The sequence below is a fragment of the Streptomyces sp. NPDC006552 genome (genome assembly GCF_040611655.1).
GTDB lineage: Bacteria > Actinomycetota > Actinomycetes > Streptomycetales > Streptomycetaceae > Streptomyces.
Genome location: NZ_JBEXOS010000009.1, coordinates 110,733 through 157,138 on the forward strand (window position 1 = coordinate 110,733; position 46,406 = coordinate 157,138).

The following is a 46,406-nucleotide window of genomic DNA, read 5'->3' on the forward strand; positions in this document are numbered from 1 at the left end:
GGACGGCCGGGCCGCGTCCCGCCCGGCGAGGACCGACGGAAGGCGGCGCGTCATGCCCGCACCACCCGAGGGCGCGCCGGTCTGGGCCGACGCCACGTTCCCCGACCTCGAGGCCGCGAAGACCTTCTACGCCGAGTTGTTCGGCTGGAACTACGATCCGCGCGCAGCGGAGCACCGCGACTACACGCAGGCGAGCACGGCCGGTGGCAAGCGCGTCGCCGCGCTGTCGCCGCAGCCGCCCGGCGCGCGGGACGTCCCGGCCGCGTGGAACCTGTACCTCGCCACCCCGGACGCCGCGGCCACCGCCGAGCGGATCACGAGCGCGGGCGGCACGCTGACGAGGGAACCGGCGCCCGTCGGCGACTACGGCACGATGGCCACCGCCCAGGACCCCACCGGATGCCGGTTCAGCGTCTGGCAGCCCGGGACCCACCGGGGCTTCGAAGCGGTCAACGAACCCGGCGCGTTCTGCTGGGCCGAGGTCAACTCGCGCGACACCGCGCGCACCGACGCGTTCTTCACCTCCGTCTTCCCCTACGAGGTGCGGACGATGGCGGACGACCACGTCGACTTCGACGTCTGGCAGCTGGCCGGGGCCCCGGTCCTCGGCCGGCTGCGGATGACCGGCGACTTCCCCGAGCACGTGCCGTCGCATGTGAACGTGTACTTCGTCGTCGAGGACTGCGACGCGGCGGTCGAGACGGCCCGGCGGCTCGGCGGTTCGCTGCTCTTCGGGCCGATGGACAGCCCCTTCGGCCGGTTCGCGGCGGTCGGCGACCCCCAGGGCGCGGCCTTCACCGTCATCGACGTCACCACGACCGAAGGCACGATGCCGCGGCTGGACTGAGGTCAGTCCGATGCGGGCAGCTCGAATCCCAGCTCCCGGGCGGCCAGGTGCGGGGTGGGCTGTGCCCAGCGCTCCACGGCCGCCTGCGTCAGCGTGGAGGAGAGCGAGCGCGGTTCGGCCCGGTCCAGGTACAGCGTCCCGTTCAGGTGGTCCGTCTCGTGCTGCACGATCCGGGCCGGCCAGCCGCCGATCTCCTCGTCGACCGGCCGGCCCCGCTCGTCGAGAGCGCGCAGCCGCACCCGCTCGTGCCGGGCGACCACGGCCTGGTAGCCAGGCACGCTCAAGCACCCTTCGTAGAACGCGACTTGACGCCCTCCAGCCTCCTCGTACGCCGGGTTGACCAGCACCCGGAACGGCAGCGGGACGCGCCCGCGCGCGGCCCGGACCTCCTCGGGCACGGTGGCCGCGTCCTCCAGCACCGCGAGGCGCAACGGCAGCCCGATCTGCGGCGCGGCCAGGCCGACGCCCGGTGCCGCGTGCATCGTGGCGCGCATCGCCTCGATCAGCCGGACCAGCAGGGCGTCGCAGAGCTGCCCGTCGAACGGCTCGGCCGGCCGGCGCAGGACGGGGTCGCCCGCGGCGACGATCGGCAGCACGGGCGGCCCGGTGAGCAGGGCCTCGACCTGGTCGGTCAGTGACGTCATCGACATCGCGCCAGCATGCCCGCAGCCATCGCCGCCGGGCAACGCCGGACCGGGCGCCCGGTGTGCGGGCCCATGACGGGCGTGTGAACACGTTGCGACCTCGTGAACACTGCATGTGCCCGGGAATCTCGGCCCTGACCTGCGGGTTCCATGGGGCGGTGCGTCCGTGGTCCGCGGTGCGCGCTTCGGGGCATGCGACGAGAAAGGGTCCGGATGACCGAGACGGAGACGTACGCGGGGCGGGTGGCGGCGCCCGCCCCCGGTGGGGCAGCGCACCCGCTCGACAACCCGGCGTACGCCGCGCTGACCGGCCCGCACGCCCACCTCGCCGAGCGGCGCGGCCGGGTCCTGCGCTACCCCGCCGACGTGTCGCCCTGGCTGGCGCTGCCCGACGACCCGGGGCCCGGGGACTGGGCGGACCTGGCCGCGTTCGCCGGACCCGCCGGGGAGGTGCCCCTGCCGGGCACGACCGGCTCCCTGCCGGCCGGGTGGGAGCTGACCCAGGACATCCCCGGCGTCCAGCTGACCGGCGCGGACGTGGCCGCGGCGCACGACCCCGAGGCGGTCCGGCTCACCCCGGCCGACGTGCCGGAGATGCTCGACCTGGTGGCGCGCACCCGGCCGGGCCCCTTCCTGCCGCGCACCATCGAGCTGGGCACCTATCTCGGCATCCGGCGCGGCGGCGTCCTCGTCGCGATGGCGGGGGAGCGGCTGCGCCCGCCGGGCTGGACCGAGATCAGCGCGGTCTGCACCGACCCCGCCCAGCGCGGCCAGGGGCTCGCCGGACGGCTCGTACGGGCGGTCGCCGCCGGGATCGAGGAGCGCGGCGAGACCCCGTTCCTGCACACCGGCGCGGGCAACACGCAGGCGATCCGGCTCTACGAGTCCCTCGGCTTCCGGCTGCGCCGCAGAACCCGCTTCCGCGCGGCCCGGGTACCGGGAACGCCGGTGCGGCCCTAGGGGCCGGGGCGCGGTCACCTGCGCCTGCGCCCGAGAGAGCGGCGGGCCCCGTCAGTCCTCCCGCGCCGACTCGTTGTACCGCTCCAGATACCCGGCGAACCGCATCAGGTCCTCGACGGGCCACTCCGCGAGCCGCTCGCCGAAGATCTGCCGGCGGCTGACGGTCACCTGCGCGAGGATCTCCGCCCCCGCCGGAGTGGGCAGCAGGACCTGGACGCGGTGGTCGTCGGGTTCGACGCGGCGCATCACCAGACCCGCCCGCTCCAGCGCGGCGACCTGGCGGCTGACCGTGGACTTGTCCAGGGCGAACTGCGCGGCGAGGTCGGTCGCGCGGCAGCCGCCCCGCTCGTCGAGGTGGCTGAGCAGGGTGAAGGAGACGAGCGACAGCTCCGGATGCATCCGGGCCGCCGTCGCCCGGGCACGGCGCGCGAAGGACGTCAGCTCGCGCTGGATGGTCTCCACGGCCGACACGCGGTCGGCGGTGCGGTCGGGCTCTGCCACGTGACGGGTCCTTTCCCTGGCGCTTGTTGCACTCTACAACCCCGGACGGGACGACAGGCGGGGCCCCGCGCCGCGCACTAGCCTCCGGAGCATGAGTCATACGCCTGAGGTGCCCGCCCGTTACACCGTCGTCCTCAAGCCCCGGCTGACCGACGCCGAGGGCCGCCCCGACCACGGCAACCCGTTGCGGTCCGTGCCCGTGACGGCCACCGGCGCCTTGGGGGCGTCCGGCTATCCGCGCTACGCCGGTGAAGGGGTGGAGGCCGAGATCGACCCGCGCACCCGCGCCGTGGAGGCGGTGACCGTCGACGGCGAGGAGCTGCCGTACGGGTGGGTGGCCGAGGTCGCGGACGCGTAGCGCGCCGGTCTCGGCGGGGCGAACGGGTTCCGGTGGCGCGCGACCGGTGACCGGCGGCCGGAAACGGCCGGTAAGGCTTGCCTGCGTGGCGCAGCTCTCTTATGCAACTTGTTGCACAACAGGGTCGGCGTCGTCTACAACAGTGACGACGTTCGCCGCGCTCGGAGGGCCCCATGACCCGTTTCCCGCACCTGCTCGCCCCGCTCGACCTGGGCTTCACCACCCTGCCCAACCGCGTCCTGATGGGCTCGATGCACGTGGGTCTGGAGGAGGCGGAGAACGGCTTCGCGCGCATGGCCGAGTTCTACGCGACCCGGGCCCGCGGCGGCGTCGGCCTGATGGTCACCGGCGGCATCGCCCCGAACGACGCCGGCCGCCCCTACCCCGGGGGCGCCAAGCTCACCACCGAGGCGGAGGCCGGGCAGCACCGCGAGGTCACCGACGCCGTGCACGCGGCGGGTGGCCGGATCGCGATGCAGATCCTGCACTTCGGCCGCTACGCCTACCACGAGGACCTCGTCGCGCCGAGCCCCCTCCAGGCGCCCATCAGCCCCTTCGTCCCGAACGAGCTGAGCGACGCCGACGTCGAGCAGACCATCGAGGACTTCGCCCGCGCGGCGGAACTCGCCCGGGCCGCGGGGTACGACGGCGTCGAGATCATGGGCTCCGAGGGCTACCTCGTCAACGAGTTCATCGCCGCCCCCACCAACCGGCGCACGGACCGCTGGGGCGGCTCCTACGAGAACCGCGTCCGCTTCCCCCTGGAGATCGTGCGCCGCGTCCGCGAGCGGGTCGGCCCCGACTTCATCGTCATCTACCGGCTGTCCATGCTGGACCTGGTGCCCGGCGGCTCGACGCTGGAGGAGGTCGTGCACCTGGCCAAGGAGGTCGAGGCGGCCGGCGCCACGATCATCAACACCGGCATCGGCTGGCACGAGGCCCGCATCCCCACCATCGCGACGTCCGTGCCGCGCGGGGCGTACACCTGGGTCACCAAGAAGGTCATGGGCGAGGTCTCCATCCCGCTCGTCACCACCAACCGCATCAACACCCCGGAACTCGCCGAGGAGTTGCTCGCCGACGGCGCCGCCGACATGGTCTCCCTCGCGCGGCCGATGCTCGCCGACCCGGAGTTCGTGAACAAGGCCGCCGCCGGCCGCCCCGAGGCGATCAACACCTGCATCGGCTGCAACCAGGCCTGCCTCGACCACACCTTCAGCGGCAAGATCACCTCCTGCCTGGTCAACCCGCGCGCCTGCCACGAGACCGAACTCGTCCTGGCGCCCACCAGGACCCGCAAGCGCGTCGCCGTCGTCGGCGCCGGCCCCGCCGGCCTCGCCTGCGCCGTCTCCGCCGCCGAACGCGGCCACGACGTCACCCTCTTCGACGCCGCCGCCGAGATCGGCGGCCAGCTGAACGTCGCGCGCCGGGTGCCCGGCAAGGAGGAGTTCGACGAGACCCTGCGCTACTTCCGCAACCAGCTCGAACAGCACGCCGTCCGCGTGGAGTTGAACGCCCACGTCGACGCCGCCGACCTGGACGCCTACGACGAGGTCGTCGTCGCCACCGGCGTCAGCCCGCGCGTCCCCGCCATCGACGGCGTCGACCACCCCAGCGTCGTCGGCTACCTCGACGTCCTGCGCGACCAGGCCCCCGTCGGTGACCGCGTCGCCGTCATCGGGGCCGGCGGCATCGGGTTCGACGTCGCCGAGTACCTCACCGACGGCGGCGAGAAGGCCAGCCAGGACCCGGCGACGTACTTCCGGCTGTGGGGCGTCGACATGGAGTACGCGGGCCGCGGCGGCCTCACCCGCGCCGAGCGCCCCGCGCCGCCGCGCCAGGTGCACCTCGTCCAGCGGAAGACATCCAAGGTCGGCGCGGGCCTCGGCAAGACCACCGGCTGGATCCACCGCACCGAACTGCGCCACCGCGGTGTCACGATGATCGCGGGCGCCACCTACGACCGGATCGACGACGCCGGCCTGCACCTCACCGTCGACGGCGAGCCCACGCTGATCCCCGTCGACACGGTCGTCCTGTGCGCGGGCCAGGAACCGAGGCGCTCCCTCTACGACGACCTCGTCGCCGCCGGACGCACCCCGCACCTGATCGGCGGCGCCGACGTCGCGGCCGAACTGGACGCCAAGCGCGCCATCAAGCAGGGCACCGAGGTCGCCGCGGCCCTCTGAGACCGGGCGGTCACGCGGCCGGGCCCGCCGGCCACGTGACCGCCCTTCGCCACATACGCTGGGCCCATGTCACTGCCGCACGCGATCCTCACGGCCCTCCTGGAGAAGCCGTCGTCGGGGCTCGAACTGACCCGCCGCTTCGACAAGTCGTTCGGCTACTTCTGGTCCGCGACCCACCAGCAGATCTACCGCGAGCTGGGCCGGCTGGAGCGCGAGGGGCTGATCCGGGCGCTGACCCCGCAGGTCCCCGCACGCGGCCAGAAGAAGGAGTACGAGGTGCTGCCCGGCGGCCGCGCCGAGCTGGCCCGGTGGACGGCCGCCCCGCAGGACCCCAAGGCGATGCGGGACCCGCTGCTGCTGCGGCTGCGCTCCGCCGCGGTGGTCGGCACGGACGGCATCGACGCCGAGCTGCGCCGCCATCTCGATCTGCACCGGCGGCAGTTGGAGACCTACCGGGCCATCGAGGTGCGGGACTTCCCGCCGGAGAAGGACACCATGCCCGACCGGTTGCAGCACGCGGTGCTGGGGGCCGGGATCGCCCTGGAGACGTTCTGGGTGGAGTGGCTGGAACGGACGCTGGCCGACCTCTCCGCGAGCCCGTCCGGCCCGTGACCGACGCGCTCAGAGCGTCGCGGCCGTCGGATCCCACTCCGCCGGCAGCGGCGCGGGCGGCACCACCTGGGTCGCCACTCGCGTGAACTCCCCGCGCGCCGCCGACTCCGGCACCGCCGCCATCGTCTGCAGCACATGCAGCGCGAGCGCCCCCGAGGCCCGCGGCCGCTCGCCCGTGCGGATCGCGCGGGCCAGGTCGACGACGCCGAGGCCCCGGCCGTCGGTGCGGCCCCGCACCGGCAGCCCGGTCCACTCGGCGGCACCGTTGGGGCGCAGCCGCAGCGGCCCGCGGAACGTGTTGGGGTCGGGCAGCGCCAGCGTGCCCTCCGTGCCGATCACCTCGAAGTGGATGTGCGGGTGCGCCGAGTCCCAGCTGAACACGGAGGTCGCCGCCGGCCCCGAGGCGAAGTCGAGCAGCGCCGAGACATGGGTCGGGACGGCGACGGGGAACGACCGGCCGGCCGCCGGGCCCGCCCCGGAGACCCGGTCCTCGCGGGCCCGCCGGACCGACGCGGCGACCCGCTCCACCCCGCCGAAGAGGGCCACAAGGGCCGTCAGGTGGTACGGCCCCAGATCGAAGAGCGGACCCGCGCCCGGCTGGTAGAAGAAGGCCGGGTCCGGATGCCAGCCCTCGGGGCCGAGGCTGCATACGGCCGTCGACGCGGCGACCGGCGCCCCGATGTGCCCGGCGCCGACCGTCCGCAGCGCGGACTGCAGGCCCGCGCCGAGGAACGTGTCGGGGGCGCCGCCTATCAGCAGCCCCCGCTCGGCCGCTTCCTCCAGGAGCTTGCCGGCCTCGGCGGGCAGCAGCGCGATCGGCTTCTCGCTGTACACGTGCTTGCCCGCCCGCAGCGCCGCCCGCGCCACCTCCACGTGCGCCGCCGGCACCGTCAGGTTCACCACCAGCTCGACCGCCGGCTCGGCGAGCACCGTCGCCAGGTCGCCGGCGAGCGGTACGTCATGGGCGCGCGCCGCGGCCCGGGCCCGGGTCACGTCGAGATCGGCGACGGCGAGGACGCGTACGTCCGGAAAGCCGGACAGTGTGCTCAGGTACTGCTTGCTGATCACGCCCGCCCCGACGACGGCGACCCCCACCGGACCTGAACTCACGCTGCCCCCACGGATGTTCGCGGACGATCACACGGCTCCGGGGACGGTAAGCCGCGCCGCGTCGCGCCGACAAGGGGGCGTCGGCACCAGGGTGTGGCCGCCGGTCAGCCGTGCCGTCCGAGGGCCCGGCGCCGCAGGTACCAGGCCGCGCCGACCGAGGCGACGGCGACCAGCGCGCCGCCCACGGCGAGGGTGAGCGTCCCGGTGTCCCGGACCGTGCCGCCGAGCCCGCCCCGCACCCCGCCGGCCGGGTGGGAGACCGGGGCGGTGGCCGGGCGCGCGGTGACGGTCACCGGCACCGGCCCGAGGGTCGACCCGTCGGAGCAGATGACCACTGTCTGGTACGTCCCCGGGCCGAGCCCCTGCCAGACGGCCCGGCCGGAGACGAGCGTCGCCCGCCTGCCCTGCGTGAAGTCGGCCTGGCCGGAGTCCAGGAGCGTGGCGTCGCCGCCGTGCGGGCACGCGGTCGTGGTGGCCGTCACCGTGGAACCGTCGGCCGTCACGTCGACCCCCGCGGCGAGGGACGGCGCCGCACCGGCCAGGGGGAGCGCGGCGGCGGCCGCGACGGTGAGAGCGCGCCGGGCGAGGAGTGAAGGGGTACGCATGGTCTCTGCTCTCCGGCGGCGCGGGAGGCGGTTCGTCCCGTGCCCCGCCCGAGTCGGCAAAGCCCGCGCTGCCTGCGCCCACCCCACACGCCGGCGCCGGCGCACGCACGCGGACGGGGTCCGGCCAGGTGACACCGGACGCCGTCCGGCCCGCTCGTGGCGGCGCGGGCGCCTACTGCCCCGTCGTGACCGTCCGCTCCGGCGAGAACGCGCCCCACGTCCCGTCCGGCAGCTGCCCCCGGATCCTGACCCGGTGCCGGGCCCCCGCCGTCTCGCCGATGTAGAAGCTGTACGTCGCCTTGTCCTTCGGCGCGCTCTCGCCCCACATCACGGTCGTCGCCTGCTTCCCGTCCAGGTACACCTGGTACGCCGGGACGTCACCCCCGGTCTGCGGCGCCGTCCAGGCGAGATCGATGTAGTACGCCTTGTCCGCCCGCCGCGTCGTGGCGCGGAACCCCTGCGGCGCGGTCCCGGCGCCCTCGTCCGGGCCCCGCGCCGTCGTCAGCCGCACCGGATCGCTGGCGGCGGAGACGTTGTCGGCGGCGTCCCGCGCCCGCACGCGGAACGTGTAGGCGGTGCCGGGCCGCAACCCGGTCAGCAGCGCCCGCGTCCGCGTCCCGCCGACGCTGTGGATCTTCGTCGTGCCCTGGTAGACGTCGTACGAGACCACGCCGCGGTCGTCCGACGCCTTCCGCCACGACAGGGAGACGGCGCGCCCGCCGTCCACCCGCCCGCGCAGCCCGCCCGGCCGGTCCGGCGCGTGCCCGTCCGCGGCGACGGCGGCCGGGGTGGTGACGCTGACGCGGCGGCTCGCCGGGCCGAGGGCGCCGTCCTTGCCGCGGGCGCGGACCGTGAACACGTACCGGGACGTCGCGCGCAGGCCGCTGACGTCCACCATGTGCTGCTGGGCCGTCAGCTCCTTCACGCGGACCGACCCGCGGAAGACCTCGTACCCGGTGACCTCGGTGGTGCTCACCGGGCGGTTCCACATGACGTGCACGGTGGTGGCGCTGCCGGCCTGCGCCGTGACGCCGACCGGTTCGGACAGGGCGGGCCCGGCGGCCCCGGCGTCACCGCCCGGGAGCAGCCCGCAGCCGGTCACCGCCGCCAACAGCGCGGCGGCGCAGGCGGCTTGGGGGAGCAGAGTGCGTGGGGGAACGCGTCGCACGGCGTGCCTTCCGCTCGGAGAACGAACCGGATTGGTTCAGACCTGTTGGCCCGGTCTCCTGTATGGCACGAGGGGCGGGTCCCCATCAAGAGGGCGGCGCAAGAGAAGGCGACGGGACCGCGCCGCGCGCGCACCGGAGTTGGAGGCGAGGACCCCGGACCGCTGCGCGCGCGGGCGCTCCTCACTCCTTGCGGTACGTGTACGCCTCCGAGGCCGCCGCCACGACCGCGTCCAGGTCCGCTCCCGCGGAGGCGGAGACCACGGCGGCCACCGCGCCCTCCAGGAACGGGGCGTCCACCAGGCGGGTGCCCTCCGGGAGTTCGTCGCCCTCGGCGAGCAGCGCCTTCACGGTGAGGACCGCGCTGCCGAGGTCGACCAGGACCGCGACGCCCGCGCCGCGGTCGACCTCCGCGGCGGCAGCCGAGATCCGCTCCGCGCTCGTACCGAGGCCGCCGTCCTCGGTGCCGCCCGCCGCGGCCACCGGAGCGGTCGACCCGCCCGCGGCGAGCCCCGCCGCCAGGCGCGCCACGGACTCGGCGACGTCCCTGCTGTGCGAGACGAGCACGATGCCGACACCGGCGCCGGCGCTCACGACGCGTCCCCGGCGGCCTCGGCCAGCGCGCCGATGAGCAGCGCCGACGACGTGGCGCCGGGATCCTGGTGGCCGATGCTGCGCTCGCCCAGGTAACTGGCGCGGCCCTTGCGGGCCTGGAGCGGAGCCGTCGCCTGCGCGCCGTGGTCGGCGGCGGAGCGCGCCGCGGCGAAGCCGCCGTCCTCCAGTGCCTCCACCGCGGGCACCAGTGCGTCCAGCATCGTCTTGTCTCCGGGCGCCGCACCGCCGAGCCCGGCCACGGCGTCCACCCCGGCCCGCAGCGCCCCGGCGAGGTCGGCCTCGCTCACCTGCGCCGCGTCGCCGAGCGCCTTGCCGGTACGCCGCAGCAGCGTCCCGTACAACGGCCCCGACGCCCCGCCCACCGTCGAGATCAGCTGCCGCCCGGCCGTGGTGAGCACCGCCCCCGGCGTGTCGGGCGCGTCCTTGTCGAGCACGGCCCGTACGGCGGTGAAGCCGCGCTGCAGGTTGCTGCCGTGGTCCGCGTCGCCGATCGGCGAGTCGAGTTCGGTGAGCCGGGCGGCCTCGCGGTCCACCGCCACCGCGGTCGCCGCCATCCAGCGCCGGAAGAAGTCGGTGTCGAGCACATGGTCTCCTTGCGTGGTAGGTACGGGGACGAGGGTGCCCGCGCTCACCTGCCCCAGCGCAGGCCGGCCGTGCTGACCGGCGCGTCCCACAGGCGCAGCAGTTCCTCGTCCACCTGGCACAGGGTGACAGAGGCGCCGGCCATGTCGAGGGACGTGACGTAGTTGCCGACGAGGGTGCGGGCGACGGGCACGCCGCGCTCGCCGAGCACCCGCTGGACCTCCGCGTTGAACCCGTACAGCTCCAGGAGCGGGGTCGCCCCCATGCCGTTGACGAGGACGAGCACGGGGCTCGTCGGGTTCAGGTCCTCCAGGACGGCGTGGACGGCGACGTCGGCGATCTCCCCGGACGTCATCATGGAACGCCGCTCGCGCCCCGGCTCGCCGTGGATGCCGATGCCCAACTCCAGCTCCCCGGCGGGCAGATCGAAGGTCGGCGACCCCTTGGCGGGTGTGCTGCACGCGCTCAGCGCCACCCCGAAACTGCGCGCGCTCTCATTGACCTGCCGGGCCAGCGCCTCGACCCGCTCCAGCGGCTGCCCCTCCTCGGCGGCGGCGCCCGCGATCTTCTCCACGAACAGGGTCGCGCCGGTCCCGCGCCGCCCGGCGGTGTACAGGCTGTCGACCACCGCGACGTCGTCGTTGACCAGCACCTTGGCGACCTGGATGCCCTCGTCCTCGGCGAGTTCGGCGGCCATGTCGAAGTTGAGCACGTCGCCGGTGTAGTTCTTCACGATGAACAGCACGCCCGCCCCGCTGTCCACCGCGGCGGCGGCCCGCACCATCTGATCGGGCACGGGCGAGGTGAACACCTCACCCGGACAGGCCGCCGAGAGCATCCCGGGCCCCACGAACCCGCCGTGCAACGGCTCGTGCCCGGACCCGCCGCCCGACACCAGCGCCACCTTCCCGGCCACCGGCGCGTCCCGGCGCAGGATCACCCGGTTGTCGACGTCCACGGTCAACTCGGGGTGGGCGGCCGCCATTCCGCGCAGGGCGTCGGCGACCACGGACTCGGCCACGTTGATCAGCATTTTCATCAGTACCTCCGGGTGACGTCGGGCTGGGGCGGTGTTGCGCGGGACTGATGCCGACCCGATGCCGACATTGGTGACGGGGTGTCAGGTGTAGGCGGTCTGCGGTTGTCGGTCCTACGCCAGTATCTGCGGAGGCCACGCGCGGGGCACCCTCTGGGGTCTCCTTGGCGAGGCGGGTCGAGGGCAACGGGGCGTGCGGAGCGTGCGGGGTCCCGACAGTGGCTGCGCATCGCCGCCCGCGCATCGCCTCGCCGGCCCGCAGAGGAGCGGGAGTGGGTAGATGGCTACCGGACTTGTCAGGGAGAAGAAGCGAGGAGCGGTGCCGTCGGTCCGACCCCGTGATCGCCCGCACCCCGTTGTCCGAACCGTCGCGGGGCCGTCACCCCGATCCCCTGGTTCGAAAGCACGCAGGTCGAATCAGCGCCGCTGGATCACGCCCTTGGCCGACCGGCGCGACCCGGCACCGATGTGCCAGGCCGCGCCGTACAGCAGCAAGGCGGCCGTGAATGAGGCGCCGGCTCTCTTGGCGGCACCGGTCAGTACACCTTCGGCGAGGGCACCCCACGGGGCTGGGACGGTTCTGGACGGATAGCTGGTGTCGCTCGCGCCGTCGCCCAGGTCGACGGTGGTCGGGCGGCTGTAGTCCACGTCGGTCACGAAGCGGTAGGCGTTGAAGTCGCTCGCGGCGTTCGCGGCACCGCCCAGCACGGGGGCCGCCACCAGCAGAATCAGCACGCCCCACCGTGCGAGGGGGGTCAGGCGGTCGCCGTTGTCGGTACCGGCGCGGGGCCGCAGTCGGGTCCGGCGTCGCCAGAGGTGCCGTCCGACGGCGGTCAGGCCGACGACCGTGCTCGCGTACTGCAACAACCGGGCAACCGTCAGGCCGCCGGGAGCCGAGGCACGCAGCGGCTCCATGTGCGTGACCAGAAAGCCGTCGCCGTGGGTGAAGGAGTCCCACACCACATGCGAGGCGATACCGAGCACAGCGGAGATCAGCAGCCACATGGTGTACCGGGCCTTCGCCGGCAGGCCGGCTGCCGGTTCGGGTCCGGGTATGCGGAGCCCGCGCGGGAGCAGCGCTGTGATCGGTGCGCGCAGCATCCGGTGGGCGGCGACCAGGCCGAGGGCGGAGGGCAGGCTGAGCAGCAGGCCGGCGGGGGAGTGGGTCTGCGTGGCGTTCAGGAGCGGCCCGTACCAGTCCTCGGGGCTGCTCCCGGACACGCCAAGGACGGTCAGGAAGTACGGGACGTCGGGTGCCACCGCGCCGGCGACCAGTGCCGCCGGAACGAACGGGCGACGCAGCAGCGGCAGCACCGCGGCGGGATGCGACAGGGTGAACGGCAACTCGGTGGTCTTCTCTCCTCGGAGGAACCTCGGGATCGCCGCACCCTCCCCACTGCGGGCATCGGGGATCACATGGTTGGCCCGACCCGGGCAACACGCACGGATAGAACACGAGAGAGAGTATTCATCTCAACTGACTATGACAACCGGCCGATGCCGTACGCCCTGCGTGAGGACGTGAGGACGTGAGGACCTGAGGACGTGAGGCCCGTGCCGAGCCCATCAGCGATGCGGCGGCCGGCCGACATGAGGAGACCGGGTCAGCCTCGGCGCACAGCCTGGAAGAACGCGGTGAGCATGACCGCGACCGGCAGGCAGAGCAAGATGCCGAGGACAGGCAAGGGTGCAAGCCAGGCGTCCGTATAGGCGTAGGCGATCAGCGGCGGGGAGGCCAGGGCCATCGCGCCGATCTCGCGCAGACCTGAGGACCGGGCGCGCAGGGCGAGCGCCGCCCCGGTGGAGGCGAGGACCAGTAGAGGCCAGGCGCCGTAATCCGTGGTCACGCCGAAGGCCCTGGTGTCCACGGCCACGACGGGGAACCATGCCACGGCGGCCATGGCTCCAGCGGCCGTGGACAGCCGCCTGTCACCGCGTCGATCCGGAGGGCAGGCCAGGACCGCGGCGACGCTCAGCAGGGCCGAGGCGGGAACGGCCACCCCCGCGCCGTACAAGGGGGAGGCGAGCACCGACTGCACCATCGTCCCCGACAGCCCGCACACGGCCACGCCCGTGCCCAGCGCCCAGCGGCCGGTCAAGGCGATGATCGCGCCGACGCACACCAGCAGGGAGAGCAGCAAGTACAGGGCCCACGCACCGTCCATCGCGGACAGCTGGACCCACACCGGGGCCGGCGAGAGAACGAGCCCGGCGTACCAGCGGGTCAGTCGCAGCCCACTGCCCACCGCGGCGGCCGCCAACGCGAACGGGGCGGCCAGGGCGAACAACCTGCCCAGGGGTGACGCCGAGTCCAGCCTCAGCCGGACCCGCAGAGCGTGCGCCGCCAGGTCGGCATCCGCACGCAGCCGCACGGCGCGCGCCATGCCCGCCGTCATCTCCCGGTGCACATCGACGATCTCCTGCCCGTGAGCAGCCCGGTAGGCGGCCGGATACAGGCGGAGCAGGAGGTCGATCACGTCAGCGCCGTCGCACCGTCGGCCAGCCGCCGCCTGACCTCCCGCGCGGTGGCAGCCAGCCGCTCCGCCTCCGCCGCCAGCCTCTCCCGCCCGGCAGGAGCCAGAGCGAAAATGCGCCGCGCCCGGCCGCCCACCACCTCCTCACGCTCCACCTGGATCAGCCCTTCCGCCAGGAGCCGGTCCAGTGCTCCGTACAGAGCCCCGGTACGCGGCACCACCCGGCCCTCGGTCATGGCCTTGACCTCCTGGGCGATGGCGTACCCGTGACGCGGCGCATTGGCCAGTGCCGTCAGCAACAGCAGCGTCGGCTCCTGCATCCCTCGCTCGCTCATACCAGCAGAGTATTCCGCCTGACGGACGATTCCGACAGGCAACGGGGCGGTCCGGGAGGTCAGACTGCGGCGGCTCGCGTGGCCGGTTCCAGGCGCCGGGAACGTACGGCCAGGATGATCATGACCGCCGGGACCAAGAGGTCGTTGAGGAGGACTCCGCCGGTGTTGCCGGGGGAGTGGTCACCGCATGCGAACCACTGGTAGACGTGGCCGGCCAGGGCTCCCCAGAGGAACATCCCGCCGCCGAGCCCGATGGTGATGCGCTCGCGTGCGGACGCCGAGGCTGCCCGGAACCCCATGACGGCCAGCCCGAGGTTGGCGAAGGCTATCTCGAACATGAAGGGCGTCCGCTCGAAGCCGATCGCCGTGGCCATGACGTCCGGGGCGCCGAGAAACGCGACCGTCATCCACAGGCTGCCGCAGCCGAAGGCGCCGATGGCCCACCAGCGCTGCCAGGTTTCCAGCGCCTGCCGCGGGGAGGGTGCGTGGCGGGTCCGGATGAAGGCCCCCGCGGCCGGCACCAGAAGCCACACGAGCGGGAACGCGGACTGCGCGAGGTAGGAGAGGTTACTCATGATTCAGTCTTAACAGGTTAATATTAACCTCGCAATAGTCAGGTACAGTGGTGCTGTGGACAACGGACTCGCAGATCTGCTGCACCGCGTGGTCATGCTGCTGGGCGAGGCGGCCCGGCGGCGCTCCGATGGCTCTGACGGCCTGACCTACAGTCAGATCCGGCTGCTGGGTACGCTGGAGGAGATCGAGCCGACGACGCAGCACCGGCTCGCGCAGGCCCTGTCCGTCTCCGACCCGGCGATCAGCCGGGCGCTGCGCCCCCTGCGGGCGGACGGCCTGGTGCAGATCGCCGTCGATCCCGAACACGCGCGGCGGCGGCTGGTCCGCCTCACCGACGCCGGCCGGAAAGCCTTCCACACCACAGGAAAGCCGCTCGACGAGGAGTTCCGGGCCGCACTCGTCGCCGCCGGATTCCCCTACGACCGCTACCTCGAAGACACCCTCCGGCTGGCCGAACTCCTCGCCTCTGACTGAGTGCGCGGGCGCGCGCTGACAGGCCACCCGCGTCTGATCCGACACCACCGCGACCAGTAAGGAGCCTTGCCGTGCCCGCCGAGCCGTTCCAGGTCACCGTCACCGAAGCCGAGATCGCGGACCTGCGGGAACGTTTGCGGCGGACACGCTGGCCCGAGCGCGAGCCGGTGGACGACTGGTCGCAGGGTCTGCCGCTGGCCTACGCGCAGGAGTTGTGTCGCAGCTGGGCCGAGGAGTACGACTTCGGGTTCGCCGAGCGGCTGAACGCGTTCCCGCAGTACCGCGACACGATCGACGGTCTTGGCATCCACTTCCTGCACCTCCGCTCGCCGGAACCCGACGCGTTCCCGCTCGTGCTCACACACGGCTGGCCCGGGTCCGTGCTTGAGTTCCTGGAGGTCCTCGGCCCGCTGGCCGACCCGCGCGCGCACGGCGGTGACCCGGCGGACGCGTTCCACGTGGTCGCGCCGTCGCTGCCCGGATACGGCTGGAGCGACAAGCCGTCGACGACCGGGTGGGGCGTCACCCGCACCGCGCGCGCCTGGGACACGTTGATGACCTCGCTGGGTTACGAACGGTACGGCGCGCAGGGCGGCGACTGGGGATCGGCGGTGACCGGGGCGCTCGGCGAGGTCGCGCCCGAGCGGGTCGCCGCCGTCCACCTGAACCTGGGATCCGTGGCGGCGGGCACGTTCGACGACCCGACGCCCGCGGAGCTGGCCAATCTCGAGGCCGAGAAGGAGATGCGGCGCACCGGCCGGGGCTACTCGGCGATCCAGGCGACCCGGCCGCAGACGCTCGGCTATGCCCTCACCGACTCCCCGGCGGGGCAGGCCGCCTGGATCGCCGAGAAGTTCTGGGCGTGGACGGACAACGACGGCCATCCCGAGGACGCGTTGGCGCGGCAGACGATCCTCGACGAGATCTCGGTCTATTGGTTCACCGCGTCGGCCACGTCGTCGGCGCGCCTGTACTGGGAGAGCTTCGCCGGCTTCCGGGACAAGGTGACCGCGCCCTCCGGGCTGTCGGTCTACCCGCGCGACATCAGCCGCCCGTCGAGGCGGGAGGCCGCGTTGCGCTTCACTGACCTGCGCTGGTTCGAGGAGCTGCCGCGTGGCGGCCACTTCGCCGCGCTGGAGCAGCCGGTGTCGCTGGTCGAGCAGGTGCGCGGGTTCTTCCGCCTGTTCCGCTGACTACGAGGACGGGGGCGCGGGGATGGATCGAAGGCAGGTGGAGCGGTGGGGCAGCCGAGACGGGCGCACACCGGACCGTGGTGGCCTCCCAGGCCGATGTCCTACTGGCTCGCGCCGCACGGAAGGGACTGCCGTTCGCGGACGGCACCGCCGACGTCGCTCACTGGGCTGCCCTTAGGGGCCCGGGGCAGGGGCGGTCGGCCGCGGGCAGTTGACGCAAGGGCACGCCATGGCCCCGACCGTGCGCCTGTTGATGGGCGTGGGGCTCCCCCAGGAGACTCCGCGGCAAGAGGCGTACGGCACCGTCCCCGCAGGGGGACGTCGCGTTCGCCGCGCTGGAGCAGCCGGTGTCGCTGGTCGAGCAGGTGCGCGGGTTCTTCCGCCTGTTCCGCTGACTACGAGGACGGGGGATCTGGCGCCGGCGTGTCCGGTGTCCGGTCTTCGCTGCCAGGACGCGGTGATCGAGCGAAGGTTGGCGGGGGTGGTGGGGCAGCCGAGACGGGCGCACACCGGACCGTGGTGGCCTCCCAGGCCGATGTCCTGCTGGCTCGCGCCGCACGGAAGGGACTGCCGTTCGCGGACGGCACCGCCGACGTCGCTCACTGGGCTGCCCTTAGGGGCCCGGGGCAGGGGCGGTCGGCCGCGGGCAGTTGAAGCAAGGGCACGCCCTGGCCCCGACCGTGCGCCTGTTGATGGGCGTGGGGCTCCCCCAGGAGACTCCGCGGCAAGAGGCGTACGGCACCGTCCCCGCAGGGGAGGTCGCGTCGCCTTCATGGCCGGCAAGGACGATCCGCGGAGCCCCACCAGCGACCGGTTCACCGGCGAGCGCCTCGACCAGGACCTGACGACGGCAGGCACCTGTATCGAGATGGGCTCGCGCGTCCTGGGGCCCGATGATGGTGGCGAACATGGCGACGCCGGGCCACAGGAGCGCCCGGGAGGCACGCATCCCGTAACCGGACACGATCCAGTAGGCCGTCAGGAGGCTCCGCTCGCTGGGCGGAATGTCGTCGGCGTGGCGGCGCATCTCCATCTCGCCGTAATAGAAGTCGGCCGCCCCCGGTGGCGGCCCGGACCGCCGCCGGGGCTTCCGACGGGGCGAGGGGTACGCCCGCACGGAAAATGTTTCCTCATGTCGGCCGAAACTGCCGGGCCTTGGTTCCCCAAGCGACCCGCTGTTTGCAGACAGATCCGTGAGAGGGCTTGACCGCAGAGGCACGTATTTCTAGCTTGTGGCGTCACGGAATCCCGAAAAGCTTCCGAAAGTTTTTCGGATCTGGTCTCGCCCCGCCCCGCCTCGCACGGCCGGTCCGCTGTACCGGGTCACCCCACACCCCCAAGGAGCCCTTTGATGCGGTCTCGTCATCCGTCCTCGGCCCACCTACGACGGCTGCTCAGACGCTTGTTCACCGTTCTGTCACCGCTGCTACTCGTGGCCGCCGTCCTCGGTGCCCAGCCCGCCCAGGCGGCGACGGTGGACACCAATGCCTCGTACGTGCTGGTCAATCGCAACAGTGGTAAGGCACTGGACGTTTACAACATGGCGACCGGTGACGGCGCCCGCATCACCCAGTGGTCCAGGAACGACCAGAGCCAGCAGCAGTGGCAGTTCGTCGATTCCGGGGGCGGTTACTACCGCATCAAGTCCCGCCTCTCCGGCAAGGTGCTGGACGTCTACAACTGGTCCACCGCGAACGGCGGTTCGATCGTCCAGTGGGCCGACCTGAACGCCGCCAACCAGCAGTGGCGGCTGGCCGACAGCGCGGACGGCTATGTGCGGCTGATCTCGCGCCACAGCAACAAGGCCCTCGAAGTGCAGGGCGCCGCCACGGCCGACAGCGCGAACATCGTCCAGTACGACGACTGGGGCGGCACCAACCAGCAGTGGAAGCTGGTCAAGGTGGGCGACGACACCTCCGCCCCGTGCGACCTTCCCTCCTCCTACCGCTGGACGTCGACGGGCGCGCTGGCCCAACCCAGGCAGGGGTGGGTGTCGCTCAAAGACTTCACCGTCGTCCCCTACAACGGCAGGCAACTCGTCTACGCGACGACACACGACACGGGGACGAGCTGGGGCTCGATGAACTTCAGCCTGTTCGATGACTGGCCGCAGATGGCCTCGGCCGGCCAGAACGCGATGTCGGCCGCCACCGTCGCGCCCACGCTCTTCTACTTCGCGCCGAAGAACATCTGGGTGCTCACCTATCAATGGGGCGGGAGCGCCTTCTCGTACCGGACGTCGAGCGACCCCACCGACCCGAACGGCTGGTCGTCCCCGCAGGTACTCTTCTCCGGAACCATCTCCGGCTCCGGCACGGGCCCCATCGACCAGACGCTCATCGGCGACGGCACGAACATGTACCTGTTCTTCGCCGGTGACAACGGCAAGATCTACCGGGCCGGCCTGCCGATCGGAAATTTCCCCGGCAGCTTCGGCGCCACCTCGACCGTGGTCATGAGCGATACGACCAACAACCTCTTCGAAGCCCCGCAGGTCTACAAGCTGCAGGGCCAGAACCGCTACCTCATGATCGTCGAGGCGATCGGCTCGCAGGGCCGCTTCTTCCGCTCGTTCACGGCCACCAGCCTGAACGGCTCCTGGACACCCCAGGCCGCGACCGAGAGCAATCCCTTCGCCGGCAAGGCCAACAGCGGCGCCACCTGGACCAATGACATCAGCCATGGCGAGCTGATCCGCACCGGCCCCGACCAGACGATGACCGTCGACCCCTGCCACCTCCAGTTCCTGTACCAGGGGCGGAGCCCCGGCTCCGGCGGCGACTACGGCCTCCTGCCCTACCGTCCGGGCCTGCTGACCCTGCAGCGCTGACGGCGTCGGACGCGTTCGGCGGCACCGCCGACACGGGCGTGGCCCCTGGAATACATAGGATCTCTGCTGTCGGCTCCCTTACCTCCAGCGCGTCATTGCGTCATGATTCCCCGGAACACTGCGAAGAGGTCCGAGCAATGTCTCCGTTGGAGGGAAGATGTCGTCTCGCCGTCAGATCCTCGGTGCTCTGGGGGCCGCCCCCGTGACCGCCGCTCTCGGCAGCACCGGCGCGCACGCCACCACCGCCGCCCCGGCGGCGGCACCGGTGACCGGTGGCGGCCGCGTCCGTCCCGCCCCGATCATCGCGGTCTCGGCGGCGGACACGCCGGAGCAGATCGTCGCCAAGGCCGCCCACGTCGTCCCCAGAAAGGGACAACTGGCCTGGCAGCGGCGGGAGATCACGGCGTTCACGCACTTCGGGATGAACACCTTCACCGACCGCGAGTGGGGATCGGGCGCCGAGGACGAGGCGACCTTCGCGCCGCCCGCCGTCGACACCGACCAGTGGATCCGCACGTACCGGGCCATGGGCGCCGAGCTGGCGATGATCACCGCCAAGCACCACGACGGGTTCACCCTCTTCCCCAGCCGCTACACGCCCCACTCGATCCGCAACAGCCCCGGCCGGCCGGACATCGTCCGCCGGTACGTGGACTCGGCCCGCGCCCACGGACTCCGGGTGGGGATCTACCTCTCTCCCTCCGACGGCTCCGAGCTGCCGCACGCCTGGCACGCCACCTGGATCGCGTCGCTGCGCGAGAAGCAGGCCCAGGGCGGGACGCTGACCTCCGTGGAGCTGACGGCGCTCGCCGACGGGGACCGCGCCCCCAGCGGCCTCGGCCGGTTCGGCAACGGCAGCGCCGTGCGCAAGCACACCCTCCCCACCCTCGTGCCGGGCGACGACCGGGCCGACGCCGTGCGGTCGGGCAAGCTGCCGACGTTCACCGTGCACGTCAACGACTACGACGCCTACTACCTGAACCTGGTCTACGAGCTGTTCACCGAGTACGGACCGCTGGACGAGTTCTGGCTGGACGGCGCCAACCCGTGGGCGGACGCCGGGATCACCCAGGAGTACCGCTTCGACGAGTGGTTCCGGGTGATCAAGGCGCTGTCGCCGGACACGGTGGTCTTCGGCGGCCCGAACGGGGTCCGCTGGGTCGGCAACGAGAGCGGGATCGGCCGCGAGACCGAGTGGAGCGTGGTCCCGACCACCGCCGACCCATGGACGTACCACGGCGAATGGCTGCTGCCGCACGGCCCGTCGGCCGCCGACATCGGCTCCCGTGCCCGGCTGACCGAGCCCGGCGTGACCCATCTGTCCTGGTTCCCCGCCGAGGCCGACGTCTCCAACCGGCCTGGCTGGTTCCACCACCCCGGCGAGCAGCCGAAGACGGCGGCCCAGCTCTTCGACCTGTACGAGAAGAGCGTCGGACACAACACGACCCTGCTGCTCAACGTGCCGCCCTCGAAGGCGGGGACCATCGACGCCGCGGACGTCACCGAACTGACCGCCTTCGGGCGGCGCGTACGGGAGGTGTACGGGCGGCCGGCGGCGAAGAACGCCGACGGGACGACCACCTTCGACCGGGTCGTGGTGCGCGAGGACATCGAACACGGGCAGCGGGTGGCGGAGTTCGCCGTGGAGGCCGAGGCCGGCGGCGCCTGGCGTCAGATCGCCGCCGGGACCACCATCGGCCACCAGCGGATCCTGCCGCTGGCCGCGCCCGTCACCGCGCGCCGCGTCCGCGTCACGGTCCTCGCCGCACGCGCGGAGCCCCGCCTGGGACGGACCACGTTGCACCGGGCGGCCGGCTGAGCCACCCGGCCGGGCACCCGCTTGCGGACGCCCGGGCGCGGGCCGGTCAGACGGAGACGGCCGAGCCCGCCGGGTCGTCCGGGCCCGGCGTCCCGGGGTGCGGGCCGAGGGAGGCGCCCTCCCACAGCAGGACCTGCCAGCCCTCGTCGGGTGAGCCGGAGAGGATTACGATGCCGGTGTTGGCGAGGGCGTGCCGCGCGGCGTAGTCGACGTCGACGTTGCCGGACCGCGCGGCCACCCAGGTGCGGATCGCGGCGCCGTGGCTGACCAGGGCCACCGTCCGCGCGCCGGACTCCGCCGCCTCGGCGACGACGGCGTCGAACCGGCCCAGCGCCTCCGTGCCGTTCTCACCGCCGGGCATCCTGCGCTCCACGTCCCCCGCCGCCCAGGCGAAGGCGGTGCGCAGGTAGAGCGCCGCGGCCTCCTCGTCGCCGCGCATCTCCAGATCCCCGGCGACCAGCTCCCGGATCCCCGCCCGTACCTGCGGCTCCAGGCCGGTCGCGGCCGCCAGCGGGGCCGCGGTGAGCTGCGTGCGCACCAGCGTGGACACGTACAGCGCGTCGATCTTCTCCGACACCAGCGCGTCCGGCAGGGCGGCGGCCTGCTCCAGGCCGAGCGAGGTCAGCCCGGGCCCCGGCTCGGCCGTGTCCAGGAGGTGCTTGAGATTGGACGGGGTCTGACCGTGCCGGATGAGCAGCAGACGCATGCGGGGGAAACCTCCTGGGCGGGTCGACGAGTGCCTTCCCACTCTGCCACTCCCCGCCCCACCCGGGTCGCGGGGCCGCGGGGCGCGGGCGGCGCCTCAGTCGCGGGCCAGCACCAGCGCCGCGTTGTGCCCGCCGAAGCCGAAGGAGGTGCTGACCGCGACGGCGGAGGAGACGGGACGGGCCCGGCCGGCGACCACGTCGATGTCGAGCGCCGGGTCCTGCTCGGTCAGGCCCGCCGTTGGCGGTACGAGGTCGGCGCGCAGGGCCAGGACGGTCAGGGCCGCCTCGATCGCACCGGCGGCGCCCAGCGTGTGGCCCAGCGCCCCCTTGGCCGAGGTGACCGGTGGCCGGTGCGGGAGGACCCGGGCCAGGACGGCGGCCTCCATCGCGTCGCCGCGCGGGGTGGACGTCCCGTGCGCGTTGACGTGGTCCACGTCGCCGGGGGCGGCCCCGGCCTCGGCGAGCGCGGCACGCAGGGCCCGTTCGGCGTGGCGCCCCTCGGGGTGCGGGGCCACCAGGTGGTGGGCGTCGCTGCTCGCGCCGTAGCCGAGGAGCCGGGCGAGGCGGGGCGCCGCGCGGGCGGCCGCGTGCGCGGGGCGCTCCAGGACCAGGGCGCCCGCCCCTTCCGCGATGACGAACCCGTCGCGGGCCGCGTCGAACGGGCGCGAGGCCCGGTCCGACAGGGCCCGCAGCTGGGCGAAGCCGGTCACCATGAGCGGTGTGACCGCCGCGTCCGCGCCGCAGACCACGGCGATGTCGCACTGGCCGGAGGCGAGCAGGTCGCGAGCCGTGCCGATAGCGGTGGCACCCGAGGCGCACGCCGTCGCGACGTTCAGAGTCGGCCCGGTCACGCCGAGGTGCAGCGAGATGGCCGCACACACCATGTTGGGCAGGTAACCGGTCAGGAAGTACGGGGAGACGCTTGTGGGGCCGTCGGCGGCGAAGCGCGCGGCGGCGCTCTGTTCCGTGTGCAGCCCGGCGACGGAGTGGCCGGTCACGACGGCGACGCGGGCCGGGTCCCACGCGGCGGGATCGAGCTTGGCCGCCTCCAGGGCCTGGGTGACGGCGGCGAGACCCATGCGGGCCGCGGGATCGAGGTGTGCGGCGCCGGGGGTGCGGGGGCGCAGTCCCTCCACGTCGGCGACGCGGCAGCTCAGGGAGGCCGGCAGGCCGTGCAGGCGCGGATCGGGCCGCGCGGTCGAGCGGCCCTCGCGCACCGCCGTCCAGGTGCTCTCCGTGTCCGGCCCGGCCGCGGTGACCAGGCCGAGGCCCGTCACCGTGACGGCGGTGTCCCACGTCATCCGGCGCGGGCCGCGTCGACGCGGGCGGCGAACTCGCCGAAGGTGAGCCCGCGCAGGTCGTCCTCGGAGGCGCTGACGCCCAGTTCGTCCTTGAGCGTGATGGCCATCTCGACCACCATCAGCGAGTCGGCGAGCAGGTCGGTCATCCGGGCGTCGGCCCGGATCGCGGCCGGGTCGACCTCGAAGCGGTCGACGAGCAGGCCGGTGATCAGATCCGCGGTCGCGGGGGACGCAGAGGTACTCATGGCGGGCCTTTCCCTGGACGCCGCCCGGAGATCGGGCGCTAGGGAGAGAGAGACCACCTCAATGGCACCTTTAGTCTTGCGGCGCCCCACTTTCAGCAGAAAGTGGGACTTTGTGACGGAAGCAACGGAAGCAACGGAAGCAACGGAAGCACCACAGGCCACGGGGGCAGCGGGGACGGCGGGCGCGGGGGACGCGTCCGCGGACCCCTGGGAATGTCTCGGCACCGACCTGGTGGAAGGCGTGCTGGCCTGGCTGGCCGACGACTACTTCCGGGCCGAGGTGTCGGGCCTGGAGCACGTGCCGGCCTCCGGACCCGCCCTCCTGGTCGCCAACCACTCCGGTGCCTGGGCGCTCGACGCCTTCGTCCTGCACCGGATCCTCCGCCGCGAACTGCGCCGGCCGGTGCACGTCTACGCCGCCGAGGTCGCCTTCCGGCTGCCGCCGCTGGCCGCGTACGCCCGCCGGCACGAGGCCTTCACCGACGATCCGACCCTGGGCCGGGACCGGCTGGCGGCCGGACACCTCGTCGCCGTGTTCCCGGAGGGCATCGGCGGGGTCGGCAAACCGTTCTCGCAGCGCTACCGGCTGCGGCCCTTCAGCCCCGGGTTCGCGGCGACCGCCGTGCGGACCGGGGCCCCGGTGGTGCCCGTGTCGGTCGTGGGCGCCGAGGAGTCGTACCCCAAACTCGGTGAGATCGGGGCGCTGGCCCGCCGGTTCGACCTGCCGTACTTCCCGCTCACCACGCTCCTGCCGCTGCCCGCGAAGTGGCGCATCAGCATCGGCGAGCCGCTCCCCGCCCCGGCCGCCGCGCCGTCCTTCGCGGCCCGCGCGGCGGCGGCCCGGCGGTTCACCGACGAGGTCCGGTGCACCGTGCAGGGCATGGTCGACCGGGACCGGCGCCGCCGTGCCTCGCCGTTCTGGTAGGCCGCCGGCCCTCAGTTCACCAGCCACTCCGCGGCCCGGCGCGCGTCGGCCGCGGCCCGGGCACACCGCTCGGCGTGGGCGAGCAGCGTCATCCGGCACTGCTCGCCGAACGCGTCGTGGTTCCAGCCCGGACGACGGGCGCAGTCGGCGAGCCGCCGGGCGTGCTCGTCCAGGCCGCGGGCGCCGGCCGCGACGAGCCCGGCGTAGCGGGCGGGGCTCTGCCCGGCGCCCGGCGGCACGTATCCGTCCGCCACCCGCCCGGCGCCGGCGACCGGCACGGCCGGTTCCGCGCCCGCGGCCGCCAGCGCGAGCCGCAGCGACGCCGGGGGCAGTTCGTCGGGGAGCGCGCCGGCGGTGAGGTCCGGGGCGAGCACGACCGGTTCGGCCTCCTGGGTCAGGGCGCGGACGAGTTCGACGGCGGCGAGGACGGCGAGTTCGGCCGCGGTGCAACGCCCGGGCGCCGCGCACAAGGCGGCCGACAGGTCGTCGTCGCCGTGCGCGTGCTCGTCGTCCAGGTCGCGCAGCCACGCGGTGGCGCAGAGGATCTCGGTGCCGGCCTCGACGGCCAGACCGTGCCAGGTGAAGGGGGTGCGCACCAGGTGCACGGTGGCGGCCAGCGGCGGATAGCGGCGCAGGGCCTCGCTCACCGCCCCCTCGGTGCGGTCGCTGGCCCGCGTCAGCGGGGCCACCGTCATGAGCGCCAGCGCCTGCGCGGCCGTGTCGGCGAGGGCCCGGGTGACGGTCTCCAGGGCGTGCTCGACGACCTCGTCCCGGGCGTCCTCGTCGCACGCGGCGGCGACCGACCCGTCCGGCCGGGCGCCATGCACGTACGGATCGAGGCGGCGGCGCAGCGCGGCCACGCGCACGGTGTGCTCGGTGCTGTCCTCGGCCCGGCCCGCGGCTTCGAGTATGGCGCTGACGAGGCTGTCGTCGGCCCCCTCGTCACCGAGGACGATCCGCCGCGCGAGACGAGCGGTGAGGGCGCACCAGTCGGCGCGCGCGACACTGCCGTCCGTGCGGCGCACGGCGAGGAGCGCGGCAGCGGCCTCGTCGGCCGCCCTGCGGATCCGGGCGCGCACCGTGGCCGGCGGGTCGGGTGGCGCGGCATGCGGGGTCAGCCGCAGCCGGCGGCCCTCGGCCGTGAGCGCGGTGACGGCGCCCCGGGCCCCGGCCTCCTCGGCGTGGGCGAGCAGACCGGCGGCGTCGTCAGAGGTCAGCGGCATCAGGAAGGTGCCGAACGCCGTACGCAGCCGGGTCGGCCCGCCCGACGAGGTGCGCCGCAGCTGGGCCAGGACCTGGCGGGTCAGGTGCCGCCGGGTGAGCGGTGTGAGCCCGAGGGCGCGCGCCGGGGCGTCGATCCAGGGGACGCGCTGCGCCGCGAGTACGGCGCTGAGCAGAGCGTTCTCCAGGGGCCAGGCCGTCGCGGGCCGGCGGGGGGCGGTGCTGGTGTCGCTGGCGGTCATGGGCCGGTCTTTCTCTGCGGAGGTGCGGGCCGGCGGCGTCACTTGTCGCGCAGCAGGTAGGGCTGGTTGGCCACGATCTCGCCGTCGTAGCGGGTGATCAGCTCGTTGACGCGGGCGCGGTGCGGGACGTCGCCGCTGCGCAGGGTGTCGGCGTAGGCCTGCGGCGCGTGGGAGAGCGGGTAGTCGTACGTCTCGTCCAGCCAGGACAGTTCCAGCCAGGTGTCGGGGACGACGTTGGCGGAGGCCGGGCCGCGTCCGTCCAGGCCCGGGATCACGTCGTGCTGGTTGACGAGGCTGATGACCTGCGTGGTGAGGTCGGCGGGGCGCTTGGTGTCGATGGGGGAGCCGATGGTGACCACGTGCGTGAGCCGGTACGTGGAGACGAAGTCCAGGTCGGCGGCGAGGTTCATGGCGGTGATGCCGCCGAGGCTGTGCCCGACGATCATCACCTCCGCGCCCTCCGGCACCCCCGCGCGCACCAGCATCTGCTTGGCGGAGCGGCTGTAGGTGGTGTCGGTGCGCAGCAGCGCGTCGAAGGCGCCGACGAGGTCCTGCGGGGTGCTGTTGCTCAGCCGCCCGAAGCTGGTGCCGGGCAGCAGCACCACGTGCCGGGTCGTGCCGTCCGCGCACGCGACGCGGCGCAGCAGGGCGAGCCCGTGGTTGCCGAGCGCGGAGATGTCGTCGATGTAGCGGACGATGTCGTTGCCGGAGCGCTCCAGGACGCGGGCCAGCATGGCGTCGGAGTCGGTGCGCTCGGCGCGGCCCGCACCCGGGTTGAGGTGCCGGATCAGCCCGGACGGCAGTCCGAACAGCGGGTCGCTGGTGGGGACACCGCCGGCCAGGGTGACCCACGCGAAGGCGTCGTTGGTCGGGTTCTCGTCCAGGAGCCCGGCCAGCGCCAGCAGCTCCATGATCACCGGGCTGATGGTGGTGAGGGTGCGGGTGACGCCGAGCAGGTCCACCAGCTCCCGGGCCGCCCGCACCACGTCGAGCCTGCGTCCGGCGACGACGGCGTCCGTGAGCCGCTTCGCGAGCGGGGCCGCCAGGTTCGGGTGCTCCCGGGCAGCGGCCTCGATACGCAGCGCGAAGGCGTCCACCGCCATCGCCACGCAGGCCGGCCGCCGCCGTGCCACGGTGCCCAGCGACCGGACCGTCTCGCCGACCACGCCGCCGTTCGCGGCGAGGCCGAGCCCCGCGGGGTTCGTCAGCGCGCGGGCCGCCGACAGCGCGGTACCGAGGGCCCAGCCGGGGCGCCGCAGCGCCTGGAGGCCGACCCGCCAGCTGCTCGCCGCGGCGGTCAGCTCCGCGCCGGTCCGCCGGGCCGCGAGCGCCGCGTCGGCGAGCAGCACCGAGGCCGCCATCAGCAGCTCGGCGTCGGTCCTGTCCTGCGGTACCTGGCGTACGGGCTGTACGGCGTGTACGGGCTGTAAGGGCGTCCGCTCACCGACCGCGTCGGCTGTCCGGGCTGTCATCCCCGCCACCTCGTTCCTGAGCGTTCCGGCGGGGCCGCCCACGCGCGGCGCCTGGCCTGTCACTTCTCAGCAGTAGAACCGGCGCCGGGCCCGTCGGCAGGGCCGCTGCCGCCGCTCGGGTGAATCACCGAGCGTGTACGCGCGTCGGGAGTGGCCGGGCGGGCGGGCCCATGTACAGCATGCCGGTGTGATCATCGGGCGAGCGGATGTGCGGGCGGCGCGGTCGAGGCGGGCGGCACGCTGGCTGCTGGCCGGTCTCCTGCTGGCCGCGGACTGCTGGGCGGCCGGGGGCTCCTCGGCCGCCGACGGCGCCGGGACGCACGGCCTCCGGCTCGTCGTCACGGTGAACACCCGGCCCGGCCTCGGCGCCCTGCACCCCGGCATTCGCACCGGCGGCACGGTCGTGAAGTCGTACCGGCTCGACAACCGCGGCGGCGCCGACCTGCGCGACGTGCGGGTACGGGACCCCGCGCTGCCGGGCGCCGCGATCCGCTGCCCCGGCGGCCGGGACACCGTGCCGCTGCTGGCCGGTATGCGCTCGGTGCGGTGCACGGCGACCGGGACAGCACGCCCCGGCGCGTGGGTCGGGGACGTACGCGCGGTCGGCCAGGTGCGTCTGCTGCGGGCCACGGTGCAAGCGAGCGCCCGCTCCGGCTACGCCGGGGTCGGCGCTGCCCTCGCCCTGACGGAGACGGCCCGCGTCACCGGACCGGGCCGGGCCGAACTGCGCTTCGTCGTGGCCAATCGCGGCAACCGGCCCGTCCACGGCGTCCGCGTCACGGAGCTCCTGCGCGGCCCGGACCGGATCACCTGCCCGGGCGGCGGCCCGGTCGTCGCCCACCTCGCCGCCGGGGCACAGGCCACCTGCACCACCCAGGTCCGGCGCCCCCCGGGGACGTACGTCAGCAGGGCACAGGCCGACGGCAGCGACCTGATCCGCACGCTCGATCCGCGGGGCCGCGCGGTACCGGCCCCCCGGCTCACGGCCCGGGCCGCCGCCCGCTTCACCCTCCGCGCCGCCCCGGCGCCGGCGAGCCCGCCCGCGGCGCACCGTCCCCCCGCGCACCGGCCCCCGGCGTCCGCGCCGTCGCACGGCCGACGGCCGGTCCCGGGCCCGCCGCGCCCCGGCCGGGTCCCGCGCATCGCCGCGCTGCTGCCCCTGCGCCCGCCACCCCCGGGCATCGCCGCCCCCGGCTACGTCCTTCCGCCCGGATCCGTCCCGCCGCCCGGCCTCGTCCTGCCGGGATCCGCCCCGCCCGGCGCCGCCGTACGCGAGGGAGCGGCCCCCGGAGCCGCCACGCGCCCGGGCGGCTCGACGGGCCGGACCGACGCGACGGGTCAGGCCGAAGGAACAGGCCCGGGGGACGGAACAGGCCCGGGGGACGGAACAGGCCCGGGGAACGGAACGGGGCCGGGGGACGGAACGGGTCCGCGCCCGTCCGGGGCCGCCCGCAGGCCCGGTGAGGCGGCGGGCCGGAAACCGGGCGGAGCCGTGCCTCCCGCCGTGCCGTCGGCACCGGCTTCAGCACCCGCGTCGGCATCCGCATCCGCGGACGAGCCGCCGGTCGCGGTGGAGCAGGAGGACCCGCGACGAAACTCCGTGCTGCGGCACTTCGTCCGGCCGGACCACACCCCCACCGGCCTCGGCGTGCTGGCCGTGCTGTTCCTCATCCTGCTGCCCGCGGCCATCGCGGCCGCGGTGTTCGGCTCCCGCCGGCTCTGACCGCGCCCCCACGGAACGGGAACCCCCGATGATCGTAAGTCTCGCCATCGTCCTCGGCGTCGCCGTGCTCGCCGCGGCGGTCGTCCTGGTCAAACACCGGTTCTGGCCGCTGGGCCCGGACGACGAACCCCGCGAGGACGTCGCCGAGTACATCTCGATGATGGTCGGCGTCCTGTACGCCCTCGTCCTGGGGCTCGCCCTGGTCTCCGTCTGGGACGCGCAGTCCAGCGCCGAGGACCACACCGCCACCGAGGCGAGCGCCGCGCACCAGATCCACCTGCTCGCCGCGGGGCTGCCCGCCGAGCGGGCCGACCGGATGCGCGGTGAGATCGAGGCGTACATCCGGCACGTCACCGAGACGGAGTGGCCCGCCATGGCCGAGCAGGCACCGCTGGGCCCGGCCGGCTGGCGCATGCTGGACGAGGTGCGGGCGACCGGCCAGGTCCCGGCCGACGCCACCCCGGCCCAGCAGGCCACGGGCCAGGAGATCCTGGCGCAGCTGAGCACCCTGGACGAGGCCCGGCGCGGCCGGGAGTCCGACGCCACGGAGTCGTTGTCCCCGGTGATCTGGTTCGGCCTGATCGTCGGCGGCGGTCTGACCATCGCCTTCATGTTCATGTTCGGCGTCCAGCGCAGCGTCACCCACGTCGTGATGGTGGCGGGCCTGTCCGCCCTCATCACCTTCACCGTGCTCCTCATCTACCAGCTCGACAGCCCCTTCGACGGGGTGTTCGCCGTCGACGCGACCCCGTTCACCCGGCACCTGTGAGGCGGCCGGGTCTGGTACGACTTGCGTCATGGACATGGGGCGCGAGGCGCGCGGGGAGAAGGACGCCATGACGGTGGAGATCATGTTCGCCCTGGTGACGGCCGCGCTGCTGGCCGCGCTGGTGTTCGGGCTCTGCCTCGCTCCGGTCCTGGCGGCCGGTGTCTCCGGGGCCGCGCGCACGGCGCTGCTGACGGTGGGAGCAGTCCTGGCCGCCGTCGCCGCAGTGGGGCGGGTCGTGCGCGTGCTGCTGCGGTTCGACCGGCACCGGCGGCTGGGTCGCTGACCCGGCGGGGCGAAGGCCCGCCGCCGGGGGCGCGCGTCAGCCCGTGCGGGTCGCGGCCGCGAGGTCGGGATGGATCGTGAAGACCTGGTCGAGGCCGACGATGCGCAGGATGCGCAGGGTGTTGGCGGGGACGGAGGCCAGGGCGATGTCCCCGCCGGCCGCGTGCGCGTGGTTGTGCGCGGCGATCAGCGCGCTGACCCCGCTGGAGTCGCAGAACGGCATCCCGGCGAGGTCCAGGACCAGGCGGCCGCCGGGCCGCACGACGACCGAGGGCAGCAGCGCGCGCAGCTGGGGGGCGGTGTCGTGGTCGAGGTCGCCGGCGATTCTCAGGACGGGACCGCTCGCGCCGTCTTCGGCGCTGATGCTCAACGGGCTCATGGCGTGTTCTTCGCTGTCGGAGCGGGTGCGGGGACGGGTGCGGACGCGGGCACGCCCAGCGCGAGCAGGGCGGTGTCGTCGTCGAGACCCGCGCCGAGTCCGCTCAGCAGACCGCTGAGCGCGGCGATGAGGGCCTCGGCGGGGCCGGCGTGCTCGGCGGCGAAGTCGCGCAGCGCCCGGTCCCCGAAGAGGGTCGAGCGGTCGGGGCCCGTGCGGGCCTCGGTCACGCCGTCGGTGTAGAGCAGGAGCGTGTCGCCCGGCGCGAGCGTGGTCGTCGCGGTGGTGAAGCGCGGGTCGGGCAGGGCGCCGACGAGCAGGCCGCCGGGGGTGTGCAGGAAGCCGGCGCCGCCGGCGCCGCGCAGCACGAGCGCCGGCGGATGGCCGCCGGAGGCGAGCCGTACGGCGACGTGACCCGTCCGCGGATCGGGGTCCAGGACGCCGAAGATGGCGGTGCAGAAGCGCGGGTCGACGCTGGAGTACCGATCGTGCAGGACCTGGTTGAGCGTCGTCAGAGCGGCCACCGGGTCCGCGTCGTGCAGGGCGGCGGCCCGCAACGTGTACCGGGTCAGCGAGGTCACCGCGGCCGCCTCGGGGCCCTTGCCGCAGACGTCACCGAGGAAGAAGCCGAAGCGCCTGCCGTCCAGCGGGAAGACGTCGTAGAAGTCGCCGCCGAGCCGGTCGGGGGAGGCCGTGTGGTAGTAGCCGGCCGCCTCCATCCCCGGTATCTCCGGCAGCGACGCGGGCAGCAGCGACTGCTGGAGCACGGCCAGCGCCTGTTGCAGCCGGGCCCGGTCGGCGCGGGCCTGCCGCGCCGACTCCTCGGCGGCCTTGCGGCTGCGCAGCAGCTCCGTCTCGTAGGCACGCCGGTCGGTGGCGTCGAAGACGGTGATGCGGGTCAGCAGGGGAGTGCCGGTGCTGCCGTACTTCACGACGCCGGAGACCAGCACCGGCAGGCGGTCGCCGTCGGCCTGCTTGAGTTCGAGGGCCACGCCGCTGATCTCACCCCGCATGCGCAGCAGCGGCGCGAAGTGCGTCTCGTGGTACAGCCGGCCGCCCACCGGCAGCAGGTCCGCGAACCGCACCTGGCCGACCACCGCGTCCCGGTCGAGCCCCAGCCAGTCCAGCAGGGTGTCGTTGAGCTTGACGATGGTGCCGTCCATCAGTGTCGACAGATACCCGCACGGCGCGTGGTCGTACAGGTCCTCGGGGCTGTCCTCCAGCAGTTCGGCGAAGCTCGCGGCCGCGGCCGTCCCGCCGCCGGTCTCCTCGGGGCCGGACCCGGTGCGGCTCATCACGGCAGCGTCGCCAGGAACTCGGTGAGCGCCGTGTTCGTCGCCTCGGGCGCGGACAGGTGCGGGCAGTGCCCGGTCGCGTCGAGCGTGACCAGCGTCGAGCCGGGGATCGCCTCGTGCACGAAGGCACCGACCTCACGCGGAGCGATGGCGTCCTGCGTGCACTCCAGGATCAGGGTCGGCACCCGTACGCCCTTGAGGTCGTCGCGGGTGTCCGAGAGGAAGGTGGTCCGCGCGAACACGTGCGCCATCTCCGGGTCGGTGGCGCAGAAACTCCGCGTCAGCTCGGAGCCGAGTTCGGGCCGCTCGGGGTTGCCCATGATCAGCGGGGCCATCGCCGCGGACCAGCCGAGGTAGTTCGCCTCCAGGGAGTCCAGCAGCTCCGCGATGTCGTCCTCGCTGAAGCCGCCCCGGTACCCCTCGTCGTCGATGTACCGCGGGGACGGCGCGACCATGACGAGCGCCCCGATACGCTCGGGCGCCCGCGCCGCGGCCAGCACCCCCACCATCGAGCTGACCGAGTGGCCCACGAAGACCGCGTCGCGCAGGTCGAGCCGCTCGCAGACCTCCACGACGTCCCGCGCGTAGCCCTCCAGCGAGCCGTAGCGCTCGGCCGAGAACGCCGACAGGTCCGAGCCGCCCGCGCCGACGTAGTCGAAGAGCACCACCCGGTGGTCCCGCTCCAGCGCGGGCACCGTCAGCCGCCACATGTTCTGGTCACAGCCGAAGCCGTGCGCCAGCACCACGGTCCGGCCCTCGGGGTTCCCGGTCACGGTGACGTTGTTCCTGCGCAGGATGTCCATGCACCCCATGATCTCAGCTTCGCCGGACCCCGCAGCCAGTGGCCCCTGTTTGTCGCCCGGGGCCACGGGCAGGCGGATGTCAGTGCTTGGGACCACAGGCGCATCTGTGGGAGGCACTGTGCCCGGATGCGGGGCCCGCTGCTTCTCCACCGTCACCTGGCCGGAAGCAGCGAAGAGGAGGACATCCTGATGGCCGTACGCCGACTGCACGATGACGCGCCCGAGACCGCCGAGGTCTTCCACCGGCTCGCGGCCGCTCCCGAAGGACCCGAACGCGACCTGCTCGTCCAGGAGTTGGTCGAGGCGTGGCTGCCGATGGCCCATCGCCTGGCCACGAAGTTCCGCAACCGGGGCGAGAACCTGGAGGACCTCAAGCAGGTCGCCGCGATGGGCCTGCTCAAGGCCGTCGACCGGTACGACCCGGCCCGTGGCGCCTTCGAGTCCTACGCGGTGCCCACCGTCACCGGCGAGCTGCGCCGCCACTTCCGGGACCACACCTGGGACGTCCGGGTCCCGCGCCGGGTGCAGGACCTGCGCAACAAGGTCCGGGTCGCGCGCCGCGACGTCATGGACCGCCCCGGGCACGCCGGGGAGCCGGGCATGGACGAGATCGCCGCGCAGGCCGGGCTGACCCCGGAGGAGGTGCGCGACGGGCTGGAGGCGCTGGAGAGCTACAGCACCCTGTCCCTGGACGCCGAGACCGCCACCGGGACCGGCCCCGACGGCCTCAGCCTCGCCGACACCCTCGGCGAGACGGAACCCGGCTACGACGTCATAGCCGACCGGGAAGCCGCCAAGGAGGGCCTGCGCGCCCTGCCCGAACGCGAACGGACGATCCTCTACCTGCGCTACTTCGAGGACATGACACAGGCAGGGATAGCCGAGCGCGTCGGCATCAGCCAGATGCACGTCTCCCGCCTCATCAGCCGCAGCTGCGCCCAGGTCCGCGAGCACGCCAACCGCGAGCCCCTCCAGCAGCAGGCCGCCTGACGGAGGAACTCGCGGTCGGTACGCGCCCTAACCGGCGCCCGCGCCCTCGGCGTCATCGTCCTGCGGGACGTGCACGTCGAAGACGTTGATGTCGATGGCGCTTACGTCGAGTCCGGTCATCGTCTCGACGGCGTCGATGACGCGGGACCGGACCTGATCCGCGAGTTCGTGGATGAGTTCGCCGTACTCGACCTCGATGTCGACGCCGATCGACACGGTCTGCTCGTCCCGCTCCACCTTGACCGAGTGCCCGGGGTCCGTCGAGCCGGGCATCCGGTTCTTGACCGCGCCCAGGGCCTTCGCCGCGCCCTTGCCGACCGCGCGGACGCCATCGGTCTCCCGGACCGCGATGCCCGCGATGGTGGCCACCACGCCGTCGGCGATGGTGGTGGTGCCACGGGTGCCGCTCCCCGGCCGCTGGGTCCGGGATGTCGTCGTGCTGCCGGTTCCGATTCCGATGTCGGTCATGGCCGCCTCACAAAGAGTTCGCCGGCACGGACGGGGGCGCCCGCCCGTGTAGGTCCCCCTCCTCACTCTGCGCCCGCCCGTACCGATCTGCCATTCGAGTGAGGAGCGTCCCGGCGCGGGGCCTCGCGCGGCCTGCCTCAGTCGCGGGGGAGGAGCGAGCCGAGCGGTCCGAGGTCCAGGTTGAGGTCCTCCGGGCTCAGCCCGTGCTGGTCGCACAGCTCCCGCATCCGCTCGTCGAGCAGCATCAGCGTGGTACCGATCTCCTCCACCTGCGCGTCGCTCAGGCCGCCCTGCTCGACCCGGCGGATCGCCTGCCGCTCCATCAACTGGCGCAGCAGCTCCACCACGGTCAGCACCAGGGCCACCAGATCATGGCCCATCTTCTCGCTGTCGAGGTCGACCCGGGAGCCCGTCACAAGGGGCCTCCGTCCGCCCACGGCGCGGGCACGCGCTCGTTGACCGAGGAGAGCAGCGCGTGCAGCGACAGCCGGACGAGAGGCACGTCCGCGATGGCGATGACGAGGTCGCCGCTGACCACCACCCCGGTGGCCAGCACCCGGTCCAACAGATCGACGAGCGGCACCCCGAGCGGCCCGCTCAGCGGTTCCGGACTGTCCCACGGCACGACTTCTCGCTCCACGCCTCCACCTTCTGATCGTCCTCCGCCTACGTCCTCGCGTCCGTAAGCCCGTACGCCTCCCGCGCGCCCGCTCCTGACTACGCCTCGCCCACGAACGAGTAGGGGACCCAGGGGCCGGACAACTCGATCTGCGCGTCCGTGCGTTCCCGCAGTGCCTCCACCGCCCGCCGGAGCGCGTCGGCCCGGTCCGCGGCCACCAGATACGTCGCATTCAGTACATGGACGCGCTGCTCACCCGCGAGCGCCGCGCCATGGGTGCGGAGCCGGCGGGACGCGGCGGCCAGGCCGCGCAGCTCGGCGTCGACGGACTCCGCGACGCTCAGCGCCTCGGCGCGGCTCTGCTCCCGCCGGTCGTGGACCCCGCGCTTGCGGTTCAGGTAGGCGAGCCCGGCGCCCGGCGCGGGCGGGCCCGGGCGGGCCGGCGCGGCGGCGACCCGCGGCTCCGGCGGCGCCGTGGACCGGTACACCTTCACGCCCCACTCCGCGTGGTGCGCGATGCGCCGCAGCGCGCCATGGAAGCGCGCCGCCTCGTCGTCGAGGACACCGCGGACCCGCTCGTCGTCGTGGTAGAGGGTGGCGAGCGGCAGCGGGACCGCGGGTCCGAGGGCCGCCGCCGCGGACACCACTTCATGGTGGGCCCGCGCGTACCGCTCGATCTCCTGACGATCCGCCAGCCGGGTCTGCCAGACCTCGTCGGTGAAGTCGGCGGCCGGCACGGTCTGGACCACGGCCGCGAGCGCACCGGAGGCGACGAGCCGCACCCGCCCACCGCCGGGCATGCCCGGCAGGCCGGTGAGATCGGCGGTCTGGACGGCGCGGGTGTCGCGGCACACGGCGAAGACATAGGCCGCGTCGGAGCCGGGGCCCTGTCCGGCGGGTCCGGGGTGTGTCATGACTGCCCGCGCTCCTCTTCCAGGGCCTCGATCCGGTCGCGCAGCTCGCGGTTCTCGTCCTCCAGGGCGCTGCGCCCCGCCCGCGAACTCAGCGCCGGGTCGGTCTCCCACCAGTCGATGCCCGCCTTCTTCGCGGTGTCGACGGAGGCGACGAAGAGGCGCAGCCGGATGGTGAGCAGTTCGATGTCGAGGAGGTCGATCTTGATGTCCCCGGCGATCACGATCCCTTTGTCCAGCACCCGTTCGAGGATGTCGGCCAGGTTCGTGGTGGCCGGGCCGGGCACCGGCCGGTGCGGTGCCCCCAGATCGAGGTCGGTCACCGCGACGCCCCCGCCCGGCGCCTGCGGCCCGAACGGCGCGAGGCCGGCTCCTCCTCCTCGTCCGGCTCCTCCTCTTCCTCGTCCTCCTCGTCCTCCTCCTCGCCGTCCTCTACGTCGTCGTCCTCGTCCGCGTAGTCATCCGCATCCTCGTCCTCGTCCTCCTCGTCGTCCTCGTCCTCGCTGTCCTCGTCGTCGTAGCTGTCGTCGTAGCCGTCGTCGCTCTCGTCCGACGCGTCGTCCTGCCCGTCGTCCTGGTTCTCGGCGTCCTCCGCCTCCTCCTGTTCGACGGCGTCTTCGTGGGAGAGGACGACCTCGCCGTCGCGGATCTCGCCGCGCCAGCCTTCCGGCTCGTCCTCCGTGAGCGTCACGTACCGCTGGAAGTGCTTGAAGTCCAGGCGCATGCGGCGGCCCTGGGCGCGCCAGAGATTGCCCGTCTTCTCGAAGAACCCGGCCGGGTAGTACTCCACGACCAGCACGATCCGGGTCAGCGTCGGCGCCAGCTCGTGGAAGCTGACCGCGCCGTGGGTGGTGCCCTTCGCGCCCTCGGAGGTCCACACGATCCGGTCGTCGGGGATCTGCTCCTGCACCGTGGCCTTGAAGCTGCGCGAGGAGGGACCGACCTTGACCTTCCAGTCGCTCTGCGTCTCGTCGCTCTTGGACACGTCGCGCACGCCCTTGGCGAAGCCGCTGAACTGGTCGTACTGCGTCCACGCGTCATAGGCGGTCCGCAACGGCACACCGACGTCGAGGACTTCGATGATGTTCATGACCTTGGTGTCACCGGACTTGCGCTTGCCCTTGCCGCCGCCACCGCCACCGAAGGCTTCCTTCGCCTTGTCCACCACGGTGTCCTTGGCTCCTTTGGCCTTGCCCGAGATCAGCGCCTTGACGGGGGACTCGCCCTGGAGCACGCGCGAACCGATGGAGGCCAGTGAGCCGCCGTTCTCGGCCGCGTCGGTCAACTTGTCGGTGAGCCCGGTGAGTTTGTCGCCCGCCTTGTCGGCCAGGCTCTGCACCTGGGCGCCGGCGAACTTCGACAGCTCGTCCTTCAGGCGGCCGATCCCGGACTCCTCGGAGCCCGCGGACTCGTCCTTGTCGTTCTCTGCCATGACCTCTACCTCCGCCGATCGGCGCGCCGGGGGGCCGCGCGCTTCGCTGACGCCGACTTCTTGGCGGCCGTCCTGCCCGTCGACTTCTTCGCGGGTGCCGTCTTCTTGGCCGCGGACTTCTTCGCGGGTGACTTCTTCGCCGCCGCCTTCTTGGCGGGAGCCGACTTTCCGGCCGCGGTCTTCTTGGCCGCCGACTTCTTCGCCGGAGCGGTCTTCTTCGCGGCCGCCTTCTTCGCCGAGGCGGACTTCGTGGCCGGGGCGGACTTCTTCGCCGCGGGGGCCTTGCCGGCCGGGGACGCCTTCTTGGCCGGCGCCGGCTTCTTCGCTGCGGCCGCCTTCTTGGCCGGGGCCGCTTTCTTGGCGGGCGCCGACTTTTTCGCGGGCGCCGCTTTCTTGGCCGGGGCCGCCTTCTTCGCCTGGGACGACTTCCGGGACGGAGCCGCGTTCCTGGCGGGAGACGACTTCTTCGCCGGGGCCTTGTCCCGCCGGGACGACCGGGTGGGCCGCTCCGGCGCCCGGGACTTCTTCGCGGGCGAGGGCGGGGTGCTCGGCCGCCGACGCCGTGGCGCGGGCGGCTGCTCCTCCTCGGGCTCGTCCTCCTGTTCCTCCTCGTCGTCCTCGTCGGTGTCGTCCTCGTCGTCTTCGGGCCGGTCCTCGTCCTCTTCGTCGTCCTCGTCGAAGCCGTCCTCGAACTCGCCCTCGTCGTCGTCCTCTTCGTCGTCCTCGTCCTCGCCCCCGTCCAGGGCCGCGTCTTCGTACTCCCGGTCCTCGTACGGCGCGTCCTCGTCCTCGGCGTCCTCCCCGTCGCCGTCGCCGTCGTCCTCGTACTCTTCTTCTTCGTCCTCGTAGCCGTCGTCGTCCTGGCCGTCCTCGTCGTCCCGGCCGTCCTGGTCGTCGGAGTCCGAGGCGCCGGAGAGGCGGGCCGTGCGATCGCCGATGGCGTCCGCGAGGGAGTTCATGCCGCGGTTGGCGGCGGCCGTCACCGCCTGGCGGCCGGCGTCGAGCACCTCGCCCCGGAGCTGCTCCTGCAACGCGGCGACCTGGGGGACCTCGCCGAGCTTGCGCGCGCCGAGAGCCGCCAGCTGGCGGGGTTCGAGCGCGAACCGCCGGCCCGCCAGATAGGTCGCGACGCTCAGGGCCAGCCGGCCCTTCTTGGTCCGGCCCAGCACATATCCGCCGACGACGGCGGTAGCGAGCGCCACTTTGCTCTGGTCGTCCATGCCTGTCACCTTCTGTTTGTCGGCAGCGGGCCGGTCTGCGCGGCGTACAGCCGGTCGAGCAGCCGCTCTTCTTCCGGTTCGAACTCGGCCAGGGAGATGAGTCCCTCGTCCAGGTCGCGGTTGAGCGCGGCGAGCTGGGCGCGCACCACGCCGGGGTCGTACAGCTCGCGCTCCGCGGCGTCCTGGAGCCGTTCGGCGATCCAGACGACGCCACGGGCCGGGGCGAGCGGGAGCAGCAGCAGCCCGGAGACCAGTCCCACGGTCAGGCTCCGCCGAGCGCGGCCGACGGGGCCGGCGGGCGGGTGTCCACGAAGCTGTAGCAGGGGAGCGGGCCCGCAAGGCGCAGCTCCACGTGCTCCTGGTGCGCGGCGGCGAACCGCTCGGCGGTGGCGCGGAACCGTTCGGTGTCCGCCCGCGCCACCAGGAACGACACGTTGAGCGCGCACCCTTGGACGTCGGGGCCGGTGGCGGCCGCGCGCGCCATCGAGGCGAGGCTCTGCAGGGCCCGCCGTCCGGCCTCGGCCGCCCGGCGGGACAGGGCGGTGGCGACGGCTTCGCCCAGCCGCACATCGGCCTCGTAACCGGGGCGCCGGCGGGCCGCGTCGCGCAGCCGCCGCACGGTCGCGTCGCCGGTGACCAGGGCGGCCAGCGCGTCCCGGGCCGGCATGGCCTTGATGTTGATCTCCACGTGGCCCGCGAGCCGCTCCAGCGTGGCGAGATGATCCGCCTCGGCCGCGGTCAGCCGCTCGCGCAACGTCTGCTCGTCCGGGGTCACCGCGCCGAAGCGCATGGGCAGCACCGGGCCCGTCTCGGCGAGCGCCGTCAACAGGTTCTGGTGGGCCATGAGATCGCGGCGCCGGGCGCGCAGCGGGGCCGGGGCGGCGCTGACGACGGCGGCGAGCGGACCCGCGCCGACCGTGCGCACGGCGCCGGGCGGGCTGCCCACACCCTCGGCGCCCGCGGGCAGCGGCGTGCCGGCGGGGACGACCGCGTAGACGTACAGGGGGTCCGTCGCCACGCTCATGCCTCCGCCCTGCGGCGTCGCGTGCTGCTGCTGCCACTGCGCGAGGGCGAGCGGCGCTTCTTCGGACGCTCCTGCTGCTCGTCGTCGCCGTCGTCTGCGTAGTCGTCGTCGTCGGCGTGATCCTCGCCGCCCCCGACCACCTTGCGGACGGTGTCACCGACGGACTCCGCGGCACTGCGCACCTTGCGCTTGCCGATCTTCTTGGCGGCACCGCCGCCGATCAGCTCGGGCACGGTGGTGCTGCCGGAGTCCCGTTCGAGGTCGAGGCGGTTGCACGCCTCCGCGAAGCGCAGATACGTGTCCACGCTCGCCACGACTATGCGTGCGTCGATCTTGAGGATCTCGATGCCGACCAGGGAGACCCGTACGAAGACGTCGATCACCATGCCCCGGTCGAGGATGAGTTCGAGCACGTCGTAGAGCGTGCCCGCGCGGGGCGGGCAGGGGGCGATCTCGTCGGCGTAGGTCGTGGTCGTCATCGGAGTCCTTCCGGTGGTCGTACGCGGGGGACGTACGGAGGGTCACTCGTCGGCGGCGCCGCGCCGGTAGCGGCGGAGGCGGCGGTACTCCAGGAGTTCACCGTCCAGGTCGAGCCGGACCTCGTAGGAGGCGAGCAGGCTCGTCGTGTCCGGGATGCGGGCGACCTCGAGGACGTCCACGACGACGCACCAGCCGCCGTCGTCGCCGCGCCGCACGGCCGACACGCCTTCGGTGCGGTGGCCGATCAGCCCTTCGAGGCTCTGGCAGGCGGCGCGGGCGGCGGACGCGGGGCCCTTCTTGGGCGCCGTCCTTCGCCGGGTCGCCGTCGAGGAGCCCCCGGCGCGTGCTGAACGTTGGTCTGCCATGCCCACAAGTCTTGTCATCGTGCGGCGCGCCGCATCTTGGGAGAGCCACACGAAGACGCCCGCCCCGCGCACAGCAGCGGCGGGGCGGGCGGGAGTTCGGGGGTGGGGCTACGGGCGGGCGGGGCTCTCCATGGCCAGACCGGCCAGGTGGTCGCCGAATCCGCCGCGGGCCCGCGGGTCGAGGCGGCCCGAGGTGGCGACGGGGCAGTCGGCGGTGCGCAGCAGACGGTGGCCGCGGGCCGCGAGGGCGTCGACGAGGCCGTGGTCCTCGCTCACCGGCAGCGCGGGGAAGCCGCCGACGGCCACGTAGGCGCCGGCCGCGACCCCCAGGTTCGCGCCGTGCACGTGCGGGTGGTGCCAGGGTCCGTGCGCCGGGCGGGAGGCGGTGTAGTGCCTCTGGTGACGGGCCGCCAGACCGGGCACGCGCCGGGGCCACCGGGTGACGGTCACGGTGCCGACGACCGCGTCCCAGCCCTCCGCGGCACGGGCGTGCTGGAACGCGAGCCAGTGCGGCGGTACGACACTGTCGGCGTCGGTCGAGGCCAGCCAGACCCCCTCGGGGCCGTCGAGCAGCTCCAGGGCCCGGGCGGCGGCGGTGGCCCGGGCCAGTCCCACGTTGCGGCACGTGACGTGGACGACGTCGGCGCCGGCCCGGGCGGCCGCGGCGCCGGTGCCGTCACGGCAGCTGTCCGCCACGACGACGGTGACCACCCGTACCCGCCGCAGAGCGGGGTGGCGGGCGGCGGCGCGGATCGCCTCCAGCGCGCGCGGGAGCCGCTCCTCCTCATCGTGGGCCGGGACGAGAACGGCGAGGGAACGCGCCCTCACACCAGGCCTTCCGCGGCCGCCGGGGACGGCGGCGCCGTGCCGTCGTCCAGGCGGCGGCCGAACGTCTGCAGGACGAAGTCCGCCTCGCGGTGCTCCACCGCGGGAGCCAGCTCCGGGAGCGCGCCGAGGACACCGGCGAGTTCGTCCCCGGTGCGCAGATGTTCGGCGACCGGGTGGTTCCAGTGCACGGTGACGAGGGTGCCGCCCGGCTCCAGGGCGTCCACCGCGTGCCGGAGCAGGACCGTCAGCTCCGCGGTGTCGAAGTAGTACAGCAGCTCGGAGAGGACGACGAGGTCGAAGGTTCCCGCGGGCCATTGCTCCGGGAGAGTGAGGTGGCGGACCTCGACGTGCTCCAGGTGCCCGGTCCTGCGGGCGGCGGTGTCGGCCGCCGAGCGGACGCGGTCGCAGGCCAGCAGCGTGTCGCAGCGCTCGGCGAGCCGCAGGGTGAGTTCGCCGACCGAACACGCCGGTTCGAAGGCGCGGCGGAAGCGGGGGCGGGGGAGGGCGGCGAGCGTGAGGTCGTACTTGCGCCGCTCGTACCAGCGCTCGGCCAGGTGCCAGGGGTCGGACGCGTCGCGGTACATGTCCTCGAAGTACGAGGGCGGGGTGCTCACTGGAACAGGACCTCCGTCGAGCGCAGGTGGTGGGCGAGTTCGTCGGGCGGCAGTACCGCCGCGTCCCCGGGCCCGGGCCCCAGCGGACGGATCTGCGTGGCGAACCGTTCGACAGCGGCCCGCTTCCGGGCCTGGACGCGTGGCGGCAGCGGGACGCGCCGGGCCGTCCGCCACGGTACCCGGGGGTCGTCCGGCACCGCCCAGTGCCACATCCAGACCGGGTACAGCGCGCAGGCGGTGCCCGTGCGGCGCGCTGCCGTGCGGGCCGCACGGCCGGCCGCCTCGTGGTCGCCATGCACGTCACCGGTCCACGGTGCGACGACGAGGCCGGCGTCACGGACCAGGGGGACGAGGGCGTCCACGAGCTGGTCCTCGTGGCCGGGCACGCCGGTGTCCGGCACGCCGAGACGCACGATCCGCGCGTCCTGCGCGCCGAGTTCGGCGAGGGCGGCCCGCAGTTCACCGGCGCGCAGGCGGGCCAGGGCGGCGGGGGTGACGACCTGGCTGTCGGGGTGGGAGCCCTCGCCGTCGGTGATCGAGACGACGGTCAGGCGTACCCCGCGCTCCGCCAGCAGGGCCATCGCGCCGCCGAAGCCGAGTACCTCGTCGTCGGGGTGGGCGGCGACCACCACGACGTGCCCGCGCTCGGGCAGGACCGCCTGCGGGAGCGTGTCCCAGCCGCTCCAGTCGCGCCAGGACGCCTCGTCGGTGCCGGGCGCCTGGATGGCGTTCGCGGGGCCGGGCTCCGCCGGCCGCCCGCCGGGCTCGGTGCGTATCGCGGGCCGGGTCACCGGGCCTCCTCGGGGCGGGCGAGGAGGGCGCCGAGATGGGCGAGGTCGCGTTCGCCGTGGTGCTGGCGGATGTAGACGGTCAGGTCCGCCACGTCGCGGGCGTGGCGCAGGTCGTGGCAGAGCGGTCCCGCCCCGGTGGCCCGCCCGACACGGGTCAGCACCTCGGAGCAGACCGACTCGACGAAGGCGCGGACCCGCTGGGCGCGCAGGCCCGCCTGGCCGCTGCTGTCGAAGGGGTCCGCGTCGATCTCGGCGGCGGCCTGGTCGAGGACGGCCCGCGCGGCGTGCAACTGCACGTCGACCGCGCCGAGATGGGCGTCCGTGTGCGGGTCGCCGCGGTGGGCCGCGGCATGGCGCAGGGCGTGGGCGACGGCGAGGGCGCCGCCGTACCAGCAGGCGGCGACGCCGATCCCGCCGTGGGCGAACCCGGGCCGCCGCACATAGGACTCGACGTCTCCGACGGCGACGGCCGGCACCTGGTCGAAGTGGACGTCGGGGGTGTCGCTGCCCGCCATGCCCACGGCCTGCCAGGTGCCGTCGACCGGAGTGCAGCGCGGGGTGTCGACGGCCACCGCGAACAGCCGCCTGCCCTCGGGGGTACGCGCGGTGACCAGCGCGTCCGTGCAGCTGCGGGCGCCCGAACAGTACGGTTTCAGGCCGCTGAGGACCCAGCCGTCACCCAGGCGCGTCGCTTCGAGCGTGGCGCTGGGCGGTTCGGCGGCCCAGACGCCCCAGCGCCGGCCGGGGCGCGGGGGCGGGCCGCCGAGTTCGGCGAGGATCGCGAGGGCGTCCACATGCCCCTCGACCAGACGGGCGACACAGAGGTCCTCCTCGGCGACGGAGCGCAGGGCCGCCAGCCGGAGGGCCGTGCGCCCCGAACCGGGCAGCGGGAACTCCAGCTTGCCGTCGTCGATGAGGCCGACGACCGCGGCGAACCGCGCGGCGCTCTCCTCGCGGGCCTGGTCCGGGGTGATGCCGTCCTGAGCCGGGCGCCCGTGGCCCGGGGCGTGCGCCGCGGCTTCGGACGCCACCGTCTTGTCCGTCATGGGGGAAACGTCCTTCACGCTGATCCGGGAGGCGTGCGCCGGTCCCAAAGGTGTCGGTGTCGCCGTCGCGCCGTGCGCGGCAGCGGAAAGCGGCGCGGCCCGGGGGCCGCGCCGCGGTGTGCCGGAGTAACGGACCTAGGCGACCAGCGTCTGGTCGGCCTGTTCCTGTCCTGGCGTGGGGTGGGACCCCGTGGACACGGGGCGGGCGGTCAGGATCTGTTCTGCCGCCGCGAGAGCGTCGTTGATCTCACGGGTGCCGGTGGTGACGCACAGCGTGTACGCGACGTCCTCCAGGAGGCGCCGGTTGGCGAGGGTGTCGGCCTCGACCAGCTGGACGCGCGCCGTGGCGTAGCGGGACAGCAGTGCGCGCAGCATCTGCGGGTGGGGAGTGATCATGCCGAGAGGCTCCTTTTTCTCCAAGCAACTCGCTCCCCGAGTGTCCCGTGCCGCACATTTCATGCATGGCTGTGCCAAGGACGCGGGAGCGCGCGTGAACCACAGGGGTGAACGGGGCCGGACCCGCAGGTCACTCGCCTTCCACGTCCCGCTGGGCGTCCGGGTTGGGGCTGGTGGCGTCGGCGCTCTCGCCGTGCCGCCGGGCCTCCTTCTCCTCCCGCAGCGGGTCGGTCTCGGCGTCCTCGAACTCCTTCAGGACCTCGCCCGCCGCGGTCTGGGCGGGGCGGGAGTCGTCGTGCCGGGGGTCGCGGTCGTGCTTCATGGTGGCTCCTTCGCCGTGCGGCACTGCTCGGTACGGGATCGGGGCGCGTCAGTGCTGGACGCGCTCCTGGGCGGTGCGGTGACGTTCGTTGAAGGCGCGCGCCGCCCGGTCGTTCAGGGCGCTGCCCACGGAGCGCAGCCGCTCGCCGAACGTGCGCGGGACGGCCGGCTCCACGTCGATCCCCGGCCGCAGCCCGGGCTCGCCCTGCGCCGAGGGCAGCACCGCGTTCAGGGCGTGGCTGACCCGTGCGGTGAGGACCGGCGCGAGGCCGTGCGCCTTGTCGGCGGCGCGCGCGGCGGGGGTGAGCACGAGGCGGACCCGGCGGCGCTGCATGGCGGTCACGATGCGCTCCGCCGCGCGCTGCGCGTCCATCGAGACCAGCGGGGTCCCGGCGAGAGCGGAGAACCAGGCGAACTCGCGCCGCCGGTCGCCACCGAACACGGCGTGCAGATGCGAGCCGGTGCGCATCAGACCGGGGTGCACGGAGGTCACCGACACCCCGTCGCGCGCCGCCTCCACGTACAGCCCCTCGGCGAGGGCGCCCACGGCCGCCTTGGCGCAGGAGTACGGCAGCAGATGGGGCACGGCGAGCAGCCCGCCCACCGAGCCGATCAGGGCGAGGCGGCCGCCCGCCCGGCTCTCCCGCAGATACGGGAGGGCTTCGAGGCCGGTGTGCAGAGCGCCGTCGAAGATGGTGCTCATCGCCTCCTCGAAGCCGGCCGCGCCGACGCTCTCGGCGGGCGCGACCTGGATGATGCCGGCGTTCGCGACGACCACGTCCACCCCGCCGCAGTCGTCCGCCGTCTGCCGGAACGTCTCCGCGACGTTCGCCCGGTCGCGTACGTCGGTCACCGCGGTGCGCACCGGCGCGCCGGGATGCCGCTGCTGGAGCAGGCCGGCGGCCCGCTTCAGCTCGGCGGCGTCCCGCGCGGCGAGCGTGACCACGCAGCCGCGGCGCACCAGCTGGTCGGCGAGGAGCAGGCCGAGACCCCGGGAGCCGCCGGTGACCACGGCGGAGAGGCCGTGCAGGGCGCCGGGCGGGCGGGAGGACGACGGTAGGGGCATGGGGGGCGCTCCCTGTTCTGCGTGGGAAAGACGTGGGGAAGACGTGGGAAAGAGAGGCGGGCGGTTCCGCCGTTCCCGGGGGCCGCCGTCGCCTGAGTACCCTCCGGCCGCCCGGACAATCCGGGGCCGGCGCGGGCTCGGTGCGGACCGGGCCGGCGGGCCTGCGGTCACCTTAAGTCCGGACGGCGAGCGCCGCCCGCCGGTCCCGGGCCGCGGGAGCGGAGCACATTTCCCGTCATGAGCTGGGCCGAACGGGTTTGAGAATGCCTCCCGAGGACACCCAGAGCAGTGGCCGTCCGGCCCCGAGCGGTGACCGCGCCCGGAACCGGACTCGTTACCAGAAGAGAGGACTCGTCATGTTCAAGGCCATTGCTGATGTACTGCGCTCGATCGGCGGAGCCATCGCCACCGTCGTCACGCTGCCCTTCCGGGCCGTCGCACGGCTCTTCGGCGGTGCCTCGGCCAGTGCGCACGGCAACCACTGAGACACCCAGGACCTCAGGGGGAGAGGCACCGAGAAAGAATGAGAAGGGGCGGACACATGACGACCGTGACGGCGCAGGACCGGACCCGGGTACCGGCTCCACAGGCGGAGCAGGACCTGATCGAGCGCGCCTATGCGGACCCGGCTTCGCTCGCGCCCAAGGACGCCCGCGAGGTCGGCAGGCGGTTCTTCGACCGGCTCACCGAGCTGGAGGAGGGCACGCACGAGTACAGCTACGTGCGCAACTGCCTGATCGAGATGAACCTGTCACTGGTGCGGTACGCGGCGTCGAGGTTCCGCCACCGCGGCCAGCAGGAGATGGAGGACATCATCCAGGTCGGCACGATCGGCCTGATCAAGGCGATCGACCGGTTCGAACTGACCCGCGAGGTCGAGTTCACCTCGTTCGCCGTCCCCTACATCACCGGCGAGATCAAGCGTTTCTTCCGTGACACCTCGTGGGCCGTGCACGTCCCGCGCCGGTTGCAGGAAGCCCGCCTCGAACTCTCCCGGGCCACCGAGGAGCTGCGCACCCGCCTGGGCCGCTCGCCCTCCACGGCCGAGCTGGCCGAGCTGATGCAGCTGGACCCCGCCGAGGTGGCCCAGGCGCAGATGGCGTCGAACGGCTACAACAGCGTCTCCCTGGACGCCGCCGTGAGCGGCAAGGACGACGAGGCCGACACGATCCTCGCCGACTTCATCGGCTTCGACGAGGGTCGCTTCGAGCTCGTCGAGGACTTCCACTCGCTCGCCCCGCTCATCGCGGACCTCGACGACCGTGAGCGCAGGATCATCCACCTGCGCTTCGTCGAGGAGCGGACCCAGCAGCAGATCGCCGACGAGCTGGGCTACTCGCAGATGCACGTGTCCCGGCTGATCTCGCGCGTGCTGGGCAAGCTGCGCGCCGGTCTGCTGACGACCGACTGACGCCACCCCCCGGCCCGGCGCGCCGCCCCCGGTCCTTCCCGGCCCGGCGCGTCGATGAGCCCGGCATACGCCCTACCCGGCCGTCCGTTCGACTGTGACGGCCGGGACGGGCGTTCCGGAGGACAATGTCATATGCC

Annotated in this window: 54 protein-coding genes; 16 read left to right on the forward strand and 38 right to left on the reverse strand. The window is 73.7% G+C overall.

The genetic code is table 11. The annotated features are described in order from the left end of the window. Window positions 1–52: 52 nt before the first annotated feature. Complete coding sequence (locus ABZY33_RS08430; protein ID WP_356490723.1) at window positions 53–847, forward strand: VOC family protein; 795 nt, start codon at window positions 53–55, stop codon at window positions 845–847. Between the two features lie 2 nt (window positions 848–849). Here the strand turns inward: ABZY33_RS08430 and def are convergent, their stop codons facing one another. After that, window positions 850–1,497 carry a peptide deformylase gene (gene def / locus ABZY33_RS08435; protein ID WP_356490724.1) on the reverse strand — a complete coding sequence of 216 codons (648 nt, stop codon included), beginning with the start codon at window positions 1,495–1,497 and terminating at the stop codon, window positions 850–852. Between the two features lie 207 nt (window positions 1,498–1,704). Between def and ABZY33_RS08440 the strand changes: the two genes are divergently transcribed. Continuing rightward, the gene (locus tag ABZY33_RS08440) at window positions 1,705–2,451 is read left to right on the forward strand and encodes a GNAT family N-acetyltransferase (protein ID WP_356490725.1); all 747 of its coding nucleotides are present in this window, start codon (window positions 1,705–1,707) and stop codon (window positions 2,449–2,451) included. 51 nt (window positions 2,452–2,502) lie between these two features. Here ABZY33_RS08440 and ABZY33_RS08445 read toward each other — a convergent pair whose 3' ends face one another. Continuing rightward, window positions 2,503–2,952, reverse strand: coding sequence for a MarR family winged helix-turn-helix transcriptional regulator (locus ABZY33_RS08445; RefSeq protein WP_356490726.1), 450 nt, complete (start codon window positions 2,950–2,952; stop codon window positions 2,503–2,505). Window positions 2,953–3,043: 91 nt separating this feature from the next. Between ABZY33_RS08445 and ABZY33_RS08450 the strand changes: the two genes are divergently transcribed. From ABZY33_RS08450 to ABZY33_RS08460, 3 genes are all read left to right on the forward strand, one after another. Then, window positions 3,044–3,310 carry a hypothetical protein gene (locus ABZY33_RS08450; protein ID WP_356490727.1) on the forward strand — a complete coding sequence of 89 codons (267 nt, stop codon included), beginning with the start codon at window positions 3,044–3,046 and terminating at the stop codon, window positions 3,308–3,310. A gap of 173 nt (window positions 3,311–3,483) precedes the next feature. Next, window positions 3,484–5,499 carry an NADPH-dependent 2,4-dienoyl-CoA reductase gene (locus ABZY33_RS08455; protein WP_356490728.1) on the forward strand — a complete coding sequence of 672 codons (2,016 nt, stop codon included), beginning with the start codon at window positions 3,484–3,486 and terminating at the stop codon, window positions 5,497–5,499. 66 nt (window positions 5,500–5,565) lie between these two features. Beyond that, window positions 5,566–6,111 carry a PadR family transcriptional regulator gene (locus tag ABZY33_RS08460; protein WP_356490729.1) on the forward strand — a complete coding sequence of 182 codons (546 nt, stop codon included), beginning with the start codon at window positions 5,566–5,568 and terminating at the stop codon, window positions 6,109–6,111. A gap of 9 nt (window positions 6,112–6,120) precedes the next feature. On the opposite strand, the gene ABZY33_RS08465 is transcribed toward ABZY33_RS08460, so the two are convergent. The 10 genes from ABZY33_RS08465 to ABZY33_RS08510 form a co-directional block, all read right to left on the reverse strand. Continuing rightward, complete coding sequence (locus ABZY33_RS08465) at window positions 6,121–7,221, reverse strand: Gfo/Idh/MocA family oxidoreductase (RefSeq protein WP_356490730.1); 1,101 nt, start codon at window positions 7,219–7,221, stop codon at window positions 6,121–6,123. 104 nt (window positions 7,222–7,325) lie between these two features. Next, window positions 7,326–7,826 carry a hypothetical protein gene (locus ABZY33_RS08470; protein WP_356490731.1) on the reverse strand — a complete coding sequence of 167 codons (501 nt, stop codon included), beginning with the start codon at window positions 7,824–7,826 and terminating at the stop codon, window positions 7,326–7,328. A 172-nt stretch (window positions 7,827–7,998) separates the two neighbouring features. Then, window positions 7,999–8,994, reverse strand: a complete 996-nt coding sequence (locus ABZY33_RS08475) for a fibronectin type III domain-containing protein (protein ID WP_356490732.1) — start codon at window positions 8,992–8,994, stop codon at window positions 7,999–8,001. Between the two features lie 181 nt (window positions 8,995–9,175). Further along, entirely contained in the window at window positions 9,176–9,586 is a 411-nt protein-coding gene (locus ABZY33_RS08480; protein WP_356490733.1) for a PTS fructose transporter subunit IIA, read from the reverse strand. Further along, window positions 9,583–10,191, reverse strand: a complete 609-nt coding sequence (gene dhaL, locus ABZY33_RS08485) for a dihydroxyacetone kinase subunit DhaL (RefSeq protein WP_356490734.1) — start codon at window positions 10,189–10,191, stop codon at window positions 9,583–9,585. The genes ABZY33_RS08480 and dhaL overlap by 4 nt, the downstream gene beginning before the upstream one ends. Window positions 10,192–10,235: 44 nt before the next feature. Then, entirely contained in the window at window positions 10,236–11,228 is a 993-nt protein-coding gene (dhaK, locus tag ABZY33_RS08490) for a dihydroxyacetone kinase subunit DhaK (RefSeq protein WP_356490735.1), read from the reverse strand. A 414-nt stretch (window positions 11,229–11,642) separates the two neighbouring features. After that, window positions 11,643–12,569, reverse strand: a complete 927-nt coding sequence (locus ABZY33_RS08495; protein WP_356490736.1) for a DUF4184 family protein — start codon at window positions 12,567–12,569, stop codon at window positions 11,643–11,645. 260 nt (window positions 12,570–12,829) lie between these two features. Next, a complete protein-coding gene (locus ABZY33_RS08500) occupies window positions 12,830–13,702 on the reverse strand; it encodes a hypothetical protein (protein WP_356490737.1) in 873 nt (290 codons plus the stop codon). Continuing rightward, window positions 13,699–14,034 carry a PadR family transcriptional regulator gene (locus tag ABZY33_RS08505; RefSeq protein WP_356490738.1) on the reverse strand — a complete coding sequence of 112 codons (336 nt, stop codon included), beginning with the start codon at window positions 14,032–14,034 and terminating at the stop codon, window positions 13,699–13,701. Before ABZY33_RS08505 ends, ABZY33_RS08500 begins: the two co-directional genes overlap by 4 nt. 59 nt (window positions 14,035–14,093) lie before the next feature. Then, on the reverse strand, window positions 14,094–14,609 hold the full coding sequence (locus ABZY33_RS08510; RefSeq protein ID WP_356490739.1) for a DUF6790 family protein: 516 nt from the start codon (window positions 14,607–14,609) through the stop codon (window positions 14,094–14,096). 55 nt (window positions 14,610–14,664) lie between these two features. On the opposite strand from ABZY33_RS08510, the gene ABZY33_RS08515 reads away from it, so the two are divergent. The 4 genes from ABZY33_RS08515 to ABZY33_RS08530 all read left to right on the forward strand — a co-directional run bounded on the left by ABZY33_RS08515 (window position 14,665) and on the right by ABZY33_RS08530 (window position 20,926). Beyond that, entirely contained in the window at window positions 14,665–15,084 is a 420-nt protein-coding gene (locus ABZY33_RS08515; RefSeq protein WP_356490740.1) for a MarR family transcriptional regulator, read from the forward strand. 71 nt (window positions 15,085–15,155) lie between these two features. Beyond that, a complete protein-coding gene (locus ABZY33_RS08520) occupies window positions 15,156–16,277 on the forward strand; it encodes an epoxide hydrolase family protein (protein ID WP_356490741.1) in 1,122 nt (373 codons plus the stop codon). Window positions 16,278–17,628: 1,351 nt separating this feature from the next. Then, a complete protein-coding gene (locus tag ABZY33_RS08525; RefSeq protein WP_356490742.1) occupies window positions 17,629–19,107 on the forward strand; it encodes a non-reducing end alpha-L-arabinofuranosidase family hydrolase in 1,479 nt (492 codons plus the stop codon). A 157-nt stretch (window positions 19,108–19,264) separates the two neighbouring features. Continuing rightward, entirely contained in the window at window positions 19,265–20,926 is a 1,662-nt protein-coding gene (locus tag ABZY33_RS08530; RefSeq protein ID WP_356490743.1) for an alpha-L-fucosidase, read from the forward strand. A gap of 46 nt (window positions 20,927–20,972) precedes the next feature. On the opposite strand, the gene ABZY33_RS08535 is transcribed toward ABZY33_RS08530, so the two are convergent. From ABZY33_RS08535 to ABZY33_RS08545, 3 genes are all read right to left on the reverse strand, one after another. Next, the gene (locus ABZY33_RS08535; RefSeq protein WP_356490744.1) at window positions 20,973–21,632 is read right to left on the reverse strand and encodes a histidine phosphatase family protein; all 660 of its coding nucleotides are present in this window, start codon (window positions 21,630–21,632) and stop codon (window positions 20,973–20,975) included. A gap of 96 nt (window positions 21,633–21,728) precedes the next feature. Beyond that, entirely contained in the window at window positions 21,729–22,934 is a 1,206-nt protein-coding gene (locus tag ABZY33_RS08540; RefSeq protein ID WP_356490745.1) for a beta-ketoacyl-[acyl-carrier-protein] synthase family protein, read from the reverse strand. Next, window positions 22,931–23,179, reverse strand: coding sequence for a phosphopantetheine-binding protein (locus tag ABZY33_RS08545; RefSeq protein WP_356490746.1), 249 nt, complete (start codon window positions 23,177–23,179; stop codon window positions 22,931–22,933). The genes ABZY33_RS08540 and ABZY33_RS08545 overlap by 4 nt, the downstream gene beginning before the upstream one ends. Window positions 23,180–23,291: 112 nt before the next feature. Here ABZY33_RS08545 and ABZY33_RS08550 point away from each other — a divergent pair, with 112 nt between their 5' ends. Continuing rightward, window positions 23,292–24,104: a 1-acyl-sn-glycerol-3-phosphate acyltransferase gene (locus ABZY33_RS08550; protein ID WP_356490747.1), complete on the forward strand. Its 813-nt coding sequence runs from the start codon at window positions 23,292–23,294 to the stop codon at window positions 24,102–24,104. A gap of 11 nt (window positions 24,105–24,115) precedes the next feature. Here ABZY33_RS08550 and ABZY33_RS08555 read toward each other — a convergent pair whose 3' ends face one another. Both ABZY33_RS08555 and ABZY33_RS08560 read right to left on the reverse strand, forming a co-directional pair. Continuing rightward, on the reverse strand, window positions 24,116–25,567 hold the full coding sequence (locus tag ABZY33_RS08555; RefSeq protein WP_356490748.1) for a hypothetical protein: 1,452 nt from the start codon (window positions 25,565–25,567) through the stop codon (window positions 24,116–24,118). Window positions 25,568–25,605: 38 nt separating this feature from the next. Next, complete coding sequence (locus ABZY33_RS08560) at window positions 25,606–27,039, reverse strand: lipase family protein (protein WP_356490749.1); 1,434 nt, start codon at window positions 27,037–27,039, stop codon at window positions 25,606–25,608. A gap of 187 nt (window positions 27,040–27,226) precedes the next feature. Here ABZY33_RS08560 and ABZY33_RS08565 point away from each other — a divergent pair, with 187 nt between their 5' ends. The 3 genes from ABZY33_RS08565 to ABZY33_RS08575 are packed head-to-tail and all read left to right on the forward strand — an operon-like array spanning window position 27,227 to window position 29,814. Further along, a complete protein-coding gene (locus ABZY33_RS08565) occupies window positions 27,227–28,762 on the forward strand; it encodes a hypothetical protein (protein WP_356490750.1) in 1,536 nt (511 codons plus the stop codon). Window positions 28,763–28,790: 28 nt separating this feature from the next. Then, a complete protein-coding gene (locus ABZY33_RS08570) occupies window positions 28,791–29,531 on the forward strand; it encodes a DUF4239 domain-containing protein (protein ID WP_356490751.1) in 741 nt (246 codons plus the stop codon). Window positions 29,532–29,559: 28 nt separating this feature from the next. Beyond that, window positions 29,560–29,814 (forward strand): DUF6332 family protein, encoded by a 255-nt coding sequence (locus ABZY33_RS08575; protein WP_356490752.1) that lies wholly within the window; start codon window positions 29,560–29,562, stop codon window positions 29,812–29,814. A gap of 36 nt (window positions 29,815–29,850) precedes the next feature. Here the strand turns inward: ABZY33_RS08575 and ABZY33_RS08580 are convergent, their stop codons facing one another. The 3 genes from ABZY33_RS08580 to ABZY33_RS08590 are packed head-to-tail and all read right to left on the reverse strand — an operon-like array spanning window position 29,851 to window position 32,287. Further along, a complete protein-coding gene (locus ABZY33_RS08580) occupies window positions 29,851–30,192 on the reverse strand; it encodes an STAS domain-containing protein (protein WP_356490753.1) in 342 nt (113 codons plus the stop codon). Then, window positions 30,189–31,484 (reverse strand): SpoIIE family protein phosphatase, encoded by a 1,296-nt coding sequence (locus ABZY33_RS08585; RefSeq protein WP_356490754.1) that lies wholly within the window; start codon window positions 31,482–31,484, stop codon window positions 30,189–30,191. The genes ABZY33_RS08580 and ABZY33_RS08585 overlap by 4 nt, the downstream gene beginning before the upstream one ends. After that, a complete protein-coding gene (locus tag ABZY33_RS08590; protein ID WP_356490755.1) occupies window positions 31,484–32,287 on the reverse strand; it encodes an alpha/beta hydrolase in 804 nt (267 codons plus the stop codon). The genes ABZY33_RS08585 and ABZY33_RS08590 overlap by 1 nt, the downstream gene beginning before the upstream one ends. A gap of 189 nt (window positions 32,288–32,476) precedes the next feature. Between ABZY33_RS08590 and ABZY33_RS08595 the strand changes: the two genes are divergently transcribed. After that, entirely contained in the window at window positions 32,477–33,277 is an 801-nt protein-coding gene (locus ABZY33_RS08595) for a SigB/SigF/SigG family RNA polymerase sigma factor (protein ID WP_356490756.1), read from the forward strand. 27 nt (window positions 33,278–33,304) lie between these two features. Here ABZY33_RS08595 and ABZY33_RS08600 read toward each other — a convergent pair whose 3' ends face one another. From ABZY33_RS08600 to ABZY33_RS08685, 18 genes are all read right to left on the reverse strand, one after another. Next, a complete protein-coding gene (locus ABZY33_RS08600; RefSeq protein WP_356490757.1) occupies window positions 33,305–33,745 on the reverse strand; it encodes an Asp23/Gls24 family envelope stress response protein in 441 nt (146 codons plus the stop codon). A 137-nt stretch (window positions 33,746–33,882) separates the two neighbouring features. Further along, complete coding sequence (locus tag ABZY33_RS08605; RefSeq protein ID WP_356490758.1) at window positions 33,883–34,161, reverse strand: gas vesicle protein K; 279 nt, start codon at window positions 34,159–34,161, stop codon at window positions 33,883–33,885. Then, window positions 34,158–34,385, reverse strand: coding sequence for a gas vesicle protein (locus ABZY33_RS08610; RefSeq protein WP_356490759.1), 228 nt, complete (start codon window positions 34,383–34,385; stop codon window positions 34,158–34,160). Before ABZY33_RS08610 ends, ABZY33_RS08605 begins: the two co-directional genes overlap by 4 nt. Window positions 34,386–34,462: 77 nt before the next feature. Then, complete coding sequence (locus ABZY33_RS08615; RefSeq protein ID WP_356490760.1) at window positions 34,463–35,278, reverse strand: GvpL/GvpF family gas vesicle protein; 816 nt, start codon at window positions 35,276–35,278, stop codon at window positions 34,463–34,465. Further along, on the reverse strand, window positions 35,275–35,598 hold the full coding sequence (locus ABZY33_RS08620; RefSeq protein WP_356490761.1) for a gas vesicle protein: 324 nt from the start codon (window positions 35,596–35,598) through the stop codon (window positions 35,275–35,277). Before ABZY33_RS08620 ends, ABZY33_RS08615 begins: the two co-directional genes overlap by 4 nt. Next, window positions 35,595–36,707 (reverse strand): SRPBCC family protein, encoded by a 1,113-nt coding sequence (locus tag ABZY33_RS08625; RefSeq protein WP_356490762.1) that lies wholly within the window; start codon window positions 36,705–36,707, stop codon window positions 35,595–35,597. Before ABZY33_RS08625 ends, ABZY33_RS08620 begins: the two co-directional genes overlap by 4 nt. 5 nt (window positions 36,708–36,712) lie before the next feature. Then, a complete protein-coding gene (locus ABZY33_RS08630; protein WP_356490763.1) occupies window positions 36,713–37,927 on the reverse strand; it encodes a histone protein in 1,215 nt (404 codons plus the stop codon). A 5-nt stretch (window positions 37,928–37,932) separates the two neighbouring features. Then, window positions 37,933–38,187 carry a gas vesicle protein GvpG gene (locus tag ABZY33_RS08635; protein WP_356490764.1) on the reverse strand — a complete coding sequence of 85 codons (255 nt, stop codon included), beginning with the start codon at window positions 38,185–38,187 and terminating at the stop codon, window positions 37,933–37,935. A gap of 2 nt (window positions 38,188–38,189) precedes the next feature. Then, window positions 38,190–38,945 (reverse strand): GvpL/GvpF family gas vesicle protein, encoded by a 756-nt coding sequence (locus ABZY33_RS08640; protein ID WP_356490783.1) that lies wholly within the window; start codon window positions 38,943–38,945, stop codon window positions 38,190–38,192. A 2-nt stretch (window positions 38,946–38,947) separates the two neighbouring features. Beyond that, window positions 38,948–39,430: a gas vesicle protein GvpJ gene (gene gvpJ, locus ABZY33_RS08645; protein ID WP_356490765.1), complete on the reverse strand. Its 483-nt coding sequence runs from the start codon at window positions 39,428–39,430 to the stop codon at window positions 38,948–38,950. 42 nt (window positions 39,431–39,472) lie between these two features. Beyond that, entirely contained in the window at window positions 39,473–39,796 is a 324-nt protein-coding gene (locus ABZY33_RS08650) for a gas vesicle protein (protein ID WP_356490766.1), read from the reverse strand. A 108-nt stretch (window positions 39,797–39,904) separates the two neighbouring features. Then, entirely contained in the window at window positions 39,905–40,624 is a 720-nt protein-coding gene (locus tag ABZY33_RS08655; RefSeq protein WP_356490767.1) for a glycosyltransferase, read from the reverse strand. Then, the gene (locus ABZY33_RS08660; protein WP_356490768.1) at window positions 40,621–41,238 is read right to left on the reverse strand and encodes an SAM-dependent methyltransferase; all 618 of its coding nucleotides are present in this window, start codon (window positions 41,236–41,238) and stop codon (window positions 40,621–40,623) included. The genes ABZY33_RS08655 and ABZY33_RS08660 overlap by 4 nt, the downstream gene beginning before the upstream one ends. Then, window positions 41,235–42,029, reverse strand: a complete 795-nt coding sequence (locus ABZY33_RS08665; RefSeq protein ID WP_356490769.1) for a PIG-L family deacetylase — start codon at window positions 42,027–42,029, stop codon at window positions 41,235–41,237. The genes ABZY33_RS08660 and ABZY33_RS08665 overlap by 4 nt, the downstream gene beginning before the upstream one ends. Beyond that, a complete protein-coding gene (locus tag ABZY33_RS08670) occupies window positions 42,026–43,075 on the reverse strand; it encodes an acyl-CoA dehydrogenase (protein WP_356490770.1) in 1,050 nt (349 codons plus the stop codon). The genes ABZY33_RS08665 and ABZY33_RS08670 overlap by 4 nt, the downstream gene beginning before the upstream one ends. Window positions 43,076–43,210: 135 nt before the next feature. After that, complete coding sequence (locus ABZY33_RS08675; protein ID WP_356490771.1) at window positions 43,211–43,471, reverse strand: DUF5133 domain-containing protein; 261 nt, start codon at window positions 43,469–43,471, stop codon at window positions 43,211–43,213. 130 nt (window positions 43,472–43,601) lie between these two features. Then, window positions 43,602–43,793, reverse strand: coding sequence for a hypothetical protein (locus tag ABZY33_RS08680; RefSeq protein ID WP_356490772.1), 192 nt, complete (start codon window positions 43,791–43,793; stop codon window positions 43,602–43,604). A 48-nt stretch (window positions 43,794–43,841) separates the two neighbouring features. Further along, window positions 43,842–44,858, reverse strand: coding sequence for an SDR family NAD(P)-dependent oxidoreductase (locus tag ABZY33_RS08685; protein ID WP_356490773.1), 1,017 nt, complete (start codon window positions 44,856–44,858; stop codon window positions 43,842–43,844). 356 nt (window positions 44,859–45,214) lie between these two features. Between ABZY33_RS08685 and ABZY33_RS08690 the strand changes: the two genes are divergently transcribed. Together ABZY33_RS08690 and ABZY33_RS08695 are read left to right on the forward strand one after the other, a co-directional pair. Continuing rightward, complete coding sequence (locus ABZY33_RS08690; protein ID WP_356490774.1) at window positions 45,215–45,343, forward strand: LPFR motif small protein; 129 nt, start codon at window positions 45,215–45,217, stop codon at window positions 45,341–45,343. A 56-nt stretch (window positions 45,344–45,399) separates the two neighbouring features. Then, window positions 45,400–46,269 carry a SigB/SigF/SigG family RNA polymerase sigma factor gene (locus ABZY33_RS08695; protein ID WP_356490775.1) on the forward strand — a complete coding sequence of 290 codons (870 nt, stop codon included), beginning with the start codon at window positions 45,400–45,402 and terminating at the stop codon, window positions 46,267–46,269. Window positions 46,270–46,406: the final 137 nt, after the last annotated feature.

What these genes read in the sequence shown, in the direction of transcription:
- ABZY33_RS08630 (WP_356490763.1), bottom strand. Translation starts at nt 37,927, where the DNA reads ATGGACGACCAGAGCAAAGTGGCGCTCGCTACCGCCGTCGTCGGCGGA.
- ABZY33_RS08595 (WP_356490756.1), top strand. Translation starts at nt 32,477, where the DNA reads ATGGCCGTACGCCGACTGCACGATGACGCGCCCGAGACCGCCGAGGTC.
- ABZY33_RS08545 (WP_356490746.1), bottom strand. Translation starts at nt 23,179, where the DNA reads ATGAGTACCTCTGCGTCCCCCGCGACCGCGGATCTGATCACCGGCCTG.
- ABZY33_RS08440 (WP_356490725.1), top strand. Translation starts at nt 1,705, where the DNA reads ATGACCGAGACGGAGACGTACGCGGGGCGGGTGGCGGCGCCCGCCCCC.
- ABZY33_RS08675 (WP_356490771.1), bottom strand. Translation starts at nt 43,471, where the DNA reads ATGATCACTCCCCACCCGCAGATGCTGCGCGCACTGCTGTCCCGCTAC.
- ABZY33_RS08580 (WP_356490753.1), bottom strand. Translation starts at nt 30,192, where the DNA reads ATGAGCCCGTTGAGCATCAGCGCCGAAGACGGCGCGAGCGGTCCCGTC.
- ABZY33_RS08600 (WP_356490757.1), bottom strand. Translation starts at nt 33,745, where the DNA reads ATGACCGACATCGGAATCGGAACCGGCAGCACGACGACATCCCGGACC.
- ABZY33_RS08685 (WP_356490773.1), bottom strand. Translation starts at nt 44,858, where the DNA reads ATGCCCCTACCGTCGTCCTCCCGCCCGCCCGGCGCCCTGCACGGCCTC.
- dhaK (WP_356490735.1), bottom strand. Translation starts at nt 11,228, where the DNA reads ATGAAAATGCTGATCAACGTGGCCGAGTCCGTGGTCGCCGACGCCCTG.
- ABZY33_RS08570 (WP_356490751.1), top strand. Translation starts at nt 28,791, where the DNA reads ATGATCGTAAGTCTCGCCATCGTCCTCGGCGTCGCCGTGCTCGCCGCG.
- ABZY33_RS08450 (WP_356490727.1), top strand. Translation starts at nt 3,044, where the DNA reads ATGAGTCATACGCCTGAGGTGCCCGCCCGTTACACCGTCGTCCTCAAG.
- ABZY33_RS08695 (WP_356490775.1), top strand. Translation starts at nt 45,400, where the DNA reads ATGACGACCGTGACGGCGCAGGACCGGACCCGGGTACCGGCTCCACAG.
- ABZY33_RS08615 (WP_356490760.1), bottom strand. Translation starts at nt 35,278, where the DNA reads ATGACACACCCCGGACCCGCCGGACAGGGCCCCGGCTCCGACGCGGCC.
- def (WP_356490724.1), bottom strand. Translation starts at nt 1,497, where the DNA reads ATGTCGATGACGTCACTGACCGACCAGGTCGAGGCCCTGCTCACCGGG.
- ABZY33_RS08505 (WP_356490738.1), bottom strand. Translation starts at nt 14,034, where the DNA reads ATGAGCGAGCGAGGGATGCAGGAGCCGACGCTGCTGTTGCTGACGGCA.
- ABZY33_RS08430 (WP_356490723.1), top strand. Translation starts at nt 53, where the DNA reads ATGCCCGCACCACCCGAGGGCGCGCCGGTCTGGGCCGACGCCACGTTC.
- ABZY33_RS08525 (WP_356490742.1), top strand. Translation starts at nt 17,629, where the DNA reads ATGCGGTCTCGTCATCCGTCCTCGGCCCACCTACGACGGCTGCTCAGA.
- ABZY33_RS08510 (WP_356490739.1), bottom strand. Translation starts at nt 14,609, where the DNA reads ATGAGTAACCTCTCCTACCTCGCGCAGTCCGCGTTCCCGCTCGTGTGG.
- ABZY33_RS08535 (WP_356490744.1), bottom strand. Translation starts at nt 21,632, where the DNA reads ATGCGTCTGCTGCTCATCCGGCACGGTCAGACCCCGTCCAATCTCAAG.
- ABZY33_RS08555 (WP_356490748.1), bottom strand. Translation starts at nt 25,567, where the DNA reads ATGACCGCCAGCGACACCAGCACCGCCCCCCGCCGGCCCGCGACGGCC.
- ABZY33_RS08585 (WP_356490754.1), bottom strand. Translation starts at nt 31,484, where the DNA reads ATGAGCCGCACCGGGTCCGGCCCCGAGGAGACCGGCGGCGGGACGGCC.
- ABZY33_RS08590 (WP_356490755.1), bottom strand. Translation starts at nt 32,287, where the DNA reads ATGGACATCCTGCGCAGGAACAACGTCACCGTGACCGGGAACCCCGAG.
- ABZY33_RS08690 (WP_356490774.1), top strand. Translation starts at nt 45,215, where the DNA reads ATGTTCAAGGCCATTGCTGATGTACTGCGCTCGATCGGCGGAGCCATC.
- ABZY33_RS08540 (WP_356490745.1), bottom strand. Translation starts at nt 22,934, where the DNA reads ATGACGTGGGACACCGCCGTCACGGTGACGGGCCTCGGCCTGGTCACC.
- ABZY33_RS08670 (WP_356490770.1), bottom strand. Translation starts at nt 43,075, where the DNA reads ATGACGGACAAGACGGTGGCGTCCGAAGCCGCGGCGCACGCCCCGGGC.
- ABZY33_RS08460 (WP_356490729.1), top strand. Translation starts at nt 5,566, where the DNA reads ATGTCACTGCCGCACGCGATCCTCACGGCCCTCCTGGAGAAGCCGTCG.
- ABZY33_RS08625 (WP_356490762.1), bottom strand. Translation starts at nt 36,707, where the DNA reads ATGGCAGAGAACGACAAGGACGAGTCCGCGGGCTCCGAGGAGTCCGGG.
- gvpJ (WP_356490765.1), bottom strand. Translation starts at nt 39,430, where the DNA reads ATGACGACCACGACCTACGCCGACGAGATCGCCCCCTGCCCGCCCCGC.
- ABZY33_RS08455 (WP_356490728.1), top strand. Translation starts at nt 3,484, where the DNA reads ATGACCCGTTTCCCGCACCTGCTCGCCCCGCTCGACCTGGGCTTCACC.
- ABZY33_RS08575 (WP_356490752.1), top strand. Translation starts at nt 29,560, where the DNA reads ATGGACATGGGGCGCGAGGCGCGCGGGGAGAAGGACGCCATGACGGTG.
- ABZY33_RS08560 (WP_356490749.1), bottom strand. Translation starts at nt 27,039, where the DNA reads ATGACAGCCCGGACAGCCGACGCGGTCGGTGAGCGGACGCCCTTACAG.
- ABZY33_RS08530 (WP_356490743.1), top strand. Translation starts at nt 19,265, where the DNA reads ATGTCGTCTCGCCGTCAGATCCTCGGTGCTCTGGGGGCCGCCCCCGTG.
- ABZY33_RS08650 (WP_356490766.1), bottom strand. Translation starts at nt 39,796, where the DNA reads ATGGCAGACCAACGTTCAGCACGCGCCGGGGGCTCCTCGACGGCGACC.
- ABZY33_RS08680 (WP_356490772.1), bottom strand. Translation starts at nt 43,793, where the DNA reads ATGAAGCACGACCGCGACCCCCGGCACGACGACTCCCGCCCCGCCCAG.
- ABZY33_RS08470 (WP_356490731.1), bottom strand. Translation starts at nt 7,826, where the DNA reads ATGCGTACCCCTTCACTCCTCGCCCGGCGCGCTCTCACCGTCGCGGCC.